The 57,238-nt window shown below is 55.0% G+C and carries 53 protein-coding genes and 1 pseudogene (1 of these 54 cut by a window edge); 39 read left to right on the top strand and 15 right to left on the bottom strand.

All coding sequences use genetic code 11. The annotated features are described in order from the left end of the window. Nucleotides 1-337 carry the 5' portion of a Cys-tRNA(Pro) deacylase gene (gene ybaK / locus B2310_RS13280; RefSeq protein WP_290732444.1) on the bottom strand. It extends 164 nt beyond the left edge of the window, so the window shows 337 of its 501 coding nt (coding positions 1-337); its start codon is at nt 335-337; its stop codon lies beyond the left edge, outside the window. A gap of 63 nt (nt 338-400) precedes the next feature. Here ybaK and B2310_RS13275 point away from each other — a divergent pair, with 63 nt between their 5' ends. Further along, nucleotides 401-1,120 (top strand): 4'-phosphopantetheinyl transferase family protein, encoded by a 720-nt coding sequence (locus B2310_RS13275; protein WP_290732442.1) that lies wholly within the window; start codon nt 401-403, stop codon nt 1,118-1,120. Next, the gene (locus B2310_RS13270; RefSeq protein WP_290732440.1) at nt 1,117-2,088 is read left to right on the top strand and encodes a Gfo/Idh/MocA family protein; all 972 of its coding nucleotides are present in this window, start codon (nt 1,117-1,119) and stop codon (nt 2,086-2,088) included. The genes B2310_RS13275 and B2310_RS13270 overlap by 4 nt, the downstream gene beginning before the upstream one ends. Before the next feature lie 231 nt (nt 2,089-2,319). On the opposite strand, the gene B2310_RS13265 is transcribed toward B2310_RS13270, so the two are convergent. The 3 genes from B2310_RS13265 to B2310_RS13255 all read right to left on the bottom strand — a co-directional run bounded on the left by B2310_RS13265 (nt 2,320) and on the right by B2310_RS13255 (nt 5,995). Beyond that, complete coding sequence (locus B2310_RS13265) at nt 2,320-4,794, bottom strand: glycogen/starch/alpha-glucan phosphorylase (RefSeq protein WP_290732438.1); 2,475 nt, start codon at nt 4,792-4,794, stop codon at nt 2,320-2,322. Between the two features lie 131 nt (nt 4,795-4,925). Then, a complete protein-coding gene (locus B2310_RS13260) occupies nt 4,926-5,669 on the bottom strand; it encodes a hypothetical protein (protein ID WP_290732435.1) in 744 nt (247 codons plus the stop codon). Between the two features lie 89 nt (nt 5,670-5,758). Continuing rightward, on the bottom strand, nt 5,759-5,995 hold the full coding sequence (locus B2310_RS13255) for a hypothetical protein (protein ID WP_290732432.1): 237 nt from the start codon (nt 5,993-5,995) through the stop codon (nt 5,759-5,761). Nucleotides 5,996-6,327: 332 nt separating this feature from the next. Here B2310_RS13255 and B2310_RS13250 point away from each other — a divergent pair, with 332 nt between their 5' ends. Both B2310_RS13250 and B2310_RS13245 read left to right on the top strand, forming a co-directional pair. Beyond that, entirely contained in the window at nt 6,328-6,933 is a 606-nt protein-coding gene (locus B2310_RS13250) for a fibrobacter succinogenes major paralogous domain-containing protein (protein WP_290732429.1), read from the top strand. A gap of 75 nt (nt 6,934-7,008) precedes the next feature. Then, nucleotides 7,009-7,719, top strand: a complete 711-nt coding sequence (locus B2310_RS13245) for an NAD(P)H-binding protein (RefSeq protein ID WP_290732426.1) — start codon at nt 7,009-7,011, stop codon at nt 7,717-7,719. Between the two features lie 8 nt (nt 7,720-7,727). On the opposite strand, the gene B2310_RS13240 is transcribed toward B2310_RS13245, so the two are convergent. The 4 genes from B2310_RS13240 to B2310_RS13225 form a co-directional block, all read right to left on the bottom strand. Beyond that, entirely contained in the window at nt 7,728-8,945 is a 1,218-nt protein-coding gene (locus B2310_RS13240; RefSeq protein ID WP_290732423.1) for a geranylgeranyl reductase family protein, read from the bottom strand. Next, nucleotides 8,938-9,129, bottom strand: coding sequence for a 4Fe-4S binding protein (locus tag B2310_RS13235; protein WP_173366666.1), 192 nt, complete (start codon nt 9,127-9,129; stop codon nt 8,938-8,940). The genes B2310_RS13240 and B2310_RS13235 overlap by 8 nt, the downstream gene beginning before the upstream one ends. Before the next feature lie 90 nt (nt 9,130-9,219). Next, on the bottom strand, nt 9,220-10,878 hold the full coding sequence (locus tag B2310_RS13230) for a carboxypeptidase-like regulatory domain-containing protein (protein ID WP_290732420.1): 1,659 nt from the start codon (nt 10,876-10,878) through the stop codon (nt 9,220-9,222). Between the two features lie 7 nt (nt 10,879-10,885). Next, nucleotides 10,886-11,710, bottom strand: a complete 825-nt coding sequence (locus B2310_RS13225; RefSeq protein WP_290732417.1) for a TIGR02147 family protein — start codon at nt 11,708-11,710, stop codon at nt 10,886-10,888. A gap of 251 nt (nt 11,711-11,961) precedes the next feature. Between B2310_RS13225 and B2310_RS13220 the strand changes: the two are divergent. The 28 genes and pseudogenes from B2310_RS13220 to galE all read left to right on the top strand — a co-directional run. Beyond that, a pseudogene (locus B2310_RS13220) lies at nt 11,962-12,462 on the top strand (NADH-quinone oxidoreductase subunit B); the annotation flags it as partial. 141 nt (nt 12,463-12,603) lie between these two features. After that, a complete protein-coding gene (locus tag B2310_RS13215; RefSeq protein ID WP_206674508.1) occupies nt 12,604-13,206 on the top strand; it encodes an NADH-quinone oxidoreductase subunit C in 603 nt (200 codons plus the stop codon). Then, nucleotides 13,203-14,396 carry an NADH-quinone oxidoreductase subunit D gene (locus B2310_RS13210; protein WP_290726383.1) on the top strand — a complete coding sequence of 398 codons (1,194 nt, stop codon included), beginning with the start codon at nt 13,203-13,205 and terminating at the stop codon, nt 14,394-14,396. The genes B2310_RS13215 and B2310_RS13210 overlap by 4 nt, the downstream gene beginning before the upstream one ends. Then, nucleotides 14,393-15,454 carry a complex I 24 kDa subunit family protein gene (locus tag B2310_RS13205; RefSeq protein WP_290732413.1) on the top strand — a complete coding sequence of 354 codons (1,062 nt, stop codon included), beginning with the start codon at nt 14,393-14,395 and terminating at the stop codon, nt 15,452-15,454. The genes B2310_RS13210 and B2310_RS13205 overlap by 4 nt, the downstream gene beginning before the upstream one ends. Nucleotides 15,455-15,456: 2 nt before the next feature. Further along, nucleotides 15,457-16,764, top strand: coding sequence for an NADH-quinone oxidoreductase subunit NuoF (gene nuoF / locus B2310_RS13200; RefSeq protein WP_290732410.1), 1,308 nt, complete (start codon nt 15,457-15,459; stop codon nt 16,762-16,764). Between the two features lie 4 nt (nt 16,765-16,768). Beyond that, complete coding sequence (locus B2310_RS13195; protein ID WP_290726388.1) at nt 16,769-18,388, top strand: 2Fe-2S iron-sulfur cluster-binding protein; 1,620 nt, start codon at nt 16,769-16,771, stop codon at nt 18,386-18,388. Beyond that, nucleotides 18,388-19,743, top strand: coding sequence for a complex I subunit 1/NuoH family protein (locus B2310_RS13190; RefSeq protein WP_290732407.1), 1,356 nt, complete (start codon nt 18,388-18,390; stop codon nt 19,741-19,743). The genes B2310_RS13195 and B2310_RS13190 overlap by 1 nt, the downstream gene beginning before the upstream one ends. Beyond that, nucleotides 19,743-20,309, top strand: coding sequence for a NuoI/complex I 23 kDa subunit family protein (locus tag B2310_RS13185; RefSeq protein WP_173382703.1), 567 nt, complete (start codon nt 19,743-19,745; stop codon nt 20,307-20,309). The genes B2310_RS13190 and B2310_RS13185 overlap by 1 nt, the downstream gene beginning before the upstream one ends. Continuing rightward, nucleotides 20,309-20,851, top strand: coding sequence for an NADH-quinone oxidoreductase subunit J (locus B2310_RS13180; protein WP_173382702.1), 543 nt, complete (start codon nt 20,309-20,311; stop codon nt 20,849-20,851). The genes B2310_RS13185 and B2310_RS13180 overlap by 1 nt, the downstream gene beginning before the upstream one ends. Next, complete coding sequence (nuoK, locus tag B2310_RS13175; RefSeq protein WP_173366211.1) at nt 20,851-21,165, top strand: NADH-quinone oxidoreductase subunit NuoK; 315 nt, start codon at nt 20,851-20,853, stop codon at nt 21,163-21,165. The genes B2310_RS13180 and nuoK overlap by 1 nt, the downstream gene beginning before the upstream one ends. Nucleotides 21,166-21,168: 3 nt before the next feature. Next, nucleotides 21,169-23,226, top strand: a complete 2,058-nt coding sequence (gene nuoL, locus B2310_RS13170) for an NADH-quinone oxidoreductase subunit L (RefSeq protein WP_290732402.1) — start codon at nt 21,169-21,171, stop codon at nt 23,224-23,226. Further along, a complete protein-coding gene (locus B2310_RS13165) occupies nt 23,226-24,956 on the top strand; it encodes a complex I subunit 4 family protein (protein ID WP_290732399.1) in 1,731 nt (576 codons plus the stop codon). Before nuoL ends, B2310_RS13165 begins: the two co-directional genes overlap by 1 nt. Then, nucleotides 24,949-26,421 (top strand): NADH-quinone oxidoreductase subunit N, encoded by a 1,473-nt coding sequence (locus B2310_RS13160; RefSeq protein ID WP_173382699.1) that lies wholly within the window; start codon nt 24,949-24,951, stop codon nt 26,419-26,421. Before B2310_RS13165 ends, B2310_RS13160 begins: the two co-directional genes overlap by 8 nt. A 95-nt stretch (nt 26,422-26,516) precedes the next feature. Then, nucleotides 26,517-27,089, top strand: coding sequence for a hypothetical protein (locus tag B2310_RS13155; RefSeq protein ID WP_290732396.1), 573 nt, complete (start codon nt 26,517-26,519; stop codon nt 27,087-27,089). Nucleotides 27,090-27,120: 31 nt separating this feature from the next. Beyond that, entirely contained in the window at nt 27,121-27,606 is a 486-nt protein-coding gene (gene ispF / locus B2310_RS13150; protein ID WP_290732394.1) for a 2-C-methyl-D-erythritol 2,4-cyclodiphosphate synthase, read from the top strand. Nucleotides 27,607-27,806: 200 nt separating this feature from the next. Continuing rightward, complete coding sequence (locus tag B2310_RS13145; RefSeq protein ID WP_414655111.1) at nt 27,807-29,516, top strand: Na/Pi cotransporter family protein; 1,710 nt, start codon at nt 27,807-27,809, stop codon at nt 29,514-29,516. A gap of 198 nt (nt 29,517-29,714) precedes the next feature. Further along, nucleotides 29,715-30,392 carry a response regulator gene (locus tag B2310_RS13140; protein WP_290732388.1) on the top strand — a complete coding sequence of 226 codons (678 nt, stop codon included), beginning with the start codon at nt 29,715-29,717 and terminating at the stop codon, nt 30,390-30,392. Continuing rightward, the gene (locus B2310_RS13135; protein ID WP_290732385.1) at nt 30,389-31,780 is read left to right on the top strand and encodes a sensor histidine kinase; all 1,392 of its coding nucleotides are present in this window, start codon (nt 30,389-30,391) and stop codon (nt 31,778-31,780) included. The genes B2310_RS13140 and B2310_RS13135 overlap by 4 nt, the downstream gene beginning before the upstream one ends. After that, nucleotides 31,777-33,483 (top strand): Na/Pi cotransporter family protein, encoded by a 1,707-nt coding sequence (locus B2310_RS13130; protein WP_290732382.1) that lies wholly within the window; start codon nt 31,777-31,779, stop codon nt 33,481-33,483. The genes B2310_RS13135 and B2310_RS13130 overlap by 4 nt, the downstream gene beginning before the upstream one ends. Before the next feature lie 82 nt (nt 33,484-33,565). Beyond that, on the top strand, nt 33,566-34,219 hold the full coding sequence (gene queC / locus B2310_RS13125; RefSeq protein ID WP_290732379.1) for a 7-cyano-7-deazaguanine synthase QueC: 654 nt from the start codon (nt 33,566-33,568) through the stop codon (nt 34,217-34,219). Nucleotide 34,220: 1 nt separating this feature from the next. Then, nucleotides 34,221-34,550, top strand: a complete 330-nt coding sequence (gene queD, locus B2310_RS13120; protein ID WP_173382742.1) for a 6-carboxytetrahydropterin synthase QueD — start codon at nt 34,221-34,223, stop codon at nt 34,548-34,550. 14 nt (nt 34,551-34,564) lie between these two features. Beyond that, entirely contained in the window at nt 34,565-35,248 is a 684-nt protein-coding gene (locus tag B2310_RS13115) for a radical SAM protein (RefSeq protein WP_290732376.1), read from the top strand. Nucleotides 35,249-35,271: 23 nt separating this feature from the next. Then, on the top strand, nt 35,272-35,742 hold the full coding sequence (locus tag B2310_RS13110) for a low molecular weight protein-tyrosine-phosphatase (RefSeq protein WP_290732373.1): 471 nt from the start codon (nt 35,272-35,274) through the stop codon (nt 35,740-35,742). A gap of 73 nt (nt 35,743-35,815) precedes the next feature. After that, nucleotides 35,816-37,285, top strand: coding sequence for a glutamate--tRNA ligase (gene gltX / locus B2310_RS13105; protein WP_290732370.1), 1,470 nt, complete (start codon nt 35,816-35,818; stop codon nt 37,283-37,285). 127 nt (nt 37,286-37,412) lie between these two features. Then, a complete protein-coding gene (locus B2310_RS13100; protein WP_290732367.1) occupies nt 37,413-38,549 on the top strand; it encodes a BON domain-containing protein in 1,137 nt (378 codons plus the stop codon). Between the two features lie 13 nt (nt 38,550-38,562). Next, a complete protein-coding gene (locus B2310_RS13095) occupies nt 38,563-39,546 on the top strand; it encodes a helix-turn-helix transcriptional regulator (RefSeq protein WP_290732364.1) in 984 nt (327 codons plus the stop codon). Nucleotide 39,547: 1 nt separating this feature from the next. Then, nucleotides 39,548-40,594: a tRNA preQ1(34) S-adenosylmethionine ribosyltransferase-isomerase QueA gene (gene queA / locus B2310_RS13090; RefSeq protein WP_290732361.1), complete on the top strand. Its 1,047-nt coding sequence runs from the start codon at nt 39,548-39,550 to the stop codon at nt 40,592-40,594. Between the two features lie 61 nt (nt 40,595-40,655). Next, a complete protein-coding gene (gene galE / locus B2310_RS13085; RefSeq protein ID WP_290732358.1) occupies nt 40,656-41,633 on the top strand; it encodes a UDP-glucose 4-epimerase GalE in 978 nt (325 codons plus the stop codon). Nucleotides 41,634-41,636: 3 nt separating this feature from the next. Here galE and B2310_RS13080 read toward each other — a convergent pair whose 3' ends face one another. The 3 genes from B2310_RS13080 to B2310_RS13070 all read right to left on the bottom strand — a co-directional run bounded on the left by B2310_RS13080 (nt 41,637) and on the right by B2310_RS13070 (nt 45,086). Then, nucleotides 41,637-43,100 (bottom strand): hypothetical protein, encoded by a 1,464-nt coding sequence (locus B2310_RS13080; RefSeq protein WP_290732355.1) that lies wholly within the window; start codon nt 43,098-43,100, stop codon nt 41,637-41,639. Nucleotides 43,101-43,105: 5 nt separating this feature from the next. Beyond that, the gene (locus B2310_RS13075) at nt 43,106-44,206 is read right to left on the bottom strand and encodes a protein kinase domain-containing protein (RefSeq protein WP_173382750.1); all 1,101 of its coding nucleotides are present in this window, start codon (nt 44,204-44,206) and stop codon (nt 43,106-43,108) included. A gap of 79 nt (nt 44,207-44,285) precedes the next feature. Then, nucleotides 44,286-45,086 (bottom strand): TIGR00730 family Rossman fold protein, encoded by an 801-nt coding sequence (locus B2310_RS13070; RefSeq protein ID WP_290732352.1) that lies wholly within the window; start codon nt 45,084-45,086, stop codon nt 44,286-44,288. Nucleotides 45,087-45,197: 111 nt separating this feature from the next. Between B2310_RS13070 and B2310_RS13065 the strand changes: the two genes are divergently transcribed. Further along, nucleotides 45,198-45,410 (top strand): hypothetical protein, encoded by a 213-nt coding sequence (locus B2310_RS13065; RefSeq protein WP_073319741.1) that lies wholly within the window; start codon nt 45,198-45,200, stop codon nt 45,408-45,410. Between the two features lie 73 nt (nt 45,411-45,483). Here B2310_RS13065 and B2310_RS13060 read toward each other — a convergent pair whose 3' ends face one another. Next, a complete protein-coding gene (locus B2310_RS13060; protein WP_290726422.1) occupies nt 45,484-46,161 on the bottom strand; it encodes a hypothetical protein in 678 nt (225 codons plus the stop codon). 88 nt (nt 46,162-46,249) lie between these two features. Further along, nucleotides 46,250-48,823, bottom strand: coding sequence for a TIGR03960 family B12-binding radical SAM protein (locus tag B2310_RS13055; protein ID WP_290732349.1), 2,574 nt, complete (start codon nt 48,821-48,823; stop codon nt 46,250-46,252). A gap of 88 nt (nt 48,824-48,911) precedes the next feature. Here B2310_RS13055 and B2310_RS13050 point away from each other — a divergent pair, with 88 nt between their 5' ends. The 3 genes from B2310_RS13050 to truA all read left to right on the top strand — a co-directional run bounded on the left by B2310_RS13050 (nt 48,912) and on the right by truA (nt 52,270). Next, the gene (locus tag B2310_RS13050; protein ID WP_290732347.1) at nt 48,912-50,285 is read left to right on the top strand and encodes a GGDEF domain-containing protein; all 1,374 of its coding nucleotides are present in this window, start codon (nt 48,912-48,914) and stop codon (nt 50,283-50,285) included. A 282-nt stretch (nt 50,286-50,567) separates the two neighbouring features. Beyond that, entirely contained in the window at nt 50,568-51,518 is a 951-nt protein-coding gene (locus tag B2310_RS13045; RefSeq protein WP_173382754.1) for a hypothetical protein, read from the top strand. Continuing rightward, nucleotides 51,518-52,270, top strand: a complete 753-nt coding sequence (gene truA / locus B2310_RS13040; RefSeq protein ID WP_173382755.1) for a tRNA pseudouridine(38-40) synthase TruA — start codon at nt 51,518-51,520, stop codon at nt 52,268-52,270. Before B2310_RS13045 ends, truA begins: the two co-directional genes overlap by 1 nt. Here the strand turns inward: truA and B2310_RS13035 are convergent. Both B2310_RS13035 and B2310_RS13030 read right to left on the bottom strand, forming a co-directional pair. Next, the gene (locus B2310_RS13035) at nt 52,267-53,004 is read right to left on the bottom strand and encodes a pyridoxine 5'-phosphate synthase (protein ID WP_173365712.1); all 738 of its coding nucleotides are present in this window, start codon (nt 53,002-53,004) and stop codon (nt 52,267-52,269) included. The genes truA and B2310_RS13035 overlap by 4 nt on opposite strands. Next, nucleotides 53,001-54,116 carry a divergent polysaccharide deacetylase family protein gene (locus tag B2310_RS13030; protein ID WP_290732344.1) on the bottom strand — a complete coding sequence of 372 codons (1,116 nt, stop codon included), beginning with the start codon at nt 54,114-54,116 and terminating at the stop codon, nt 53,001-53,003. Before B2310_RS13030 ends, B2310_RS13035 begins: the two co-directional genes overlap by 4 nt. A 29-nt stretch (nt 54,117-54,145) precedes the next feature. On the opposite strand from B2310_RS13030, the gene miaA reads away from it, so the two are divergent. The 3 genes from miaA to B2310_RS13015 all read left to right on the top strand — a co-directional run bounded on the left by miaA (nt 54,146) and on the right by B2310_RS13015 (nt 57,094). Beyond that, nucleotides 54,146-55,045 (top strand): tRNA (adenosine(37)-N6)-dimethylallyltransferase MiaA, encoded by a 900-nt coding sequence (gene miaA / locus B2310_RS13025; RefSeq protein ID WP_290732341.1) that lies wholly within the window; start codon nt 54,146-54,148, stop codon nt 55,043-55,045. Nucleotides 55,046-55,145: 100 nt separating this feature from the next. Further along, nucleotides 55,146-56,378 carry a hypothetical protein gene (locus B2310_RS13020; protein WP_290732338.1) on the top strand — a complete coding sequence of 411 codons (1,233 nt, stop codon included), beginning with the start codon at nt 55,146-55,148 and terminating at the stop codon, nt 56,376-56,378. Further along, nucleotides 56,375-57,094: a hypothetical protein gene (locus B2310_RS13015; RefSeq protein ID WP_290732336.1), complete on the top strand. Its 720-nt coding sequence runs from the start codon at nt 56,375-56,377 to the stop codon at nt 57,092-57,094. Before B2310_RS13020 ends, B2310_RS13015 begins: the two co-directional genes overlap by 4 nt. Nucleotides 57,095-57,238: the final 144 nt, after the last annotated feature.

Raw genomic sequence — 57,238 nt, 5'->3', positions numbered from 1 at the left:
AGTTCTTCTTGAGGCCGAGCGGGCTGCAGCCACCGCGAATGTAGCCGGTGAGCGGAGTCAGGTCCTTGAGTGGGACGGTGTCTATTTTCTTGTTGCCGCTCACCTTGGCGGCGCCCTTCAAATCTACTTCGAGGTTCCCCGGCACAACGCACACGAGGTAGCCGATCTTGTCGCCGTGAACGAGGATAGTCTTGAATACCTGATTGATGTCTTCGTCGAGGCTGTCGGCAACGTGCTGTGCGCCGAGGTCGTTCTCGTCGACCTTGTAGGGGATGAGTTCGTAACTGATTTTCTGCCGGTCGAGAATGCGCGCCGCGTTTGTCTTCTTGATGTCCATGTGGTAAAATATAAATCTTTGCGGTATGGCGTGCAATAGGCCTAAATTGCTATATTGCGCGGTATGGATACGCTCGTCTATACGGCAGATATTTCGGCCTTGAACGACCCGGCAGTTTTTGAAAGGCTGCTTGGGGAGGTGCCCGAGTATCGTCGCGAGAAGGCGATGCGTTTCAAGTTCCCGGGTGGCCGTGCGCAGTCGCTTGGGGTGGGCCTGCTGTTGCGTATCGCTTGTCGCGATTTCGGGATTGAAGGCGCAGACGCCCATGTGGTGCTCGGCGAGAACGGGAAGCCCGCTTTTCGCGATGAGCCGGATATACACTTCAACCTCTCGCATTCCAAGACGCGCGTGATGTGCGTTATTTCGCCCTACGAGGCGGGTTGCGACGTGGAGCGCGTACGTCCGGGGCGTTCCCGCCTTGCGGAACGCTTCTTCAAGGAATCCGAGAACGCGTGGATACGTTCTTTCCCGGAAGGCGATGCGCAGGATATTGCTTTTTGCAGGCTCTGGACGCTGAAGGAATGCTACATGAAGGTGACCGGGCGCGGGATGGCGCTCTCGCCGGACAAGTTTACGCTTTCTGTGACGCCCGATGGCATTATGCTCGATCACGAAGGCCCGCGACCGGAATACAGGTTCTTTGAATTGCCTGCCTGCCAGCTGACGGAAGGAGACCGCTACTGCCATGCGTATTGCTTGAAGGGCATGCCCGAGGGACATCGGGTGGCTTGTCGTGAAGTTGACCTTGCGGGAAATACTCCGTTCAATGAGGTCGCGCGATGAAACCGTATAATGCAATTCTTGTCGGGAACGGCACCATGGGCAAGCGGCACCGCGCACGTTTTGAAGCGTGCGGTGTGAAGTTTATCGCTGCTGCGGACAATCAAGAAGAATTTGACGAGATTACTGATAAATTAACGTGCGGGACTGCAGATGGGCTGCCCGCAGACTTTGCGGTAATCGCGTCGCCGGCATCGACGCACTATGCCTACGCGAAGTTCTTCTTGGAGCGTAAAATCCCCGTGCTGGTCGAAAAACCGCTTGCCATCTCCGGCGAGGAGGCGCAGGAACTTGTAGACCTGGCTGCGAAAAACGATACGCTCCTTTTTGTCGCGCAGTCGGAATGCTTCAATCCGATTTTCCTGAACTTCCGCAAGCATTTCCTTGCGGAACTGAACGCGCGTCTTGGTGCGGGCGATAAACAATACGATGCCGGCGATAAACAATTAGGTGCCGGCGATATGTTTGTTGCAGGCGATAAACTGCCCGCGGGCAACGTGCGCCTGGAATTCCGGCGCGAGCACAAGTATTCTGAACGCTGCCGCGATGTAGACGTTTCCCTCGATTTGCTGGTTCACGATCTCGGGCTGTTCTTCACCCTGTTCCGGTACGAAGATGTCGATATCTCGTTCAAGACATCTGCCGAATCCCGCGATAGGGCAAGGATGTATTTGAAAGTTGCGCGCGGGCCCTACAAGGGCGTGACTGCAGATTTTTACGTGAACCGCGACAGCGACGTAGATGTACGCACGATTTCCGTGAGCTATGGCCGGCAGGGCGGTTCCCCCGGCTCCGATTACACCGTGAGCCTTGCGCGATATCTCGACAACGGCGAAATCGCCCACATCCCGGATTCGCTCGAGAACGAACACAGGTTCTTCCTCAAGCTTTTGGACGGAGCCTGCGGTGACTGGGGCAAGCGCATTGCCCGGATTGCGGCGGACTGCGTGAAAATCGCCTCCCGGCAATAAGTAATTTTTCCATTTGCTTCGCATAGCTTCGTTTTTATAATAAGGACGAATCTTGCGCTTGCAAAAAAAATGAATAAAAAATCCCGCGATTTCTCGCGGGACTTTCTACAGTCGTCATGTTCGCGCAGGCGAACATCTTAGGCTCAGCGCCCTTGCTGTTCAGGATGACTCCGGGACCTGCAATCTTTCGTCTTTCGTCTATAGGACCGCAGGTCCGTTCTTTCGTCTAACTTACAGCTTGATGCTGCAGGGCTTGGCGTGCCAGATTTCCTCGGCGTACTGCTTGATGGTACGGTCGGAACTGAACTTGCCCATGCGGGCCACGTTGAGGATAGCCTTCTCGGCCCAAGCCTTCTTGTTCTGGTATTCCTTCGCCACCTTGGCCTGCATGTCCACGTAGCTGCGGAAGTCGGCGCAGAGCATGTACGGGTCGTGGGTGAGGAGTTTGTCTGCAATGTGCTTGAAGAGGTCCGGACGGTCGGGGCTGAAGAAGCCGGAACCGATGAGGTCAATCACGCGGCGCAGGTCGTCGTCCTTCTCGTAGAAGTCGCGCGGACGGTAGCCCTTGGCGAGCAGGTCGGTGACTTCTTCGACGGTGAGGCCGAAGATGAAGATGTTTTCGTCGCCGACTTCTTCCTTCATTTCCACGTTGGCGCCGTCGAGCGTACCGATGGTGAGCGCGCCGTTGAGGGCGAACTTCATGTTGCCGGTACCCGAGGCTTCGGTGCCCGCGGTAGAAATCTGTTCGGAGAGGTCAGCCGCCGGGATAATCTTCTCGGCGAAGGAGACGCGGTAGTTCTCGAGGAACACCATCTTGAGCTTGCCCTTGCAGACCGGGTCGGCGTCGATGATGGCGGCCACGGCGTTCGCGAGGCGGATGATCTGCTTGGCCATCCAGTAACCCGGAGCGGCCTTACCACCGATCATGATGGTACGCGGCAGGATTTCCTTGCCGTCCTTCACCTGGATGTACAGGTGAATGGCGTGGAGGATGTTCAGCAGCTGGCGCTTGTATTCGTGGATGCGCTTCACCTGCACGTCGAAGAACGTGTCGGTATCGACGTCGACGCCCTGCGTAGCCTTGAGGTACTTGGCGAGGCGTTCCTTGTTCTGCTTCTTGACGGCCATGAATTCCTTCTGGAATGTAGAGTCCTTCGCGAACTTCTCGAGTTTCTTCAGGTCATCGAGGTCCTTGACCCAGCTTTCGCCAATCTTCTTGGTGATGAGTTCGGACATGGCGGGGTTGGCCTTGCGGACCCAGCGACGCGGCGTCACGCCGTTCGTCTTGTTGTTGAACTTTTCGGGCCACAGTTCGTAGAAGTCCTTGAAGAGGGTCGTCTTCAAAAGGTCGGAGTGGAGAGCGGCCACGCCGTTCACGGCGAACGAACCCACGATGGAGAGGTAGGCCATGCGGACCATCTTGCAGCCGCCTTCCTCGATGAGGCTCATGCGGGCGAGGCGTGCATTGTCGCCGGGCCACTTCATGCTCACCATGCGCAGGAAGCGTGCGTTGATTTCGTAAATGATCTGGAGGTGACGCGGGAGGAGCTTCTCGAAGAGGCTGACCGGCCACTTCTCGAGGGCTTCCGGCATCAGGGTGTGGTTCGTGTAGGCGAACGTCTTGGTAACGATGTCCCAGGCTTCGTCCCATTCCATGTTCTCGATGTCGAGGAGAATGCGCATCATTTCGGCGATGGAGATTGCCGGGTGCGTGTCGTTCAGCTGGATGGCGACCTTCTCGGGGAACTTCTTCCAATCGCCGTCATGGAGCTTCTTGAAGCGCTTGATGATATCCTGCAGGGAGGCGGAGCACAGGAAGTACTGCTGCTTGAGGCGCAGTTCCTTACCGTTCATGGAGGAATCGTTCGGGTACAGCACCTTGGAAATCGTTTCGGAAAGTTCCATGTCCTGCACGGCGGCGATGTAGTCGCCGTTGTTGAAGTAGCTGAGGCCGAAGTCGTCGGTGGACTTCGCGCTCCAGAGGCGCAGGTTGTTTACGGTGTTGTTCTTGTAGCCCGGAATCGGGGTGTCGTACGGGAGGGCGAGCACGTAGTCCTTCGTTTCCCAGCGGTTGCGGAGCTTGCCCTTCTCGTCCATCCAGCTCACCACGTAGCCGTAGAACGGGACCTTGATGGCGTTGGCCGGGCGGGCGATTTCCCAGGGGTTCGGGAGGCGCAGCCAGTTGTCCGGCTGTTCTTCCTGCTCGCCGTTCACAATCTTCTGGCTGAACATGCCGTATTCGTAGCGGATGCCCATGCCGGTGGCCGGGAGTTCGAGAGTTGCCATGGAGTCGAGGAAGCAGGCGGCGAGGCGGCCGAGGCCACCGTTGCCGAGACCTGCGTCCACTTCCTGTTCGCGGAGTTCTTCGAGGGTCATGCCGATTTCGTCGAGCGCTTCGGTGACGGCGCTTTCGACGTCGAGGTTCAGCACGGAGTTACCGAGCGTGCGGCCAATCAAGAATTCGAGGGAGAGGTAGTAGACGCGCTTCACGTCCTGCTTGTAGTAGGTCTCCTGGGTCTTGATCCAGCGGTCCACGAGACGGTCGCGGACGGCGTATGCGACGGCGAGGAACTTCTCGTGGTCGGTCACGGTCACCTTGTTGCGGGCGAGCGTGTGGTGGATGTGGTCGGTGAACGCCTTGCGGAACGATTCCGCGTCGGTGCCGAGCACTTCGACTTCTTCTGCTTTCTTGGTTGCTTTTGCCATGACTAAGCCTATGGGTTTATGGTTTAAACTGGTTCGGGAAACCCGATTTTTTCGGGCTAAAATTTAGAAAAATCTGCCCAGTATGTAAAAGGAATTTAATGGAAACGGGGGCAAAACATGCTTGCGAGCGGCTATTCTTGTTTACCCACAATTTCATCCAAACATTTTCTTGCAAACTCGGTGGGTACTCGCATTGCAGATATCAACAGCCCCATTTTCTTGCAGACGCGGCGCACGTAGCGGATGTTTGATGGTTCAACGTTCCATATTATATATCCGTCGACGGATGAATCCAAGTTCCCCATTCGTTCATCCTCTTTGATTTTATTTATCAAGGAATCTTGAACATAGGCGGAGTTCAGAATATTGACAGGATAGATATCCCTTATACAACCTTGAAGAATTTTTTTATGATAGGCTTGCCACGAGTCGCCATTAGACACAACATTGCTGATACATTTACTTTGGCAATTCTTGGCTTTACAAACATAGCCATAATCAGCTGCGAAAAAATCTTTCAAATACAAAATGAAATTTGAAATATCTGGATTTTCAAAAAGAACATATACCTCATTGTAACCTTTGGGGTGTCCATCACTTATATGCAATAGATTGAGCCAATCTAATATGCCTTCTGAAGTTTCAAAATACAATGAAGCCGATATCATGGAACTGAATTTGACTTCCGAAATGGATTTTGCGGGAACATTTATATCATTATATCTTTCAGTCAAGAAATGATACTTGCGAGGCTTGAATGCGTTTGCTGGATAAGCACAAATTGCATCGAGTAATTCTCGTGAGATCTTAAAAGACCTATCATAGTTTATCAATACTAGATACTGATAAGATTTCCCAAAAAGCCAATCAAGCATATCGTTCTCTTTTTGACCGCGGATTCCTCAACACTGTTTCGCTATGGGCATTTGGTTTGGACTACTGAGTGCAACCTAGCGGGGATGTCCTAGGGGTCTTCGGATTCTGGGGCCGATTCTTTCTGCGTACGGATGTTTTCCATCAGGAAGTGGATGGCCTTGAGTCGGCCGTTGCATTTTTCTATACAGTTATCGTAAAACCCCTTGGTTTTCTCGTCCCACTCGGGCACGATTTCGGAGGCGTACAAAAAATGTTCGACGCAGATGGAAAGCTGGTCCGCTTCGCGCCGCAGGTCGTCTAGGTTCGATCTCGTGAAGAATGCCATAATGATAAAGATAAAAAAGAAAAGTCGTCCTAAGAGGTGGCTTGCACATGGTTTGGGGGGCTTTTTTGACACTCTTACATACTAAAACGGCAAAAGAGATGAAAAAGTATGTAAGAATGTGGACGTGTGGGGGAATTCGCGTGATGCTTTACATACTAGATGTCGGAAAATGCTTTGTTAGTATGTAAAATAAACTGTTAAAAGTGCTTTTTTGATTGTTAGTTTATTTGTGATTTTGCGAAAATTACATACTAAAGCCCCTCAACAGGCAAAATAGTATGTAAGGGACGTATTTTTGAACTCAAATTGATTAAATAACATATATTTAAAACATGTCTAAAAGGTTCTTTTTCATCTTGATTGCGCTGATGGCGGTTGCCCTTATCGGGTGTAACGAGGCGGAGAATGTGTTGAAAGACCCGCGCGATGGTCGCGTCTACAAGACAACTACAATTGGCGCGCAGACCTGGATGGCCGAGAACCTGGATTACGAAATAGCAGACAGCTATTGTTACAACAACGATACTAGCAACTGCAAAAAATATGGTCGCCTCTACACGAGGGATGCTGCGCTGAAAGTGTGCCCTGCGGGTTGGCACTTGCCCAGTAAGGAAGAATTCGATATTTTAATAAAGACTGTCGGTGGTGAAAAAATTGCGGGCGAGAAATTGAAGTCGAAAAGCGGTTGGAACGATGGTGGCAATGGTTCGGATGCTTTCGGTTTTTCGGCACTGCCTGCCGGTACTTGGTTCGATGGGGGAACCACGGGGGATGATGAAGGTTTCTCTGAAGAGACTGTTGGTACTGGCTTTTGGGGTTCTACGGAAAATGCGAACAAGGAACTTTACGAGATGAATTTGGTCGATGCTGATAATGCCCCTTATTTTAATTATAGGGGACGGGGCTTTGGAAATTCCGTCCGCTGCATAAAGGACTAGCGTGGTTATGGCTGCATGGCTGCGATTGAATGTGCTAATGACCATTGACCAATGACTAATGACTAAATTTACAGTATGAAAGTTGCGCTTTTCGGTTCGACCGGCCTTGTCGGGAAAAATGTCTTGAAACTCCTGGTGTGCCTTGACCAGGTGGAGCATGTGTACTGCCCGGTGCGTCGCGTGCCCGAGCCCGCCGAAACCGGTATTTTAGAGGGTGCCGCGAAAGTTGACTTCGATGTGGTTGACTTTGAACAGGTGGAAACGTTACGCGAGAAGTTTGCGGGCCTCGACGCGGCGATATGCTGCCTCGGCACGACTATCAAGCAGGCGGGTAGCAAGCCCGCGCAGGAGAAAATCGATGTGAGGCTCCCGCTATCGCTTGCGGCCGTCGCAAAGAAGGCGGGCGTGAGGCATTTTCTGTGCGTGAGTGCGCAGGGCGCGAATTCGCATTCGCCGTTCTTCTACAACCGCCTGAAGGGCATGCTCGAGGAAGGCCTCACGATGATGAACTTCGAGGCGCTAACGCTCGTGCGTCCGTCGCTACTGCTCGGCAAGCACAAGGACAAGCGATTCGGCGAAGAACTCATGCAGAAGATTTTTGGCAAGCATCTCGCGATACTGCCGGCGAGAATCCGTCCGGTGTTCGCGGAATCCGTCGCGGCTCATCTTGTGGCCTCGATGCTCAAGCCTCCATTCGACCATGTTTGCGCAAGCGACGGCGTGAAGGGCAAGCGGATTATTTACAACCGTGTGCTTTCGAGCACGAATGCAGAAGGGTTGTTCTAGCGGACCGCTTACTTGAATTTCCAGAACTTGTACAGGTATTTGGCGGTCTGGACGGGCGTCTTGAGGAAGGCGCTCTTCTTGTACCCGCTCAGGGCGAACCCCTGCAGTACCTTGTAGAGGCCAATCTGGTCTTCGCGATTGATGGCGAGCAGGAACCTGCGGAACTTGTACTCGAAATCGTGCGTCTTGCCGAAGTACTCGTAGCAGCGCTTTTCGTACTGCTTGAGGAAGTTGCGGCTGAGTGCCGCAGCCTCGCCGGAGGTTGCCCTGAGGCCCATGTCCACGTAGTCGGCGCAGAATCGGCCGGCCCTCATCGCGGCCGCGATGCCACCACCCGTGAGCGGGTTGGTGTGGTGGGCGGCGTCGCCCACGAGGGCCAGGCGGTCGAGCGTGTAGTCCTTGAGCGTGCTGGAAACAGGCACGAGCCCGCCTACGGTATGGTTGATCTTTGCCCCCGGGAAGAGTTTTTCGAGCCATTCCATCGTGATTTCGAGAATGTTGCCTGCATGCTTGCCCGCGGCGAGAAACCCTGCGCCGAAGTTCGTGACGTTCGACTTCTGCTTCGGGAAACTCCAGATGTAGCCGTCGTTGATAAAGTCGTGTCCCTGCCAGAAGGTGAGGTAGTCGGGCTTGGTCAAGATTCCCTGCACCTGGATGTCGACACCCGTGCACGTTTCGCGCGGGTCCTGGACGCTCTTGAGGCCCACCATGCGCCCGATGCGGCTTTCCACGCCGTCGGCCGCGATGACCATCTTCGCAAAAATTTCCTGCGTGCCCGTTTCGGTCACGCTACCGTCGCCGTTGCCTTTCCCGAGCACGACTCGCACCATGCGGGCATCGCCCTCGACATCGCCCACGAATTCGGCACGTGCGCAGGTCTCTACCTGGGCGCCGTCGTCGGCTGCAAGTTTTGCGAGCCACGGGTCAAAAACTTCGCGGTTGAGCATGATGCCCGTGTTCGGTTTCGGGACTTCAATGTTCACGCCGTTCGGGCCGTAAATGTAAAGCCCGTTGATGATGCTCTCGATGCAGCTCTCGTCGATGGGGCCGTATGTCTGGAGGTCGGCCAGCGTGGTGCTCGCCTCCCCGCACCGTACCGGGAAGCCGATGCGTTCGCGCTTCTCGAGGAGCAAAACCTTGTGCCCCGCCCGTGCTAAGTTCCTTGCGGCAACGGAGCCGCCGGGCCCGGCACCTATCACCACGACATCGTAACGGGAATCAAGCATCGTTCACCTCCGTAATCGTGAGCGCACCGACGGGGCATGCCTTTGCGCAGATGCCGCAGCGCACGCATTTTTCGGAATCAATCTGCAGGTCGAGCCCGAACATGTCGAGCGCCATCTTGGGGCACACGCCAACGCAGCCCGCGCAGGCGAGGCAGATCTTACGGTCGTGAACGAGTTTTTTCATTGTAAAACAATATAATAAAAAAGATCCCCGCCTTCGCGGGGATGACAAGTAAAAGGTGGTGGGGATGACAAATTACGTGAGTCGTGTCTACTATTTTTGCAATTCGTAGAACGCCATGAGCCATGCCTGGAGGCGTGTCCAATCCTTTTCGCCGTCCTTGCGGATGTAACTTCCCGGGAGGAATGTGACAAAGTCCTCGAGCGTATAGTCGCCGGTGCGGATTCCGCGGATTCCGCCGTAGAATTCTGCGGCGGGTTTCAGGTCGGTGTCGTGGACCGTCTGCCCGTCGATGGCGATGGTCAGGTGCTTCTCGTAGATGACAAGAGAGAAGTGGTGTTTCTTTCCGTCGAAGAATTTTGTCTTTCCGTATACTTCGCTATTGGCCGAGTCGGCGCTAACCTTGAGCATGGTGCACACGGATTGCGGGTCGCTTTCGCATTGGGCAATCTTGAAACCGAGAGTGTCGTTGCCCGCAGAGAAGAGGACGGGCTTCGAGTCGGTGTCGATATCCTTGGTGTCGAGCCAGAAGCTGACTGCGAAACTGTTTTCTTGCCAGTTGTATTCGTGCGTAATGGTGCAGTTGTCGCCAAGGGCGGTCTCCGTCGCCGCCGTATTTTGCTGCCGCTTGTACATGATGCAATATCCGAAGGATTCACTGTGCGTGTTGAACAGCGTGTCTTCGAACGTAGTCCCGGGTTCTATGGTGGCATGGAGGTGCTGGATGTTGGGGTAGATTTCGTCAGTGATGTAGCCGCCCTGTAGCCAGCGGGCTGTTAGCGTATCCTTGCCAATCCTTCTGACGGACATCCAGTAGCGGGCTTCCTGCGTTTCGCCTTCGGCCTTCAGCGAGAAGATGCGGTTGCCGAGCTCGTCGACGAGCGGATCGGGGGTGTTGCCGTAGTCGTCGTTTTCCGGGTAATCGTAGACCTTTGTCGAAAGCTTGTAGGGGATGAACAGGGAATCCAGTGTGGGTTCAAGCCCGAGGGAATCGAGCAGGTGGAGTGCGCGTTCGGGGAGCGCGAGCCTGATGGAATCGACTGCATAGCCACCGCCTCCCACGCCCCAGAAGAATGTGCTGCCGGGCTTGAGTTCCAGGGTGCCCCCCGATTCTTGCGCCTTTCCTTCGTGCCAAATCCATTTGGCGCCGATTATTCCCGGGGGGACTCCTTCGATGGTGAGGTAACCGTTTTCGATGTCCTCTTGCGTGATGGCCGCGCAGACGAAACTTCCTTCGAAGCAGATGGAATCGGCGTCAACATTGTGATGATCACGCAATTCTGCCGTGGCGATGTTGAGTGTCGCCGGTTCGCCGATTTCGATCTCGTGATGGACGATGCTCGAATCACGCGAGGAGAAATAATGGTAGTCGTAAATGAAGCCGACCAGCGTATCTTTCTTGATGGCGGCCTTTGCGAAAAGCCTTGCAGTGCATCCGTGACGCCGGGTGCAATCGGCGATGCTGTCGAACGCGAACGTTCCGTCGTCATCCGAAAGGGTAGAGTCGAGGACTATGGTGTGGTGGGTGAGGGAGTCGTCGCCTGTGAAGTACACGCGTGCCTGCGGGATGGGCTTGCCGTCCGTTCCGTTCACGATGCCGGTCACCTTTACGTATTCCGCCTGGGCCGTCTGTCCCGATTCCGTCTCGGTAATCACACCTGTGGTGTCCGTGCCGTTGCTGCATGCGCTGAGGAGCGCGAAAACCGCCCCCGCGAACAGGATGACATTCGAATAAATATTTCGTCCAAACATAAAACCCCTACTCCAAATTCGAAAACAGGTGGATGTTCATCTGGTAGACGCCGTCGGCATGCTCCTTGTCCTCGCCGATGATGCGCCTTGCCTTCGCCTTGAATTCCTGCAGTTCGGCCTCGAGCTTCTTGTACGCCTCGCTCGAGATGCTGAACGTGAGAGTGCTCATGACGGTCGGCTTCTTGGGCGGCGTGATGAGCGCCTGTTTCGAGAGCTCGAAACACTGCAACTGGTACTGCTTGATGAGTTCCGCGTTGTTGTACGGCCCGCTGCTGATGCTTTCCTTGGTGGGTTTCCAGAAGCCTTCTTCGTTCTTGCGGGCAAGCCCGAGGCGTTCCAGCAGGGCGAGCGAATCCTTCAGCTTGCCGAGAGGGACCTTCGGGAAAATCCTCTTCTGCACGGGCGCCATGTCGTCGCCCACGTCCATCGCGTCCAGTATGGCGAAGAGCGCGCTGTGGTACCAGCGGCTATAATATTCGTAGGCGTCTTCATTTAATATGTGCTGCGGGTTCGGGTGCAGTTTCAGCAGTTCCTGCATCGCTGCGTTGCGGGCGGCGTCGTTTTTCGCCTGGTCGAGTTCCACCATCGTCTCGAAGTACTTCGCCTCTTTCTTGTCGAGTTCGAGGATTTCGATGAACTTTGCCACCATGCGGGGGCTGACCTTCTTGCCCCTGAGGACATCGGCAAAGTAGCTGCGGCTCTTCTCGAGCCCGAGAAGGTTGCAGATTTCGGTACGCGTAAAGCCGGGTTCCGCCTTGGCGCGGGCGGTCTGGTATTCTTCCAGGAACTTGCGGAAGTGCGTAAACTGGTATATGTCTAGGTACTGGTTCATAGCTTTTGGGCCCGGTGTGGGCGCTTCCTATAATATAGATAAAAAACTTCAAAAATGAGAACTTTTTTGAGAACAAAAAGGGGAAAGAGGCGTAGAAAGGCTTCCGGAATGCGCATCTCCTTGATACTCTTTGAGATAAAAGAAAAATAAAAGATTCCCGTAAAGAACAAAGATGCTCCATTCGGGCGGAAAATTCCGCCCATAAAGGCGATTTTTCTATCTTTTGGCGCGAATTTTATGAGGTAATCCTTATGGGTAATGAGGCAGAAAAGCCGAGTATCATTACGTCCTCGCTTGACTTCCTGGTCAACTGGGGCCGAACCAATTCCCTGTGGCCGTTCCCCTACGGTACGGCTTGTTGTGCAATCGAGTTCATGAGTACGGAAGTGGGCCGCTACGACCTTTCGCGTATCGGGTCTGAGTATGTGCGTTTTACGCCGCGTCAGTCCGATGTGCTTTTGGTCTCGGGTACGATCACCTACAAGCAGGCTCCGATTCTGAAGCGTATCTACGAGCAGATGGCCGAACCGCGCTGGGTTATCGCTATGGGCGCATGCGCCTGCTCGGGCGGTTTTTACGACTGCTACTGCACGGTTCCGGGCATTGACCACATTATCCCTGTGGACGTGTATATCGGTGGCTGCCCCAGCCGTCCGGAAGCGTTCTTCGATGCCATGTTCGACCTGCAGAAGAAGATCAAGGACGAATCTTACATGAAGCAGCGCGCCGAACAGGTGAAGGACCAGCTCGAGATGATCAAGGCGAAGACTGCCGAAGCCAAGGCCAATGCGAAGGCCTTTGCCCAGGAGAAGGTTACCGACATCAAGGACTTCGTCGTTGAAAAAGAACAGAACATTGTTAAGAAAGCCCAGTTCTGGAAGGAGTAGAAGATAATGACTGCTGAAGAAATCTTCTCTTGCCTGGAAGAAAAGTTCGGCGCGAAACGCGAAACTCTCGACAAGTGGAGCGTGACTGCCGTGCTGAGCGCCACCTACCTGCGCAATGCGGTTGAATTCCTGAGGGATGGTGACGCCGCGAAGTTCGAGATGCTCGTGGATATCGCGGGCATCGACTACCTGACCTACCCGAACCACGAGGGCCCGCGCTTTGCGGTGGCCTATGCGTTCAAGAGCATCTCTAACCCGGGGCTCCGCATCCGTCTGAAGGTGCTGGTCGGGGAGGATAACCTCAAGGTCCCGACCATTAGTGACTTGTATGCGAACGCCAACTGGTACGAACGTGAAGTCTACGACCAGTTCGGAATCGTGTTCGAGGGCCACCCGGACCTCCGCCGCCTGTTGAACCACGTTGAATTTGTCGGTCACCCGCTCCGCAAGGACTACCCGGCCCAGAAGCGCCAGTGGCTCTCCACCAACGACTACCTGCTCCCGGAACTTGAAAAGCGCCTGCAGGACCTTGGCTACAGGGTCATCCAGCGCAGTAAGGAAGTGGAGACAAACGATAACGAATTCTTGGAAGGGAGTATCAAGGAATGATTGTACTGGATAAGAATGGCGATAAGCTGAACCTGATGCCCCTGAACGTGGGCCCGAGCCACCCGGCCACTCACGGCTGCTTGCGCTTTTTGGCCGCGATGGACGGCGAGACGATTGTCGCGAGCGTAGAAGAAATCGGATACCTGCACCGCGGGTTCGAGAAGATGGTGGAACGCGGCACCTGGCAGCAGGTGGTCCCGTATACCGACCGCCTCAACTACTGCTCGGCCATCATGAACAACATCGCGTACTGCCGTGCGGTAGAGAACATGTTCGGCGTAGAAATCACGGAACGTTGCAAGGTGCTCCGCGTAATTGTAAATGAGCTCAGCCGTATCAACGACCACTTCGTGTGCGTCGCGGCGGCCTTCCAGGATTTGGGTGGAACGACTCCGTTCATGTACGCCTTTAACCCCCGCGAAGAAATCATGTGCATCTGGGAAAAGCTCACGGGTGCGCGCCTCACGAACAGCTACGCCCGCATTGGCGGCCTCTACCGCGACAGCTACGATGGATTTGAAAACGATGTGCTTGCGGCCCTTGGTTCTGTCGAGAAGGCCCTGAAGGACCTGCACGCATGCCTTGACCGAAACCGCATCTTCCTCGACCGTACGGTGGGAATCGGCAAGATTTCTGCAGAACGCGCCATCAGCTACGGCTGGACGGGCCCGTGCCTGCGCGCCTCGGGTGTCGCATCTGACCTGCGCAAGGATGAACCCTACTACGATTACGAAACCTACGACTGGGAAGTCGTGGTTGGCACGCAGGGCGACTGCAACGACCGCCTCCAGGTGCGTCTCGCTGAAATCGAGGAATCCGTGAAGATCGTGCGCCAGGCCCTGAAGCGGTTAACGCCAGGGCCGGTCGACATCGTCGACCCACGCATTCGCGTGCCGGCGCACAAGCTCGCCTACCAGGATATGGAAGGCCTCATCGGGCGTTTCAAGAGCGTGTACGAAGGCATCCGCGTCCCCGAGGGCGAATACTACTGCGGAAGCGAGTGCGCGAACGGCGAACTCGGCTTCACGATTGTTTCTGACGGCAGTGGCCATCCGTACCGCATCAAGGTGCGCCCGCCCTGCCTCACGCAGTTTGCCGCATTCCACGAACTTGTGGAAGGTGGCCAGCTTGCCGACTCCATGGCCGTACTTTCGGGCCTCAACATTATCGCTGGAGAACTTGACCGATGAGAGAACATATTCAAGGTGCAGTCCAGTTCGTTTCGAACAACCGTTTAAAGTTCGACCGTCCCGCGCAGCCTATCGAGGCCCTGCCGGATCCCGGCCAGACGTTCGGTTATGTGAACAAGGAAGTTCCGCAACCCTCCCCGAAGGAAGTGCTAGCGAAACTTGAGACTCCTGAAATCAAGGAACGTTGCGCGGACCTGCTCAGCCGCTATCCGGTGGGCCAGGGCGCTCTCCTCGAAGTGCTGTGGCTCGTGCAGGGCGTGTTCGGCTGGGTGCCGCGCGAAGGCATCCGTTGGGCGGCCAAGGTTTGCGGTTGCGCGCCGGCCCATGCGCTCGGTGTCGCGACCTTCTACACCATGTATAACCACGCGCCGAAGGGCAAGTTCCTGCTGCAGTTCTGCCGCAACATCAGCTGCACCATCAAGGGTGCGCCGGCTCTGATCGCGCACGTGGAAAAGTCCCTGAACATCAAGACGGGGGAGACAACTCCGGACGGCCTCTTCACGCTTTTGCAGGTGGAATGCCTCGGTAGCTGCGGCAACGGCCCGATGATGCTCGTGAACGACGACTTCGCGACCGACGTGGAAAACGACCAGCTAGTGATGAAGCCGGGGACGACGCTTACCGAAGAAAGCATTGCCCGCATCCTCAAGTGGTGCTATGCCCACGAAGACAACGTCCCGAAGCACGATGTTCTCGGTGGAATCGTGAAGGGCCACGGCGGCCACCCCGGCGCTCCGGGTGCTACGGCCAAGCCGCAGGTCGCCGACTACGCTCCGCCCTCTCCGGTTTTGAACGTGAAGGCCGAAGCCGACGAGACGGGTGCCACCCTCACATGGAAGGGTGCTCCCGAATTCACGAAGATCGTGGTGGAAAAGAAGAACGGCAACGACTGGGTCGCGGTGGGCGAGCCGGGCGTGAAGGACAAGGCGTTTGTGGACGCTGCCGGCAAGGTCGGCGACGTGTACCGCATGATTGCCACTTCCGGCGAACGTACGGCCAAGCCCTCTAACGAGGCCGTGACCACCCAGAAGCCGGCTCCGGTCGAGGAGGCTAAGTAATTATGGCTGAATGTGTAAAAGTTTGTACGCAGAACTTTGGTAAGGGCGCCCAGGACATCGAAGTCTACAAGAAGCTGGGCGGCTACGCGAATATTTCTGAACGCCTGTTCAACATGAGCCAGTTCGAGCTCATTGACTACGTGCAGCGCTCTAACCTGCGTGGCCGTGGCGGTGCAGGCTTCCCGACGGGCATGAAGTGGAGCTTCGTTCCCCGCAATTCCGGCAAGCCCGTGTACATCGTGGTGAACGCCGACGAAGGCGAAGGCGGAACGTTCAAGGATCACTTCCTGATGATGGAAGATCCGCACCGCTTGATCGAAGGCCTGATTATCGCGGCTTGGGCGCTCGGTTCCCGTGCGGCATACATCTACTGCCGTGGCGAATTCCTGCCCTGCATCGAGAGCATCAACAAGGCGCTGAACCAGGCATATGCTGCCGGCTACCTCGGCGAAAACATTATGGGCACCAAGTTCTGCTTCGATATCTTCGTGCATCGCGGCGCCGGCGCCTACATCTGCGGTGAAGAAACTGCTCTTATCAACTCGCTTGAAGGCCAGAAGGGCCAGCCCCGCCTGAAGCCGCCATTCCCGGCGGTGAGCGGCGCCTGGAAGTCTCCGACCTGCGTGAATAACGTGGAGACCATCATGGCGCTTCCGTGGATTCTGCAGCACGACCCGAGCGAATACGCCAAGATGGGTACGCCCCGTGCTGGCGGTACGAAGGTGTTCTGCATCAGTGGCGACGTGAAGAATCCGGGCGTGTACGAGGCTCCTCTCGGAACCCCGATGATGACGATGATCAACGAATATGCCGGTGGTGTCGTGGGCGGAAAGCTCAAGGCCGTGTTGCCGGGCGGTTCCTCTTGCGCTCCGCTGACTGCCGAAGAAGCGGCGGTCGCGACGATGGATTACGAATGCCTCGCCTCGATGAAGACGATGTTCGGTTCGGGCGCCATGATCGTGATCAACGATACCCACAACATGGTGGACCTCTTGAACTGCCTCGGCAACTTCTATAGTCACGAATCTTGCGGCCAGTGCACTCCGTGCCGCGAAGGTACGGGTCTTCTGCACCGCATGCTGAATCTGATTGTCGAAGGCAAGGGCCACGACGGCGACGTGGAACTGATGCAGAGCCTCTGCGGCGGTTTTGGCGGCGTGACGATTTGCCCGCTGTCCATTTCGCTTGGCGGCCCCGTTTCGAGCTACACGGCGAAGTTCCGTGCGGACTTCGATGAATATATCGCAAAGAACCCCGACCACGCCAAGCCGCGTGTTCAGGAAACCTATCGTCCTGGAATTTTCTGGTAATAATATGAGTAACTACTACAACATGCCGAAACTCCCGACCGAGAACAGCCCGAAGGTGGAAATCTTCGTGGACGACAAGCCGGTGATGGTTCCTGGCGATACGAACCTCCTCGAGGCCCTCAAGGCCGTCGGGATTGAAACACCCCACGTATGTTACCATCCTTACCTCCCGGTATCAGGTAACTGCCGCCAGTGCCTGGTGGAACAGGAAGGTCCCCGCGGCCGCATGCTCGTGATTGCCTGCTACACGCCGGTTGCCCCGGGCATGAAAATCTACACGCCTGCCTCCAGCGCCCGCGTGAAGAACGCCCGCAAGGCCACTCAGGAATTCATGCTGGTGAACCACCCGCTCGATTGCCCCATCTGCGACAAGGCCGGTGAATGCACCCTGCAGGAAAACTACATGGAAGCGGGCCAGAACGAATCCCGCATGCGTCCCGAATACGGCAAGAACTACCACGGCAATCCGGCGCACCAGTTCATTGACGCCAAGGGCCAGCTCCGTGGCGGCAAGCATGTGGACTTGGGCCCCCGTGTGTTGCTCGACGAAGAACGCTGCGTGCAGTGCGACCGTTGCGTGCGCTTTATGCGTAGCATCGCAGGTTCGGAACAGCTGCAGCTCGCCGGCCGTGCCGACCACACCTACATCACCACGTTCCCGGGCGAAAAGCTCGACCACGAATACGACCTGTGCGTGACGGACGTGTGCCCGGTGGGCGCCATGACTGCGAAGTACTTCCGCTTTCAGAAGCGTGTCTGGCTGCTTTCCCACACGCCGACCATCTCGATGGACGATTCCCTCGGCGCGAACATCTGGCTTGACCATGCCGATGGCCGCATCTACCGCGTGATGCCGCGCTGCAACCCCGAAGTGAACCGCAGCTGGCTTTCGAACACGAGCCGCCTTGCGTTCCAGCAGTTCGACAAGAACCGCTTGCCGGCGATGGGCTTCCGCGTGATTCAGGAAGTCATTTCTGAAACCAAGTCTGTCGGGGGCAAGGTCGCCCTCGTCGCGGGTGGCGCCTGCACCATCGAGGATTTGGCTGCGCTCCGCATGCTCAAGGATTCCTTGGGCGACTCCGCCGAACTTTTCGGCGGGACTTTCAAGAAGGTCGGTGCCCCCGACGGCATCGCCATGAGCGGTGACCCGATGGCGAACCGCATGGGCTTCAAGCTGATGGGCGTGCCCGATGACAACCTTGCCGATCTCGTGAAACGCGCCGGTGAATTCAAGGTGCTCGTGACCGTGAACGCGGACCTCTTCGGTGAAGATGCCGCCGCGGCTTCTGCCTTGGAAAAGATTCCGAGCCGCATCGCGCTCTCGGCATTCAACGATGCGACCGCCGCGAAGGCGACTCTCGCATTCGGCATCCGCCACTGGAGCGAAATTCAGGGATCGATGGTGAACAGCCTGAACATCCTCCAGAAGCTGAATGCATGTCCGGTCTGCCCCGACGAAAAACTCCGCCCGGCCTACGAGGTGCTCTCGGAGCTTGCCGGAGCAAAGTTCGGCTGCGCATCCGAGGCCTTCAGACAGGCGGGCGCATACGCCCCGGCCCTCTCCGGCCTTACCTACGATTCTATCAAGAGCACAGGCAATCTCCTCGAAGGAGGTAACGCATAATGGATATTATCGAATCCAAAACCTGGGTGGAATGGCTCATCACGATTGCGAAGTTCGCCTTCTGCTTCGTGCCGGTCCTCTACATCCTGTTGCTGATTCCTATGGAACGCCGTGGCGCCGGCTTCATGCAGGACCGCCAGGGACCTAACCGTTCCTACATCAAGATTCCCTACTTCGGAAAGATCCGTCTGTTCGGCTACGTGCAGAACATGTGCGACGGTACCAAGCTGTTCTTCAAGGAAATGTTCGCCCCCGCGGGCGTGAACAAGGTGCTCTACTACGTGGCTCCGGCAATCCCGTTCGCCATCGTGTTCCTCTCACCCTGCGTGATTCCCTGGTTCGGCCCGATGGTGTTCGAATGGGGCGGCAAGATGGTCCGCATCCCGGGATCCATCATCGATTCCGACGTGGGCGTGCTCCTGCTGTTCGGTTTCAGCTCGCTTTCCGCGTTCGGCGCCGTATTGGCCGGTTGGGCGTCCAAGTCCAAGTACAGCTTCCTCGGTGCGCTGCGTACGAGTTCCATGACCATCAGTTACGAAGTGTGCCTCGGCCTCTCGATGATGGGCATCCTGCTCCTCGCGGGTTCCTTCAACCTGACCGATATCGTGACCTGGCAGGAACACCACGTGTGGGGCATTGTCGCCCAGCCGGTGGCGTTCTTCTGCTTCCTCATCGCGAGCATCGCTGAAACCGGCCGTGCCCCGTTCGACGTGGCCGAAGGCGAGCCCGAACTTGTCGCCGGCTACCATACGGAATATGGTGCCATGCAGTTCGGCCTCTTCTACATGGGCGAATACTCGCACATCTGCATCAACAGCTTCCTTATCGCGACGCTCTTCCTGGGCGGCTACGCGGTTCCGTTCGTGACGACCGAGACGATGCAGGCCCACATGGGCGGCTCGCTTGCGGTGCTCTGCGGCATCCTCGCGTTCCTCGCTCTCGCGTTCCTCCACATGGTTCACCGCTACTCGAAGAAGCTTGCCGCTACGGCCCAGACTCATCGCTTCGAGGTGCTCCGCGAATACAAGCTCTACAATATCATTGCGTGGGCTGCCGTTGCGGTGTTCGTCATCCTCGGCGTCTGCGCCTGGTTCTTCTACAATCCGGCGAACATGGTCGTGAACGGTGTTGCCGTGGGCAGCCTCGCGACGGCTCTCGGTACGGCGCTCATCCACCTGCTCGTGCTCGTGGTGAAGAGCGTCATGTTCTGCTGGGTGTGGATCTGGGTGCGCTGGACTCTTCCGCGCTTCCGCTACGATCACGTGATGAACCTCGGCTGGAAGATTATCTTGAACATCGCCCTCATCAACCTCGTGGTGACTGCGGTCATCGCTAAACTCGTAGGGGGTAACTAATGCGTGTTATTAGACAGAAACCCATGACGTTGGGCGAACGCCTCTATATTTTCGAGGCCCTTCGCGGTCTGTGGACGACTCTCAAGCATGCCGCCCGCGGCCTGTTCCGCTATGAGACTCTTCCGACGATTTCGTATCCGGAAGGAAAGCCCGAAGTCCGCAACACTTACCGTGCCAAGCATCGCCTGATGCTTCGCCCCGATGGCACCCCGCGCTGTGTCGCTTGCGGCATGTGCGCAGCGGCCTGCCCCGCGCACTGCATCTTTATCGAGGCTACGGCCAGTGACGACCCGCGTATCGAGAAGCGCGTGATGCGTTTCGATATCGACCACCTGACCTGCGTGTTCTGTGGTCTCTGCGTCGAAGCTTGCCCGGTGGATGCGCTCCGCATGGATACGAAGGAAATGGTCTTTGAACACCGCAACCGCGATGACTTTGTCGCCCACCTCTACGATCTCACCAACTGGGATCCGAAGGATTATCCGGACGACGAACAGAGTCAGGTGGCTCCCGGTGGAACCAAGAATGCCGAGGCCCTCAGGGTCTGGGGAATGGAGGTTAAGTAATGCTTGCCCTTATTTATTTCATCATTCTCGCGGTGATTGCTCTCGGTGCTGCTACCTGCGTACTGCTGAGCCGTCATCCTCTTTACGGGGCGCTTTCGCTCGTCGTTTCCATGGTGTCGCTCGCCGGCATCTACGGCCTTCTCGGTAGCCCCTTCCTCGGGGTCGTGCAGGTTATGGTTTACGCCGGCGCCATCATGATGCTCGTGACGTTTGTCATCATGGTGCTGAACGGTGCCCGCGATTCCCGGACGCCGATGTTCGACAAGGTGTCGCTCTTCATCATCCCCGCGGTCCTCGTGCTTGCGGCGCTCGTGGGTGTGGCTCTTGTCCGTGCCCCGCTCGGCTTCGATGCTGCGACAATCCGCGGCTCCGTGGCGGTGACGTCGGAAACTCTCTTTAACGTGGCCCAGGGCGGCCCGGGTTACTTTATCCTGTTCGAGGTGCTTGGCCTGCTCCTGCTCTCTGCTATGGTGGCGGCCGTGCTCATGGCCAAGAAGCGCCTCGGTTCTGTGGATTCTGAAAACGTGGAGGAAAAACACTGATGGAACTCCAACCCATTTTCATTCAGATTCTTGCCTTGGCAATCTTTGCCGTCGGCATCATTGTTGCCATCTCGCGTCGCAACCTGTTCTTCGTGCTGATGGGCATTGAACTTGCCTTGAACGCCGTGAATCTCTCGTTCGTGGGGTTCGCGAAGACGCTTCCTGCCGAAGCGAGCCTTACGGGCCAGATTGTGCCTCTGTTCTCCATCGCCATTGCGGCTGCCGAAGCGTGCGTGGGTTTTGCAATGGTCATCCTGATCTTCCGCAACCGCGAAAGCGTCGATGCGGATTCCTATTCCAACATGAGGGGCTAAGCGATGACAAATTTACCTTTGTGGCTCATTCCCCTGTTCCCCCTGCTGGGAACGATTCTCCTCGGTACGATTGCTGTCGTTTCTTCCGGTAGCAAGAAGGGCGCAGCCGAAAACATCGTGGGTGGACTTGCCGTCATTTTCCCGGCCATGTCCTTTGCCTGCGTGACGGTCCTGGCCTGTGGAATGCCGGAATCCGGAATCCGTGAAACCCTCTGCAACTGGATCGATTTCCCGCTTCTGCATGTGGATATCGGATTCCTGTTCGATGGGCTTTCCCGCATCATGCTCCTGTTCGTCACAGGAATCGGAACGCTTATCGCGCTCTACTCTATCGGCTACATGCATGGCGACCGCGGCTTCGCCCGTTTCTTCGCCTACATCAACCTGTTCCTGTTCAGCATGATCGTGCTTGTGCTTTCGGACAACCTCCTCCTCACGTTCTTCGGTTGGGAAGGTGTGGGTCTCTGCTCTTACCTGCTCATCGGCTTCTGGAACAAGGACCTCAAGAACTGCAAGGCGGCGAACAAGGCGTTCATCGTGAACCGCGTGGGCGACATTGGATTCCTTCTCGGAATGCTTTGCCTCCTCTCTATTGGCGGTGCCGCGGTCCTCAACTACGACATTTTCAACCAGTTCATGCAGATGATTCTGAACGGCGGCCATCTTGACCTGGTGTTCACGCTTCTCACCTTGACGGGTGTGTTGTTCTTCGTGGGATGCACCGGCAAGTCCGCGCAGATTCCGCTCCTGACCTGGCTTCCTGACGCCATGGCGGGTCCGACTCCCGTGTCCGCGCTCATCCACGCGGCGACGATGGTCACGAGCGGTGTGTACCTGGTGGCGCGCATGGGCAAGATGTTCTGCATGCTGCCCGAGGTTTTGCTCCTCATTGCGTTTGTCGGTATGTTCACTGCGCTCTGGGCTGCCATTACGGGCCTCTTCCAGAACGACATCAAGAAGGTGCTTGCCTACTCGACAATCAGCCAGCTCGGCTACATGTTCATGGCGGCGGGCGTCTGCGCGTTCGATGCCTCCATCTTCCACGTGTTTACGCACGCCTTCTTCAAGGCGGCGCTCTTCCTTGGCGCGGGTGCGGTTATCCACTCGCTGGCCGGGGAACAGGATATGCGCAAGATGGGCGGCCTCCTGAAAAAGACCCCGGTCACGGCTTGCGTCATGATTTTTGCGTTCTTCGCGATTGTCGGTTTCCCGGGTTTCGCTGGCTTCTGGTCCAAGGACCTGATTCTCGAAAAACTCGTTTCTAACGGCCCTGTCATTGCGATGCCTTTTGCTCTCGGCGGCTCGGTGAACGTGCCTGTCGGAATGATTCTCTATGTGGTTGGCCTTGCGACGGCCGTTATCACGGCGGTCTACATGGGACGTCTCATTATCATGACCTTCTTCGGTGAATACCGCGGAAGCAAGGAGAGCGAGGCCCATATCCATGAGGCTCCGGCCGTGATGCTCATCCCGATGGTTGTGCTCACGTTCGGTTCCATCTTCGCGGGCTACCTCTGGGCGGACATGATCGGCATTACGTTCTTCAAGGATTCCCTCGCTGCGGCCCTGGGTGGTGCCGAGGCGGTTGGCGAAAGCATCCTGTCGGTGCATCACGTGAACCCGGTGCTGTTCGCGGTACTCGGCACGCTGGCTGCCCTACTGGGTATGTTTATCGCCTGGCGCGTTTATGCGAATAAGAAAATTCCGACCCCCAAGGATTCGGGTGCTCCGGAAGGTTCTGCGGCGGCATGGACGTTCGTGTGGGACTACATCCATGTTGGATTTGTTTTCCCGGTGCGTGTGATTGCCTGGATTTGCGATGTCGTTGTCGACAAGTTCCTGCAGGCGTTCCAGTGGACGCTTGGTGCAATCGGGGAAATCCTCGGTGATGGCGCGAGCACTTTCCAGGTCCGCAGGGTGCGCCTCCAGCTTGCGCTCAGCATTACGGGGGTCGCGCTGATTGTGCTCGTCGCCCTGTTTGCCGAAGGCATCGTCGGTATTCCGGACTTTGTCTTTAAACTTATCGATAGTGTAAAATCTCTTCTCGGGAGGGTAATCTAATGCTTTTACATCTCCTCGTCTTTGCGCCGTTCGTTGCGGCCATCCTGATGGTTCTCAACTCCAAGGAGGACTTCAAGGCCTCGACGCACATGGCGATTCTTTTCGGGATTGTTTTTGCCGGCATGTCGGTTGCGCTGGTCGCTAATGGCAACATGGCGACGACCCCTGTCGAGTGGTTCCATATTCCGGGTTGCAAGGGCCCTGCCTACTACTATCTCTATAGCCATGGCCTGGGCGCCTGGATGGTGTTCCTGTCTTGCGGGCTTTCGCTGGTCGCCCTTATCTCGGCGCGCGGACACCTGGACAAGAACTACCGCAACTTCGCTATCGGCATTTTCGCGCTCATGGGTGCGATGAACGGAACGTTCCTCGCTGCCGACGCGGTGCTGTTCTTCTTCTTTTTCGAGGCCATGGTGATTCCCGCGGCGCTTCTCATTGCGGGTTTCGGTGGCGAAAAGCGGAAGCAGGCTGCAATGACGTTCGCGATTTACACGCTGGTGGGTTCTGCTCCGATGATGGTCGCTCTCTGGTACCTATTGACCATTGCCGACAATTCGTTGGTGCTTTCTATCGTGCTCGCGGTCCAGACGATGCCCCAGAGCGCACAGCTGCTTGTGTTCTTGAGCTTCCTGCTCGCATTCCTCGTGAAGACTCCGATTTTCCCGTTCCACGGCTGGCAAGCGATAACGTATTCCGAAGCTCCGGCTCCGCTTTCGGCTATCCTTACTGGCGCGATGAGCAAGGCGGGCGTTTTCGGTTTTATCGCCTGGATGCTCCCGATCTTTACGCTTGATGTGCCGCAGATTATGACTGTCTTGTGGCTTGGCCTTATAACCGCGATTTACGGGGCGCTCATGGCGCTCCGCGCGACTGACGGCAAGAAACTGCTCGCCTACAGTTCCATGAGCCATTTGGGCATCGCGGTTGCTGGCGTATTCAGCTTCTCCGAGTCGATGCTTACGGCTGTCCTCGTGCTCCTGGTGGCGCATGGCATTTCTGCCGGTGTTCAGTACTTCTTGCTCGGGGTTGCCGAGCGCATGACGGGGACTCGCAATATCGAGGAAATGGGCGGACTTTCGCATACGAATCCTGTGTTCGGATTCCTCTTTGGCGCTGCGGGCGTCCTGGCCCTCGCGGTTCCCGGTACGGCCGGGTTCATCGGGGAATTTGGCGTCCTCCTTTCTGTTTGGGACATGAACCCGTTCTGTGCTGGCGTCGTGGGCTTCTGCATGATTCTCTCGGCGGCCTACATGCTGCGCTTTATCCAGAAGGTCATTTTTGGAACGCCTGCCCGCGAATATAAGGAAGGCCCGCGTGCGAGCGCACTTGAAGGTTTTGCCTATGGCGTGATGCTCCTGCTTCTCCTGGTGTTTGGTTTCCATCCCGCTTTCGTGACGAACGCTCTGCGTGATCTCAACGACTCCACGGAACAGACGGCGGCCATTGACGAAGAAGCCGCTGTCGATGAGGCTTTGCCCGATGCGCTTCCTGTCGAGGATGAAGAAGCTGTGGAGGCGGAACCCCTCGAATCGCACATCGCGACTTCTGCCGACGTGGCGCAGCTCGATTCTTCGCTGACAGCAGCCGGATTCTCTGAAGAGGAGAAGAAGGAACTGATCCGTCAGGTAATCGAAACCGAGGCCAATATGGCGAAGGCGACCGCAGCCGCTCTCGAAAAAGAACAATCTGCTCAACCGACCGTAAAGGACGAGGAGGCTTCCAATGACTAGTCTTGTGATGTTTATGCCGGTAATCGTAGTGGCGCTTGGCGCGCTGGTCTCTCTTGCCGCAGAACCGTTCCTGAACGACGAAAGCAAGCACAAGGTCCTTCCGTGGGTTGCTGCGGTGTTTGTCGCGCTTGGCATGGCGGCGTTTGCCTTGGTGAAGGTGGATTGCGTCTACGATCTGTTCGCGGTGGACCCGGTCCGTCGCTTGCTCGGTGTCTCTGTCCTCCTTTGCGCCTTGCTCGGCATTGGCGGACTCCAGTGGATGCTCGGCCGCGAGAAGATGAAGGGTGGCGAAGCCTACGGGCTCATGCTTCTCGCTTCTTGCGGTGCCCTGCTCATGACGCAGGCGATAGACTTCCTTTCCCTCTTCATTGCCATGGAACTCACGAGTTTCCCGGTCTATGCCCTTGTCGGCATCCGCCGTAAAGACCAGAATGCGGGTGAAGGCGTGTTCAAGTATTTTGTGTCGGGCTCCATATTCAGCGCCTTCTTCCTTTACGGGGTGGCCTTGATTTATGGCGCTACGGGTAGTACGCACATGTTCTCTGCAGTGCTTGAAGGCCGTGGCTCGATTTATGCGGTGGGCATCCTGCTTGTCGTGTTCGGTCTCCTGTTCAAGGCAGGCGCTGCCCCGGTACATTTCTGGGTGGCCGATGTCTATACGGGTGCATCCGTTGCCGTGACTGGCTTCATGGCTGCTGTCGTGAAGGTGGGTGCATTAGCGGCTCTCGGCTCTGTATGGGTGGGAATCCTCGCGACCCGTGCCGGAGCTCCTGCTGCATGGAACCTTGCAGAACCGGTGAAGTTTGCATCCCAGTCTCCCGCACTTTATTACGTTGTCCTGGTTGTCGCTATCCTCTCGATGGTGATTGGCGCCTTCAGTGGCCTTGCCCAGAAATCCATCCGTCGAATTCTTGCGTTCTCTGCCGTGATGAACGCGGGCTTCATTGTGATTGGCCTCCTGCTTCCAAACTACCTCAAGGAAGGCTCCGTGCAGCTAGGCTCCATGTTCTTCTTCCTGGTGACTTACGCCATCGCAAGTGCGGGCGCCCTGACGGGAATTGCCTACCTTGCCGGTAAAGAAGACAAGAACGAGAACCTGGAAGACATTCAGGGTGTCGGCCGTCGCCGTCCGTTCGTTGCGCTCGGTGTTGCGGTCTGTCTTGCTAGCCTTGCCGGACTTCCGCCTGTCGCGGGCTTCCTCGCGAAGTTTGCTCTGTTCGCAGGAGCCTTCTCTGCGGGAATGACGGCTACGGCCATCTTTGGCTTTGGCCTTTCGCTCGTGGCGGCGGTTTACTACCTTCGAATCGCCTATGTGCTGTTTGCTCCCCGCAAGGAACCTTGCCAGTGCAAGTGCTGTTGCCAGACGGATCCCCATTATGGTTATATGCTCAAGTTTACCGTATCGCTTGCTGCTCTTGCCCTGCTTGCGATGAGCGTGCTTCCGGCATCTGCCCTCATCGGCTAGTCTTTAGAGGATAAATCTAAAAGGGAATGCCCTGCCGGATTCGGCGGGGCTCCTTTTTTTATCTATCTTGTTGCACAAGAAAGGGGTTTGCGAAGATGATTTGTCCGGAATGTGGAGAACGATTTAATTTTTACGAGCCGCAGTGCCCGTGGTGCGGGGCTGCGAAGCCTGTTTCCGAAAAGAAATTGCCTGAGGCTGTCGAAGAATCCGAGAAGGTTGAGGAGAAGGAAGTATTCTTTACGTACAAGGCACGCAAACGCCATGGCGGGAAAGTACTGATGGTGGGCAAATATTGTATAGCACTCTTTCTCTTTATGGTCTTTGTTTGCATGCTCGGTCAACTCTTTAGGGAACCGATTACGAAGTATCTTCTTTTAACAGTTTTTATACCTCTTGCTGTATCTGTTGTTTTTTTCTTTGATGCCGGCTACTCCATCAAGGCCGTGCGCGAAATAAAATGTCGCAAGGACGATTTTGTGTTGTACAGGCTCAATGACGAGGCTGTCCTTCCGTTTGGCAAGACGGATATACTAAAAAAGAGGTACAGAACGGGGCTTTTCCGTCATATGTATGTTTTTGTTATTGACAAGGAAATCTTCTTCGTCGACGAACACGATTTCCCCGAAGTTGCCGAAACGATGAACAATCTTTATTTCGGGAAAGACTGAAATTTTTAAATTTGCAAAAAAAGGATTTATCATGGACAAGATTTATCGTTCGGGTATCGGTTTTGACGTTCACAAGTTGGTGGAAGGCCGCAAGTGCATTATTGGCGGGGTGGATATCCCGTACGAGAAGGGCCTCTTGGGCCATAGCGATGCAGACGTCTTGCTGCATGCCATTAGCGACGCCCTGCTGGGTGCCGCAGGCCTCGGCGATATCGGCACGTACTTCCCGGATACCGACCCGGCCTTCAAGGGCGCTGACAGTCTGGAACTGTTGCGCAAGGTGGGCGAGGAGGTCAAGAAGGCGGGTTACGAGATTGTCAATATCGACAGCATCGTGATGTGCGAACGCCCGAAGGTGAACCCGCACAAGGACGCCATGAAGGCAAACATCGCCCGCGTACTCGGGATAGACGTGAAGCAGGTCGGCATCAAGGGTACCACGACCGAAAAGCTCGGGTTTACGGGCAGGGGCGAAGGCATCGCCAGCCAGGCGGTCGCAATGGTAAGAAGTCTGTAAGGAAAAAGGCTCGGGGCACGAGGCTCTCGTTGTCCCTAATTCAACGAGTTTGGTTTACCATTTTTTGGTGGTTAAATTTTACCTAATTTTTTCTATATTTTACGCCAGCTTTACAATCAACAATTCACCGCCATGAGCCCGAACTAGCTGAAAGGCAGCGACGATGATCCGGTAGTGGCGCTTCATAGGAAGGTCCTATAATTATGACTTGGATGGCGTTAAAAATGTTAGGGTGCCTAGCCCTGCTCATGTTCGGTATGAAGTCCATGAGCGAGGCTTTGCAAAAAATGGCCGGTCCGCAGCTCAGACATGTGCTCGGAACCATGACCACGAACCGTTTCACGGGGATGCTCACCGGCATGTTCGTTACAGCCTCAGTACAAAGTTCGACCGCCACCACGTTGATGACGGTCTCTTTTGTTAATGCGGGGCTCCTTACGCTCATGCAGGCCATCTCGATTATCCTCGGCGCCCACATCGGTACGACGGTAACGGCATGGATCATGAGCCTCGGGTTCTCGTTCAACATCGCGAACTTCGTCTACCCGGCGTTCTTCATCGGTATCATTCTCGTGTACCTGAACAAGAAGCGCGTGCTTGGCGAGTTCCTGTTCGGTGTGGGTTTCCTTTTCCTTGGCCTTACCACCCTTAAAGAAACCGGTTTTACCGTGGTGCAGGACCCGGGGGCAAGCGCGTCTATCAGCCAGTTCTTCGCGCATTTCAGCGAACCGAATTTTTTCAACTCGCTGTTCTTCCTCGTGATGGGAACAATCCTCACGTTGTGTGTGCAGTCTTCTGCCGCCATCATGGCCATCACGATGATCCTCTGCTCCACCGGCGTGCTCCATATTGACCAGGGCATCATGCTCGTGCTTGGCGAAAACATCGGTACGACGATTACCGCGAACATCGTGGCGCTTTCCGCCAATACGCAGGCGCGTCGCGCGGCTCTAGCTCACTTTACTATCAATGTTATCGGCGTGATTTGGGTGGTGATTGTGCTCAAGTGGTTTCTCGCCGCCGTGTGCCACGTGGTGGGTTACGACCTTTCCATCCATCCGGGCGATGAAGGCTATGCTGCAAACCTCGCGAAGATTTCCGTGGTGCTCGCCTCGTTCCATTCTGCGTTCAACGTGTCGAACACCTTCATCCAGATTTGGTTCATCAAGTTCATCGAGAAGTTCGTGTGCAAGGTCATCAAGCCCAAGAATTCCGAAGAGGAAGAGGACTCCCGCCTGCACTTCATCAGCTCCGGCCTCATGGGTACTCCCGAACTTTCGCTCCTTGAAGCCCGTAAGGAAATTAGCCTCTTTGCGACCCGCACTCGCAAGATGTTCAATTTTGTGCCTGACCTTTTGACAATGAAGGAAGAGAACGATTTCGTGAAACTGTTCGCCCGCATCGAAAAGTATGAAGGTATCAGCGACAACATGGAAATTGAAATCGCGAAGTACCTGAATCAGGTGTCGGAAGGCCGTCTGAGCCCCGAAAGCAAGACGACCATCCAAGCGATGCTCAGGGAGATTTCTGAAATCGAGAGCATTGGCGATGCCTGCTACAACATGGCCCGCGCCATCAACCGCAAGTTCCGCAGCAAGGAAGACTTTACCGAAGAGCAGTACGACCACATAAAGCATATCATGAACCTGTGCGACAAGGCGCTCGAACACATGATTGCCGTGCTCGACGACAACCAGCAGGTTGACCTGAACCGTACGTTGAACCTTGAAAATGAAATCAACGACTACCGCAAGCTCCTCAAGGGAAAAAATGTCGCCGATATCGAGAACCAGAAATACAGCTACCAAATGGGCGTGCACTACATGGACGTGGTGAACGATTGCGAAAAGCTGGGCGACTACGTGGTGAACGTGGTCGAGGCTCATGCGAACAAAAAATTCTCTACATAATCCCGCTTGCTTTGTGCGAATTACGGTACGAACCTTGTAAATACGGTGTCAAGAAATCTTTTGTACCGCAAGTTTTTCGTGCCAGTTTTTACAAGTAAAATTTGTGTAAAGTGTAGATAAAACCTTTGCGAAGCCGTTGCTTCAGGTATTGGATAAACGCTGTGGTCTTTTTATCTTGTTGTTGGGTAAATTGTGAATATGATTTACATAGTTGAAGACAATTCCGAAATCCGCGAAATGGAAGCCTACGCTCTCAAGAGTAGCGGTTTTGAGGTCAAAGCCTTCGATTGCGGGAAAAGCCTGGACGAGGCTATCAAGACCCACATACCAGACTTGTTTGTCTTGGATATCATGCTGCCGGGCGAAGACGGTCTCAGCATACTGAAGCGCCTCCGCACGCAGGAATCTACTAGCAATGTCCCCGTCATCATGCTTACCGCGAAGAGCTCCGAACTGGACAAGGTCAAGGGACTCGATTTGGGGGCCGACGACTATATCGCAAAGCCGTTCGGTGTCCTGGAATTTGTTTCGCGCGTCAAGGCGCTGCTCCGTCGTTCGGGCGTGGTGAATGTCGAAGCGGCTGAACCGAAAATTATTTCGCTCGGGGATGTGTCGCTCGACGAGGCCAAGCACGTCGTCACGGCGGGTAGCGAGAATGTGGAACTCACCTACAAGGAATACGAACTCCTGAAACTTCTCGTGTCACATCCGGGGCTTGTCTATTCCAGGCAGCAACTCCTGGAAAAAATCTGGGGCATCGATTTCAAGATGGATACGCGGACGGTTGATATGCACGTCAAGACGCTCCGACAAAAACTGGGCGAGCGAGGCGCGATTATCCAGACTGTCCGAAACGTAGGGTACAAAGCGCAATGAAGGACCGCATCCGCTACAGCCTGATATACATGGGAGTGATTGCGGCGCTCTTGGCGGTTTTTTTTACCATGCGTGTATTTGAAGGCGAAATGGCGGAGCAACTCAAGGGACTCCTGCGCGAAAACTTGCGCCTCATTGAAACCTCGTACGCGAATGAATCGCTTGGGGGCGAACCCCAGAAACTTGCGAAATTTGCAAGCAAGGATCTCCGCATCACGCTTGTCGATTCGAAGGGCGGGATTCTCTACGACAGCGATGCCGAAGCGGCCAAGATGGAAAACCACAACGACCGCGAAGAGATTATCGATGCGCTCGCGAAAGGCGTGGGCGAGGACCTGCGTTACTCTTCCACATTGCAGGCGAAGGCGTTCTACTTTGCGAAGCGCCTGAATGACGGAAACGTGCTCAGGCTCGGCATGCGCCAGGCGAACTTGCAGAAGGTGTATTCCAAGACAATCCCGTACCTTGTCGTACTGCTTGCGGCCATTGTGGCGGCAGCCATCCTGATAGCCATCGGGCTCAGCCGTACCTTCGTGAGTCCGCTCAAGAAACTTGTGGATCAGCTCGGTACTCCCGAATGGATGAAAATCGAGAATGTCTACAAGGAAATCGCGCCCCTCGTGAATACCATCCGCAAGCAGGACTTGGAACTGCAGCTGACGATTGAACAGCTTTCGAACGAAAAGCAGAAAATGACTCACCTGAAGGATGAATTCACCGCGAATGCCTCGCACGAACTCAAGACACCGCTGACCTCCATTTCGGGCTATGCGGAACTCATCGAGAGCGGCTTGGCGAAACCCGAGGATGTCAAGATGTTCGCGGGTAAAATCCATAAGGAGGCAAGCCGCCTGCAGTCCATCGCGAACGACATCATCACGTTGTCGAAACTCGACAACCATGGTGGCGAACCGTTCGAGCTGGGTGAAAAGGTGAACCTCTGGAACGTTGCGCATTCCTGTGTAGAGAGCCTCGGCCTGAACGCGAGCAAGAAGTCTATCTCGCTTTCGCTGGAAGGCGAAACATCCGCAGAAATCATCGCGAACTCCAAACTGCTTTACGAAATGATTTTCAACCTGGTGGACAACGCCATACGTTACACGGAGTCGGGCGGCAAGGTCGTCGTGCTCGTGGAACAGGACTCCATTGCCGTGAAGGATACCGGTATCGGAATCCCGGAGGAATGCCAGTCCCGCATCTTTGAGAGGTTCTATCGTGTAGACAAGAGCCGCTCCAAGGAAACCGGCGGAACGGGTCTCGGGCTTGCTATCGTAAAGCACATCGCCGAAGTCCTCCATGCGACAATCCACTTGAATTCGATCGTTGGTCTCGGTACCGAAATCAAGGTCGGTTTTACAACCCTTTCAAAAACGAATAAGGTTTTATGACACTTATGATTCTCAAAATGATTGGTTGCCTTGCGTTGCTCATGTTCGGCATGAAGACGATGAGCGAAGGCTTGCAGAAACTCACCGGCGGGCACCTCCGCGCAGTCCTTGGCACCATGACCAAGCACCGTATCGGAGGCCTCCTCACAGGCACGTTCGTCACGGCCTCGGTGCAGTCTTCTACCGCTACGACCGTTCTTACCGTAAGCTTCGTTAATGCTGGCCTGCTCACATTGAGTCAGGCCATTCCTGTTATTATGGGCGCGAACATCGGTACCACGGCCACGGCGTGGATTATGTCCATATTCGGGTTCCAGTTCAACATGAGCTCGGTAGTGTGGCCCTTCTTCGCTCTCGGTATCATCCTTTCTTACACCAAGAAGAACTCGACCAAGAGCCTGGGCGAATTTGTCTTCGGTTTCGCGTTCATGTTCCTGGGCCTTACCACGCTTCGCGAAAATGCGGTGGCGATGGACCTGGCCCATAACCAGACGGTCATCAACTTCTTTGCGACGACCGGCGGTTGGGGCATCTTCAGCACGCTCCTCTTCCTGTTGCTGGGTAGCATCCTTACCATGTGCGTGCAGTCGTCTGCCGCCATCATGGCGATTACGCTCCTCCTCTGCAGTAGCGGCGTGCTCCCGATTTACCAAGGTATTGCGCTCGTGATGGGCGAAAACATCGGTACCACGGTGACATCGAACCTTGCGGCACTTTCAGCAAGTACGCAGGCAAGGCGCGCGGCCTTGGCGCACATGCTCTTCAACGTGTTCGGCGTGGTGTGGGTATTGATAGTGTTCCGCCCGTTCGTGAACATGGTTTGCAGCATCGTGGGGTTTGACCCGACGTTCGTGCCGCATACCGAAGAAGAAGTTGCCCAGGCAAGCGTCCGTGTCACTTACGCGCTTTCGGCATTCCATACGGCGTTTAACCTCTGCAACGTGCTTATCCTTATCTGGTTCATCAAGCCGATGGAAAAAATCATCTGCAAGATTATCCGCGAGAAGGAAGACGGCGAGGATTTCAAGGTCAAGTTTATCAGCGCGGGCCTCATGAGCACTGCAGAACTTTCGCTTTTTGAAGCCCGCAAGGAAATTAACTTGTTTGCAGCCCGCACGCAGAAGATGTTCCGCATGGTGCCCGAACTGCTCGAGATGAAGGACGAAAATGACTTCGTCAAGCTGTTTGCCCGCATCGAGAAGTACGAAGGCATCAGCGACAACATGGAAATCGAGATTGCGAACTACCTTAACAAGGTTTCTGAAGGCCGCCTGAGTCCCGAAAGTAAGACGAACATCCAGTCGATGCTCAGGGAAATTTCTGAAATCGAGAGTATCGGCGACTCCTGCTACAACATGGCCCGTGCCATCAACCGCAAGTTCCGCAGCAAGGAAGACTTTACGGAGAACCAGTACGGCCATATCAAGCATATCATGCAGCTGTGCGACAATGCGCTTACGAACATGATCGATGTCATTAGCGATTATGCATCGGCCGATGCGAACCGCACGCTGAACCTGGAGAACGAAATCAACGACTACCGCAAGCTCCTCAAGGAGAAGAACGTCACCGATATCGAGAACCAGGAATACAGCTACCAGATGGGCGTGCACTACATGGACGTGGTGAACGACTGCGAGAAGCTGGGCGACTATGTGGTGAACGTGGTCGAGGCGCATACCAACAAGAAGTTCTCCTCTTAAAGACGGGAAACTGTATTTTTTCTATCTTGGGCATCAGTCAGTTCGAAACCCATCCTGACTCTAAACAAAACTAGGAGCCCCTATGAAAGACGCATTGCTCGTCCTGTCCGGCGGAATGGACAGCACCACGCTGCTTTATGAGCGTGCCGCCGATATTGCATTTGCCGTTTCGTTTGATTACGGCAGCAACCACAACGACAACGAGATTCCTTTCGCCTGCTTCCACTGCGAAAAGCTGGGAATTCCGCATGTGACGATTCCGCTCAAGTTCATGCACGACTATTTTGAGTCGTCGCTGCTGTCGGGTGCCGATGCAGTCCCTGAAGGCGACTATTCTGCCGAGAACATGAAGTCGACGGTCGTGCCTTTCCGCAATGGCATCATGCTTTCTGTTGCGGCGGGCCTTGCTGAAAGCCGCGGCCTTGAGAAGGTGATGATGGCGAACCATTTCGGTGACCATGCCATTTATCCGGATTGCCGCGAGGAATTCGTGAAGAACATGTCGGCGGCGATTGCGGCGGGCACCTACGCCGGTATCGCCATTGATGCACCCTATACGAATATCTCCAAGGCTGATATTGCTCGCAGGGGAAAAACTCTCGACATAGATTATAGCGCGACCTGGTCCTGCTACAAGGGTGGTAGAATCCACTGTGGAAAGTGCGCAACCTGTCTGGAACGCAAGGCGGCTCTCGCCGAAGCGGGAATCGACGATACGACAGAATACGAGGCCTGATATGTACAGAGTCATCAAACGAATCGAAATTTCCGGAGCTCATAAGCTGTCGCTTCCGTACGAAAGCAAGTGCCGCGGGCTCCACGGCCACAACTGGATTATCACGGTCTTCTGCCAGTCCGAAACTCTTGACGAGAATGGGATGGTGGTCGATTTCTCGCGCATCAAGGAAATTGTCCACGGCAAGCTGGATCACCAGTTCTTGAACGACGTGGTGGATTTTAACCCGACGGCCGAGAACATGGCGCGCTGGGTCTGCGAGCAGGTTCCGCACTGCTACAAGGTTCAGATTCAGGAAAGCGAAGGCAACATTGTCGAGTACGAACGCTAGGGACAGGGCCAGCCATGAAGGTGTGCGAGATCTTTAAGAGCATAGAAGGCGAGGGCCTGCGCATGGGACAGGCCGCGGTCTTTGTGCGGCTTCACGGCTGCAACCTGCGGTGCGCCTATTGCGACTCGATGTATGCGGTCGAAGGTCATGACTACACACAAATGGATGTAGACGAAGTCTTGTCGGCTGTAGACAAATACCGTAGCGAAAGCGGGGTCGGTTGCGTGACGCTCACCGGCGGCGAACCGCTGATTCATGAAGGCGTCGACGAACTGCTTTCGAAGCTATGCGGTGCGGGCTTCGAGGTCAATGTCGAAACCAATGGCACAGTTCCCTGCAAACGGTGCTTCCCGTCGCTTTTTTATACCATGGACTGGAAATGCGGCAGTAGCGGGATGTCGGGCAGGATGCGCATGGAAAATATCGCGACGCTTGGAAAAAATGACGTACTGAAGTTCGTTGTTGGGAGCGTCGAAGATCTGCGCGAAGCAGAACGCGTGGTATCGCAGCTTTCGTTGCTGCGGAAAAGTCCTGCATGCGACATGCCTCATATTTTTGTCTCGCCAGTTTTCGGGACGCTGCCGAACGAAACAATCGTGGATTGGATGCTGGATAGCGAAACCATGACGCGGAATGGCGCCCGATTCCAGGTGCAACTTCACAAAATCGTGTGGGACCCCGAACGTCGCGGCGTGTAGGCCCTGCTGTTATATTTGACATTATGAAAAAGACGAAAATCCTCTTTGTATGTCACGGGAACATCTGCCGTAGCCCCATGGCCGAGTTTGTCATGAAGGACAAGCTTGCGAAGGCGGGACTCGAGAATTTCGAGGTGGCAAGTGCCGCGACAAGTACCGAGGAAATCGGGAATCCCGTATATCCGCCCGCAAAACGTATGCTTGCAAGCCACGGAATCGATTGTAGCGGAAAACATGCGCGCCAGATGACGCAAGGCGATTACGAATATTACGACTATATCGTGCTCATGGATAGAAATAACCTGAGAAACCTGCGCTGGATTCTGGGCGAAGGGCATGACATGTCGAAGGTGTCGCTGCTGATGGATTGGACTGGTAATCCGCGCGATGTGGCGGACCCGTGGTATACGGGTAATTTTCAGGCAACCTGGGATGACGTGAACGAAGGTTGCGAAGCCATCATAGAGAAGTTGGCAAACCGCCCGTCTCTTTAAAATTGCTATTTTTTGTCATGTAAAGTTCCTGCGCGAAGTTGTGCGGGATAATTGAAATTTAAATGAGGAATCTATGAGCGAAAATTCTGCTACCCGTCCTGTCCGCGTCCGTTTTGCCCCGAGTCCGACGGGCTACCTGCATGTGGGCGGTGCGCGTACCGCTATCTACAACTACTTTTTTGCAAAGCACATGGGTGGCACGTTCTACCTGCGTATCGAGGATACCGACCGCAAGCGTTACAACGAGACTGCGCTGCACGATTTGATGCGCGACCTCAAGTGGCTGGGCCTCCAGTGGGACGAAGGTCCGGGTTGCGAAGGCGACTGCGGTCCGTACTTCCAGAGCGAACGCCTGGACATTTACCACCGCGAAATCAAGAAGCTCTTGGACGCGGGCTGTGCCTACTACTGCTTCTGCACCGAAGAACGCCTGCAGGAAGTCCGCGCCGAGCAAGAAAAGTCTCACGTGCCGGTCACGGGTTACGACCGCCACTGCCGCAATATCAGCCGTGAAGAAGCCGAAGCCCGCATTGCCGCTGGCGAGAAGGCCGTCATCCGCTTCAAGGTTCCCGAAACGGGCGTCACCGAATTTGACGACATGATCCGCGGTCATATCAGCTACCAGAACGAACTTTTGGACGACCTCGTGCTCATCAAGCGCGACGGTTACCCGACGTACCACTTTGCAAGCGTCGTGGACGACCACCTGATGGGTACGACCCACGTGCTCCGCGGCGATGAATGGATTAGCTCTACGCCCAAGCACGAGCTCTTGTACAAGGCATTCGGCTGGCAGCCGCCTGTATGGTGCCACCTGCCGGTGATTCTCGACAAGAACGGCGGCAAACTCTCTAAGCGCAAGGGTGCCGCTTCCGTGGGTGACTTCCGCGATCTCGGCTACCTGCCCGAAACGCTCGTGAACTACCTCGCTCTCCTCGGCTGGAACCCGGGCGACGACCGCGAAGTCATGACCATCAAGGAAATGGTGGAAAGCTTCACGCTGGAACGCATCAACCCGAAGTCCGCAAGCTTCGACGAAAAGAAGTTGCAGTGGATGAACGGTCAGCACATCCACCTGTGCGACGACGCATTCCTCAAGGGTATCATGAAGGAAGGCCTGGCCGCCAAGGGTATCGACCTCTCGAAGGAACCGGAAGAACGCCTCGACGAAATCGTGAAGCAGCTGAAGCCCCGTGCCCACTTTGTGCAGGACCTGGCCGACATGGCTGTGTACTTCTTCGTGGCTCCGACGACCTACGACGAGAAGGGTGCGAAGAAGCACTTCGGCGAAGGCTCCAAAGAAGTGGCGACGCTCGTGCGTGACATGCTCGCTTCCATCGAAGATTTCAAGACTCCGGTGATCGAAAAGGGTTTCTACGACCTGGCTGAACGTTGCGGTCACAAGGTGGGTGAACTCGTCGGTGCTCCGCGTCTCGCTGTCTCTGGCGTGACTGCAGGCCCTGGCCTCTGGGAAATGTTCGAAATCATCGGCAAGGACGAAGTGCTCCGCCGCATCGATGTCGCTCTCCCGTTGATGGGGTGATCTTCGCTGACCCATGCGAAATCTCTTTCCTCATAGGATCCATACGCAGAAGTTGTTCTGCTGCCGTTGTCGTCAGGTGCTCGATCACGGGGTCTATGCACGTGAACCTTATTCCACTTATGGAGGAATGAAACCGCATCTTCCGCTTCTCTGCATGTGTGAAAGGTGCTCGGCTGCGTTTGTCGGCTTTTCGAACGAGTTTGCCTTTTCGAGGCCGATTGATGCGGGCGATTACACCGCTGTGTATGGCTATAGTCGGATTTCTCCGGGAAATTGGCTCTATTTCAAGGAATCGGTCAAGCCGGGGAAGGTCAAAAGCTATTTCAGGACAAATGAACAAGAAATCATTGTCGTGAGCTATGATGGTGGCCAGGACATGAAATTTGTGTTCGACCATCCCGCTCCGGTTCGTGAAAAATCGGCCGAAGGCTATCGCCTACTTCCGGCGCAGAGCGCCCAGACTTTGCTTGGCGATAATATTTACCACACTTTGCGAGATAAGTTTGGTATTGCAGTCGGGCTCGTGAAAGATGGCGACAAGGATAAGTTGGCGACACTGCTCGAAGATGGTTCCGTCTTGTTTATAACGCTTCCGGAACAAGCCCAGAACATCCCTAACGACAAGTTGTCCGATATTGTTCTCAACAAGTTGCGCCAGCTTTTCCCGGATGACGTAAGCAGGGTCTCGGTGACGGTTGGACAGGGCGTTGTCTACCTGGATGGCCTTGTCAGGAGCGTCATGATTAAGCGCTCGCTTCGGGCTTGTATCAATAACATGCCTCGCGTTCGTGGCTGCGTTGACTTTACGAAGGTTATTGCGGAGCCTGGCATGACGGATAAGCGGATAGAAAACGAAATTTACATGTTGCTGGAATCCTTTGGACGAAATGTCTTTGATTACAAGGTAGAAGTAGCAAATGGAAAGGGTAGTGTGTCCTTGTGCTGCTTCGAAGGCCTGTGCCCTAAGGATTTGGAAAATAGGATTGCCGAAGTTCCCGGTTTGCAGGATTTGAACTTCTCGATGGTGTCGTTGCCGGAAAGGGAAATGCGGAATCGAGAAACCTGCCTGGAAATGGAACACAGCTATTCGTTGAATTCTTTGCTCCAGGGGGCCAAGATAAAGGTCTCGTTTGTCGATGACAAGTATTTGCTGGAAGGAAGGGTTCATTCGGCATTTCAGAAACAGATTGCCTTTGTGAACGCGGTAAAGATGACCCTTTCGACGGCTGTGGAAAATCGCTTGCGCGTGGCTGGAAACTTATAAAAAAGGAGTGCCTATGGCTTCAGGATACGAAAAAATCAACCTTATTAAGAATAAACTAAAGAATCCGATGACCGTGACGCAGTTGGCCTTGGCGCTCGGGTGTGGCATCCGCACCGTTTTCCGTCATCTCGATGTCGTCCAGAAGGAAAACTGCGGTCTTCGCAAGTACAAGAGCGAGGGCGAAACCTTCTATGTTATCCAGCCCGACGAGAAGGTGAACTTTAACCAGAATATCGTCAAGCAACTCGATAAAATCAAGAAGACGATGGCTGCGAATTCCGCTCCCGAAATAAAGACGGTAAAGCTTTTGGATAAGGTAATAAGCCTGCTGGAAACGACGGACCCGAACGAATTTAAGCCCGAAGCCATTTCGACAGACCCGGATTACGTGCTGGATTACGGCCCCTTCTGCGATGATAAATTGCAGGATGCGCTTGTCAATCGGGTTCTCAAGTCAATCCACAGCGGAACGGCCATCAGGATTCACTACCGCCATTCGACGGACCATTCCTCGGTCGCCGAAGAAACGAAGGAAGTCTTTCCGGTCAAGGTCATCATGCGCATGGACACGCTCTATCTTGTAGCGGGCGAAGTGGACGACAAGGGAAATCAGGTTTTCAAGAACTACCTTTTTGAACAGATTGATAGCGTGACGGAAACGAACCATGCGTCCCCGAAGTTTGCCTTTGATGAGAAAACGCATTACAAGTATGCTTTTGGCAAGTACACAGGTCGCGACAAGGTGGAAGATGTCTCGCTCGAGATTAGGACGAAGTGGCTGCAGACGCAGTTCGAGCGTTCGCATTTCAATCCGCCGATTTCAAAGCGTTTCGACAGGAACAAGAACATGATTGTCGATCTGAAACTTCGCATTACCCCGGATTTCGAAAGTTGGCTGATGGGTGTCACCAACGATGTGCGTATTCTGAAACCCGCCTCGCTGAAGGAAAAGATTAAGCAGAAACTCAAGAACGCACTGTCTGATATGGACGCCTGAGATGCAAGAACATAACCTCTCCGATTACACCTTCGAATTCCCGAAGGAACTAATTGCTACCCGCACGGCGGGGAAAGGCAAGACGCGTATTCTGCATTGTCCCAAGGATGGCGGGCCGCGACGCATCATGAAGGCTCCCGAAATTGTGGAACTGTTCCGCCCTGGAGACTGCCTTGTGGTGAACAATACCAAGGTGATTCCTGCGCGCCTTTACGGTCACACGTTGCACGGCGGCGAAGTCGAAACGCTACTCGTACAGTCGCTCATTCCGGCAGAGAACGGTGATGCCCGCTATGAGGCGCAGGTCCGACCGGGCAAGGCCTTTAAGATCGGACGCGAACTCGAAATTGCAGGTGTCAAGGCGACGGTCGAGGATATTCACGAAGATGGAGCCCGCGTGCTCCGCTTTGCGACGACCCCCGTGGAACTTGAAGCGGTGATGAATCGCGAGGGCCACGTGCCGCTCCCTCCCTACATCAACCGTCCCGACGACGAGGACGACAAGAAGGCATACCAGACGATTTTTGCAAAGTACTCGGGTGCAGTTGCTGCCCCGACGGCGAGCCTGCATTTTAGTGAACAGATGCTCGAGGACCTCAAGGCGAAAGGCGTGTACGTTGCCGAGGTTACTTTGCACGTAGGGCCAGGCACATTCCAGAATATCTCGGTCGAGGACTTTACCCAGCACAAGATGCACGGCGAGCATTACGAACTCACGAAGGAAAACGCCGAAATCATCAACAAGGCGAAGCGCGAGGGCGGGCGCATCGTTACCGTGGGTACTACGAGCACGCGCGTCGTGGAGACGATTGCCGATGCGAATGGAATCGTGAAGGCGCAAAAGGGAATCACGCACGCGTTCTTCTATCCTGGCTACCGCTACAAGATTGTAGACGGCCTCCTCACGAACTTCCACTGGCCCAAAAGTTCACTCATCCTGCTGGTGTCCGCATTCTACGGGCGCGAAAACACCCTCGAAGCCTACAGGATGGCCGTCGAGAACAAGATGAAACTGTTCAGCTACGGTGACGGAATGCTAATTTTATAACCGAAGGCGAAGTATTACTTTGTCGTGGCCGCATGAGCGGTCGAATGAAAAAGGAAAAGACATGAAGATTGCAGTTATCGGCGGTGCCGGCTACATTGGATCCCACACGACGCGTGAACTCCTTGACCGCGGACATGAGGTTTGCGTCTTTGACAACCTTTCGAGCGGTTTGGAACAGAACCTGTTCCCCGAAGCGGGCTTCGTAAAAGGCGATATCCTGCATCCCGATGAAATCGGCAAGTTCCTGAACGAATTCAAGCCCGAAGGCCTCGTGCACCTGGCCGCCTTCAAGGCCGCCGGCGAGTCGATGATCAATCCCGAGAAGTATAGCGTGAACAACATCACGGGCTCCATAAACATCCTGAATGCTGCTTCCGCTGCCGGCGTGAAGTATTTCGTGTTCTCGAGTTCCGCGGCTACCTACGGCGCCCCGAAGTACCAGCCCGTCGATGAGGAGCACCCGACCGAACCCGAAAACTACTACGGCTACACGAAACTCGCCATTGAGGGGTTCCTCAAGTGGTACGATAAGCTGCGCGGAATCAAGTTCGCGGCTCTCCGCTATTTTAATGCCGCAGGCTACGATGTGAAAGGCCGCATCAACGGTCTCGAGAAGAATCCGGCGAACCTCATCCCGGTGGTGATGGAAGCGCTGCTCGGCAAGCGTAAGGAACTGCTCGTGTTCGGTAATGACTACGACACTCCCGATGGCACGGGCGTGCGCGACTACATTCACGTGAATGATTTGGCAATCGGCCATGGCATGGCGTTCGATTATCTGCAGAAGAACAACAGGAGCCTTATCGTGAACCTCGGCGTGCAGCAGGGGAGTTCCGTGCTCGACGTTATCCACATGGCTGAGAAGGTGAGCGGTCGCAAGTGCCCGTACCGCATTGTGGAGCGTCGCCCGGGTGACCCTGCGACGCTTGTGGCGAACCCCAGCAAGGCCCACGAAGTTCTCGGCTGGAAGGCGCAGTTCAGCGACCTCGAGACTCTCCTTGCGACGACCTGGAAGGCCTACCTCGCCAACGAGAAGTAGCTTTTAGGCTCCGGCTTTTTCCAGCAGTCTCTTCGCCTGCTTTGCGATGAGGTCGGAATCGTTCAGTTCAATTACCTTCTGCAGCCTTTTCACGCCTTCTTCGGGTTCTATCCCAAAGTTGACCCTGAGCTCTCCGATATTGAACAGGGCGCGCCTTGCGAGCGTTGCGTTCTTTTCGGATTTCAGACCTTTTTCGAGCAACAGCAGAGCTGTCTCGGTAAGGCCCTTCGCCTTTGCCGTGTCGCCCCATTCTAGCCACTGCGTGCTTGCGACATCGATGAACAGGTTCGGGTTCGTCATCCTTTCGGCAAATTTAGTGACGGTTTCCTTGTCGGCGGGCTGTTCCTGCAATATGGCCGTCATCGCCTGGCAAAGCAGCTGGCGTGCGGCGTCGTAGTGCCCCTTCTTCGCTTCCTGGAATCCTTCGTCCATCTGGTTCCGTGTCTTTTGCCTGCGCTCGGCGGCGAGGTTGCGGTTTGCGGTCCGGCGGAAGCGCTCTTCGAGGGCGTCTGCCTTCTTTTCGGCTTCGCTTTTCCTGCGCCTCGGAATCTTGAATCCGGCGAGGGCTCCGAGCCCGAAGGCGGGGATGGAGGCGGTTACCACGGCGGCGAAGATACCGCCGTTCACGAGTGCGTTAACGGCTGCGTCCAGGATGGCGCCCATGATGGCGGTCCCGAGAACCCATCCCGGTATGGCGTCCTTCCTTTCATCGAACGCCGAGGCGCCCAGCATGAATGCGAGGGCGATGCTTGCGCCCATGTAACGGTCCATCGTGTAGTGGTCAAAGAAACTTGTAGAGGTCAGGATGTCGGTAACGAATCCTCCGGCAAAGATGAATGCAAAGAAAAAGCCGAGCGTGATGGCGGCTCCCCAGCGCTCTGCCAGCAGGAAATAGGCGAATAGGAAAAAGACTGCGAAAATGATGTAGTTCCAGGCGCTCGGGAACAAAAGCCAGCTGGTGAACAGCCGCTCGTATTCGCCGTCCTTGGGTACATAGGCGAGGCTGTATCGCACGAACTTGTCCGTATAGTTCTTGATGAACTTGTGACATTCGATTTCGAAATGGGCTTCCTTGGGGTAGAATCCGTGCTCGTCGGCGAATTTTTCCTTGCCGCCGCCGATTTCCCACCATTCGCGGAATTCCTTCCTCATGGCCGCCTTGCGGTCCTCGATGTCGAAGGTCTTTCCGGCCGAAAGGATTCTGTCGCGGTACTGCACGAATTCCTGGAGCTTCGTCTTTTCGTCGTCGGTGAGGCCCACCGTGCGGAACTGGGCGGCGCCTTCTTCGGCCCACCACTTTTCGAACGACTTTTCGATGTTGCTCTCGAGTTCCTTCTGGCTGATGACAGGGGAGAGGGCGGTCGCCGCATTGAAGATGCCAATGCCGAGGACAATGGCAATGACGATGTAATGGTGCACCCGGAGGCGCTTTGTGATTCCCTTGATGGTGTCTTGCAGGCTGCTCATAGTCATTACCTTTTGCCGTATTCGCCGAGCTGGTTCCAGAGGAAGTCCGTGTTTACGTCGCGGTAGCCCTGCGCGTTGACCTCTGCGCGCAGCTTGTGGGCGATGTCGAAGAGGTTCGGGGTGTTCTGCATGCGTTCGAAACTGTCGAAAATCGTGAGGTTGTCGATCCACTTGCCAAGTTCGGGGAAGCGGCTGTCCTCGAAACGGTTCTCGCGTCCCGTCTTGAGGTATTCGAGATAGCGGTCCGTAATCTTGTAGCCGTCTTCCGTGAATATATCCATCGCGCGCGGGAACAGCTTGTAGCCCGTGAGGTATTCGTGGACGATGATGCCGAAACTGAAGTAGTCGACCGATGACGAAAGGTTTTCGCCCATGATGGCCTGCTCGGGCGCGCTGTAGCACGGCGTGAGCTGGCCGCCGTATTCGTTCACCGTCTCGCGGAGTTTCGCCTGTGCGTAGCCGAAGTCGCAGATGAGGATCTTGTGGTTGTTCTTGTGCTGCGGATTCTGGCACAGGAGCAGGTTCTTGGGCTTTAGGTCCTTGTGCACCACCTGGTAGTAGTGCAGCTGGCTGATCGTGTTCGCGAGGTAGGCAATCTGTGCTACTCGCTGCAAAATCTCGTCGTCGGAAAGCTTGGTCTTGAACATCCTGTCGAGCGAACAGCCCTTGATGAATTCCATCTTCAGGTAGGGGTGCCTTCCGGCGAGTCCGCCGCCAAAGCTCTGCACCACGCCCTCGATATTCGTGGCGCGGATGAGGTTGTTGATGCGGATTTCGTCCTGGAACGCGCTCAGGAGCATGTTCAGGCGGTGGAGCCTGTTCTTGCCCGGTGCCGCCCAGAACTTGCATATCTTCACGACGATCTCGCGTTCTCCGTAGTGCTTCTCGTCGTTCGCGTGTTCGATCCAGAAGTTCGCGCGGTAGAGGTTGTTCGTGCCCTCGAGAGTCAGCGGCTCGACAAGCTCGATTTTCTCCATGGCGCCGCTGTGCAGGAATTCCGGGTTCTGGTCGAACCACCGCTGGTATTCCTGCATGCTATAGTGAGGGCGCAGCGCGAGGTTGCGCGACACCCTGTCCAGTACTTCCGCCAAGATATTTCTGAGCATGTCTTAAATTTAGCTAATCGGGGGTACAAAACAAGGTGTCGCATGGCGGCACCTTGCAAAATAAGTTTTTGGGCAGTTTTTATTCCATGGTCTTCTCGAGCGCCTTCGTGACGACGTTGTAGGCGTCGTCGACAGTGTCGCAGAAATGGAACAACTTGAGGTCTTCCTTGTCAATCATCCCGGTCTCGGCGAGGTAGTTCCAGTTGATGACCTTGTCCCAGTACTTGGAGCCGAAAATCACCACGGGCATGCGGTCGCCATATTTTTTGGTCTGGATGAGCGTGAGGATCTCGAACATCTCGTCGAGGGTGCCGAAACCGCCCGGGAACACGACCATGGCCTTGGCCAGTTTCATGAACCAGTATTTACGAATGAAGAAGTAGCGGAACTGCAGGTTCAGTTCGTCGTCGATATAGGGGTTGGGGTGCTGCTCGAAGGGGAGCCTGATGTTGAGGCCGACGGAAGAAGTTCCTACGTCATTGGCGCCACGGTTGCCCGCTTCCATGATACCCGGACCGCCGCCGGTCATGATGGCGAAGCCCTTGTGCTGCTTGTTGGCCCAGCGGCCTATTTTTGCACCCAGTTCGTGGGCGGCATCGTAGTATTCCGCCACGGTTTCGAGCCTCTTGAGGCGCGCGAGTTCCTTTTTGTCCTTGCAACCCTTCATGCGCTTCTTGATTTCGCTCATGGGGAGCGTACGGGCCGAACCGAAGAACACGATAGTGTTCTGGACGCCTTCCTGCTGGAAAATCTGGTTGGGCGCCATGAATTCGGCGATAATCCTGATGGGACGGCCACTGTCGCTGTCGATAAAGTCCATGTTGTGGTAAATCATCTTGCCCGGAATCGTCGAAATCGCATTCTTCTTTTTTGTAGCCATAGGAAACTCCTTTTTTGTCCTTTCCTTGACAAAATACCTTAAGAAGGGACAAAAAGCAAATAAAAAACGCTTTTTTTTGCTTTCATTCGAAAAAATCGTTATATTTGAGGTATGCTAGTAAAAATTTGGACTGACAGCTTTATCATTACCGGCGAGATCGACACCCTGCGTGACGAGCGCCTTACGGACTACATCCGCGAGAACAAGGACTTCATCGCCGTGACCCAGGTGCGCGTGAGCGACAGGAGCGAGAAGGACCTCTTCCGCACGCACTTCCTCAACGTGAGCACGAGCCACATCGAGATTATCCTGCCCGCGGAATAGCGATAGGACAGAACCCATATAAAAGAAGCCGCCCCCGAAGGAGCGGCTTGAATTGTATAGTTCCAGGTCCGGATTACATGAAGTACCAGGAGAGGATTGCACTGGCCTTGAAACCGACGTCGAGGCGTGTGTCTTCGTAGTTAGCAGCGCCATCGACGCCTTCCCTATCAATGTAGTCGAACCCGAGGCCGACCTTTCCGGTCAGGTAGAGTCCGCCTACCACGTTTGCGTGGATTCCGGCCATTGCGTTGAGGGTGAACTGGTTGTTGTCCTCTCCCCAGTGGCTGATGAGGAACTCCCCGCCGATGGAAAGCGGCAGGACGACCTGCATGAAGTAGTAGTCGAAGCCCACGCCGATTTGAATTTGGGTGTAATCGTCTGCACGATCAACTTCGGTTGCCGGGGTGAACTGGGTGGCTTCAGTTTCACGGGTGGTTTCGCCGTGATGGTACAGTCCGAGGATGGCGGACAGTTCCATGTTGGGGGCGAACTTGAACGACACGTAGAACTTTTGGATTCCCTCGTGATCAAGGGCGTCGACGAGGTCTAGTCCCAAGGCCAGGGTTCCTGCTCCGGACTGCACAGGGGCTGCCGCCGCACTGCTTTCGCTTGCTGCCGGGGCGCTGCTGTTTGCAGGCGCGCTGGATGCCGCCGGGGTGTCCTCTTCTTCGTATTCGTCTTCATCGTCCTGGGCGTAGCTGTAGCTGCAGAGTGCCATGGCGGTGAGGGCCGCTAGGAAAATCTTTTTCATATTCCATACTCCTTGTGAAAATTACTATAGAAAACAATATAGTTTCAAAATACGGGTACGTCCAGGATTTTCAAGGAAAAGACGCGATTTACCATTCCATGCTGACTTTCGCAATCAGGAACCGCCTGGAAACCTCGTCAAGCTTGGCGGGGTCGATTTCGAACCCGAGAAGTCCCGCGTAGATTACGAACGGGCTCGCCGTACAGCCCTGGTCGTTGCACTTTACCTTCACGAAGAGAGCTCCGTTTACAGCGTCGATGCCGAGCACGTGCTCGTTCAAATCGATTTCCTGCCCGCGGTGGTTCTTCACGACGGGGAGCGCCTTCGCGTTGAACCGCTCCATCAGGTCGGCGGGGATGCTTTCGGGCGTGTGGCGGTAAACCATCGCCTTCGGGAAGTGCTTGCTGAGCTTTTCCTTCAGCGGCTCGATGTTCACGATTTCCATGCCCCGCGGGAACGGTGCGCTCAATTGCGCCATGAGTGCGGGAAGGTTCTCGGGCGATATGTCGAGCTTCTGTAGCAGGTCCACGCTGATGATTTCACAGTAGGTCTCGAGGCCCAACGGGAGCGCACCCATGTTCGAGATGCGCGGTTTGGGGCTGAAGCCTTCGCTGAACTTCACGGGGATGCCCGCACACAGGAATGTGCGCTCGAAGAAACTGAGCATGTTCTGGTGGGGCAGGAAGCGGCTGAGGCCGGTCTTCTTGAAGGTAATCTTGTAGCTGAAACTTTCCGTCTTTTTCGGGCGACGTTCCGCGACGAGCTTCTTGATTTCTTCGGGAGTGCGGCTCGGAGCCTTGTGGCGTACGGGATCGTCGGCGAGCCTGATTTCGTCGCCGAATCCGGGGATGCCGCACTTCTGGCAGTCGCCCCACTTGCAGTTGGGCACGGGCGCACTGTTCGGATCGAACGCCTTCTCCCACTCGCGGCGCAGGTACTGCTTGGTGGTACCCGCATGGATGAAGTCCCACGGGAACACCTCGTTCTTTTCGCGCTCGCGGTAAACCCAGCTGGTGTCGTAGCCCATCTTTTGCCAGACGGCTTCCCACTTGGCAAAGTCGAACCGGTAGCTGTCGCTCTCGAAGATGATTCCCTGCTTGTAGGCCTCGTAGATTACGGGCCCGAGGCTGCGATCGCCACGGCTGTAGATTGCCTCGAGGAAGCTCGTTTCCCAGCTGGCCCAGTTGATTTTTACGTTCGGGTGCTTGAAGAACTTCTCGCGCACGAAGCGGATATGCTTGAGCGCGGTTTCCTTGTCCATGTAGGGTGCCCACTGGAGCGCGGTAAAGGATTTCGGGATGAGAATGCCGATGCTGACCGCAATCTGTATGCCGCGGTTGTACTTGCGTCCGATTTTTACGAGATTGAAGATGAGGTCGCAGAATGCCTGCATGTCGTCGAGGTTCTCGGTCGGGAACCCAATCATTGTGTACAACTTAATCTTGTTGAACCCGCTGCTGAACGCGTGCTCGGCGGCATCGTACATGTCCTGGTCGCTGATGGTCTTGTTGATCATCTTGCGGATGCGCTCGGAGCCCGTCTCGGGAGCGAACGTGGCGCTGCGGCCACCCTTGAGGGCTGCAATCTTGCCGGCGAGCGTCTGCCCGAAACTGTTCACGCGGATGCTCGGGAGGCTCACGTCCACCGTATCGAAGAACGGGTCGTCGATGATGCTGTCGGTGAGGGCCTCCACCGGCTTGTAGTCGGCGGTAGAAAGGCTCAAAAGCCCGAGTTCGCGTTCGCCGGTGGCGCGGATGCCCGCCTTTGCGATGTCGAGGACATCGTCCGGATTGAGTTCGCGGCACGGGCGGTACCAGATGCCCGCCTGGCAAAAACGGCAACCCTGCGCACAGCCGCGCATGACTTCCACGCTGAAGCGGTTGTGTACCAGCTGCATGTTTGCGATGAGGTTTTTGACCGGGTAGTCTTTCGGGTCCATTACCGGGATGAATAGGCGGCGAACCCCGTTCGTGGTGGCGTAGGCGCCGGCGGCAGGTTCCGCCGGCACAATCGCGCCGAATTCGTTCGTGACTACCGGGCGCAAGCTCGGCACGTAAACGCCGTCAATCTTGGATAAATTCTCGAGTATTTCGGCGCGACTGAGGCCCGCCTTGCGGCCTTCGCCTACGCACCGCAGAAAGTCAATCATGACTTTCTCCCCGTCGCCAATCATGAACGCGTCGAAGAAGTCGGCGACGGGCTCGGGGTTCGCCATCGAGGGCCCGCCGGCAACCACGATGGGGTCATCTTCCTTGCGGTCCTTCTGCCACGCGGGAATGCGGGCGAGTTCCAGCACGTAGGGCACGTTCGTGAAGTTCAGCTCCGTCTGGAGCGTCATGCCCACCACTTCGAATTCGCGTACCGGCGTGTAGGTCGCGTAGCTGTACAGCGGAATATCGTACTTCGCCATCTCGCGGGCCATGTCGTCCCACGGCGCAAACGAGACTTCGCAAAGCAGGTCGCTCTCGCGGTTTATCACGTGGTACAGGATGCGGATGCCGTTGTTGCTCATCCCGATTTCGTAGGTGTCGGGGAATACGAACGCCATGCGGCAGAGCATCTGGCTGTGGTCCTTTACCACGCTGTTCGCCTCGCCGCCCATGTAACGGGCGGGGGATTCAACGGCGGGTAACGCTAAGGCGATTTTTTCGAGGATGGTCATGTCCCCAAATTTAGAAAATTGCATTTTATTTCGTTTATTTTTCATTTTTATCGAGACGGATGTCCAATACTTTTGATAAATTTAAGGCATGAGCGTTCTTTCTTATATCTTTTGGCTGATCGTCTTTGTCGGAGGCGTCATTGCCGCCTATATGGTTCCCGACAACACGCTTGCCCTGCACCTGAAATTCGTCCTGATTGGGGCCTGGGGCTCCGTTCTCGGGCTCGTCTACCATAGCCTCTGCAACCGCAAGTTGCGCGAAGCCGAGGAAAATTTCACGGAAGCTCTCAACGACCAGCAACGCAACAATTCTCCCAAGACAGAATATATTCCCGTAGTCCCGTCCATTGGAGATGAACCTCAGCCCTTCGAGGCTCCCGCGGCCAGGAAACCATTTGATAGCATCCTTCCGCCCGAAAACAAGCCCGCCTCTATCCAGAATCTGGCCGTTCCTGCAAAGATTTCGTTCCCTCTCGAAGCCTGGGAACTTTTCTGCAAGCCGATTCTCAAGAACCGTCCTTTCCCGGAGGTCGTGGAGGCCCTGGAAAAGACTCTGCCCGAACTTTTCCCGACTGCGGCCGGGATCCTTTACATGTATGGAGGCACGCAGACGGAACTGCACAAGATTCTTTCGTTTGGTGACTATGTCATCAGTGACGATACCATCATGCCCGCCGAATGTGCCAGTTTCAATCTGGGCGAGATTGTCATTACCGATTTTGCCTCTAACGAGATGAATGGTGGTTGCACCCACCTGCATCATCATCCCCAGGGAATTTCCTTCTGCGCCCCAATCGAAGGGCTCGAGGAACATTTCGGCATCCTTTCTATCCAGCTCGACAAGATTCCCGATGGCGAAACGCTTGACTTCTGGAAGACGAAGGTCGGCATCGTCGCTGCGACATTCGGGCTTTATGTGGCAAACCAGAACTTGAATATCCGGTTCCAGCAGCACAGCATCCGCGATAACCTCACGGGGCTGTTCAACAGGCGCTACATGGAAGAATCCCTGCGCCGTGAAGTCTCTGCGGCTAACCGCCACGGCACTCCCATCGGTATCGTGATGATCTATCCGGACCAGGTGACGAATATCCAGAAGGAAAAGGGCCACCATGCTGTCGAGCAGATGCTCTGGGAATTGGGTCAGCGCCTCCCGAATTTCATCAGGACCGAAGATATCCCGTGCAGGTACGACGGGGAGGTCCTCTGCGTCATTTTGCCTGGTGCCGACAAGAAAATTACCCTCGAACGTGCAGAACGCATCCGTCGCGAGATTTCTCAGCTCCAGGTCGCCTATGGCGATGGAATCCTGGCGACGACTCTGAGCCTCGGGGTGTCCGTGATGCCCGATCATGCCATTGACGAAGGGACGCTCATCTACAATGGCCAGAGGGCGCTTCAGCTCGCTATGGAAAATGGCGGAAATAGGGTCGTTTCTGCGGACGCCGTTCGCCAATATTGATTCCTGCAAGCGAAATGAGAAATGAAAAACACCCCGTCCTTGCGGTCGGGGTGTTTTTTTGGGGTTAGGAGGAGAACAAAGAGTTCTTGAACATAAAGATAACAAAAAGGGAGGGGGGAGGAACATTTTTTTTGAAAAATCGAATTTTAGTGTAGAGAAGTTCTCATCACCTGGGTGATTGTGGAACAAAACTGCCCGTTTTTGGCTAAATTCAAGCTGTGCAGGCCGCTAGGCCCCGGACTCCCGGGCCCGTCGCTCTTCTTTTTTCTACATTGTGGACGTATGAAGAAATTTCTTGCTCCTGTTATTCTTCTTGTTGCTGTCGTGGGGCTTCTTGCCTACCTGATGCTTGATTTTTCCGGCGTGAAGTCCTCCTTTGATGCGGATGCCTACTTGCAGGCTCGTAGCCGGATCGATTCCCTTGAAGTCGCTCTTTTTGAGGCTCACGGTAACCCGGATTTGCAGCTCTCCCTGCGCGGAGAACTTGAAAAATCGTGGGAGACTCTTGCAGAACTCCGTACGGAAGCGCCTTCTGCCGCTGACCCGACTACGGAAACTATAGGCGGTTTCTCTAAAGAAACGGTCATCTGGATCGCCGGGGGCGTTGCCGCGGTCATTCTCTGCGTAGTCCTCCTGTTCGCACTCTCGTACCGCCGGAAAGTATTGACTCAGAGGATGGAGGCCTTGAAGGCGGATCAGCGCTTCAAGGAGCCCAAAACCGGTTTTGAAAACGATGCTACGATAGCTCCCCGTCCGCGTCCCCAGAAGCGCTCCATTATCGAGGAGGTGTCCGAGTTTGCCGCGTCGCAACAGGCCGATGCCCCTGCTTCTGCCCCGAAGGTCGCGTTTGAAGATGAAAACGGCGTCCCCGAAAATAAAATCCTGTCGACGGACCTGGATGCTCCGCAGCGCCCACCTCTTCGCCCGACGGCCAAGGAACGTATTACGTCTGCCATGCAGTCGCTTTCCGATGTGCTGCGTTCGCCACGCGGAGTCGCTCGTGAACGCACCATGAAGATTCGCGCCCAGAGCCACAACATGACGGGCGACCCTAATTTGCAGGCGAGCAGTCCGCTCAAGACAAACCGCTTCGATCGGGAATTCACGGAGAAGGCGAAAATTATGCAGATGCACCGCCGTGGCTATCCTGCGTCGACGATTGCCTCGCAGCTCAAGGTTCCCCAGGACCAGGTGGAATCCATTATCAGGGAAGCGCTCGAATCGGGGAGCTGATGCGCTACCGTTTCCGTTGCGAATATCTGGGTAGCGCCTTCTACGGTTGGCAAGAGCAGAACGAGGCGGGCAAGACTAAGTTCGTGACGGTTCAGTCGTCTCTCGAAGAAGCTTTCTCCATAGCGCTTCGCTCTCAGGTTCGCATTGTGGGTTCCGGACGGACCGATACCGGGGTCCATGCCCGGGGCCAGTGTGTTCATTTCGATTTCGATGGAGAACTGGATCCTCGCAAGACGGAGCGTTCCATAAACGGCCTTACCAAGCGGCTAATCCGCATCCGGGACCTGCAGCCTTGCGCTCCGGATTTCAACGCGCGGTTCGATGCGCTTGAACGCTACTACCAATACACTATCTACACGCGTCCTGTCGCCCTGATGCGCGATTTTGGCTGGGAATGCGGTTCGCTCTCGCTTGACCTGGATGCGATGGAAGAAGAAGCTCGCGCCTTTCTGGGCGAACACGACTTTATCGACTTCTGCATTCCTCGGAATGACGGCAAGTCAACACTCTGCACGTTGACCGAGTTCCGTCTTGAACGCCTGAACGACTGGAGCTGCATGTTCCATATCAAGGGAAACCGTTTCCTGCACAGGCAGGTTCGTGCTATGGTGGGGACTTTGTTCGATGTCGGCCGCGGTCGCTATCCGCTCGGAACGGTCGACCGCATTTTCGCGAAGGATTTTAGGGGCGAACGCACCTGGGCCCCTCCGCAGGGGTTGGTGCTCCAGGATGTCCGGTATGCCGATTACTAGGTGCTTGCGCGGCGGATAATTTCGACCATTTCGCCGACCGCGTCCTTCAGACCGACGAGTACGGCCTTGCCGATGATGCTGTGGCCGATGTTCAGTTCTTCGATTCCTTCGATGGCTGCGACGGGCTCTACGTTCCTGTAATTGAGTCCATGGCCCGCAATGACGCGAAGGCCGTATTTCCTCGCGAGGACTGTCATGTCCTGGAGGGCCGAGAGCTCGTGGTTTACTTCCTGGATGCTGCCGAGATCGCAGGTCGTTGCGTATTTGTTCGTATTGAATTCCACGAAGTCGGCTCCGACTTTCTTGGCCGCCTTTACCTGTTCGGTTTCCGGATCAATGAAAATGCAAGCGGCGATATCGTTGTTCTTGAGCGTCATGACGAATTTGGAAATCTCGTCGATCTTGGCTGCAACGTTCATTCCGCTTTCGGTTGTGATTTCCTGGTGGTTCTCGGGAACGAGAGTGACCATGTCGGGCTGGACATTGATGGCGAACTGCACCATTTCCTGGGTGGGGGCGATCTGCAGGTTGAGCTTGGTGGCGACGGTTCCCCGAAGGAGCTTGAGGTCGCGATCCTGCACGTGGCGCTTGTCTTCACGGAGATGGGCTACAATACCGTTGCAACCTGCCAGTTCGGCAATGACTGCTGCGGCTACCGGGTCCGGTTCGCGGACCTTGCGCGCTTCACGGATGGTGGCGATATGGTCGATGTTGACTCCCAGTTTTACGGTCATGGCAGCTCCTTGTTTTTTTTCATAAAGGTAGATAAATAGATGAGGGTGGTGCCTTGGGCAGTCGCCTTTTCCTTCATGGACTGCACCTTTGCGATGGATTCCGTGCTCAGGGGCAGAATCATGGCCCCGATTCCGTTCCTGAAGGCCCCTCTCAGCTTTTGGTGGATGTAGTCGTCCAGCGTGCTGTTGGAGGGGTTGTAGGGTGCAAGTATTTGGCAGTCCTGGCTCGATTCCTTGCAGAGCTCGTTCAGTTTCGACTTGTTGTTCATGGAGAGGTCTAGGAACCAGAGCCCGTGTTTGCTCGCTGCGTTCAATACCGTCTGGAGCAGGGGCTTGTGTTCCATGGCCTGTTCTGCAAAACGGGTCGCGATGCCGCTTGCGGAGGGCACCAGCGCCTTTGCGCTTGCGATGATTTCTTCGATTTGTTCTTCGGTATGGTGGCTGCGGATGGGACGCATCTTGTTGTGTCTGGAGTCTAGGCTGTGCGATTCCATCAGAAGCCATAGAACCAGTTCCTTGTCCCTGATGCGGTCAAGGTCGGGGAAAAATTCAGAGGACATGCCGAATGGCGTAATCAGCAGGTCGTATGGGAAATCCAGTTCGTTCAGGGCTACGATGAGTTCGGGCGAAAGCCTTGTCACCTGGAAGGCAATCGAGAGGTACGATGCGTTGTCGCGGAAAATGCTCGATGAAACCTGGAGCTTGAGGTGCAGCGTATCCCCATCGGGAGAAAGGGCGTCGAGCTTGGCTGACTGCGATACGGTCGGGTCGTTGAAAAGTTCTTCCATGTAGAGGACTTTTCCTCCGTTCTCGTCCAGGAACCTCTGGGCTTGGAGCAGGTAGTAGACGATTGTCCTTCCCTTGCCGAGCGTCCAAATGTCGCGCTTCTGGACTTTGGAATACTTGGCCTGGATCACTTCCAGATTCGCTTGCATGCGTTCCACGAACGGCAACGTATCCGGAATGGCAAGGGTGTCGCTTTGGATGACGGCGGGCTCAGCCTCTTTTTGCGAGAGATTAGGATCCAGTCCCAATTTCGGCAAGATGTAGGCTCCCGTTGCTATCAGTACAAGGACAATAAAGATTGCCAATATGTGTTTGAATTTGTTCATCCCGCATAAATATAATTATATTGTCGAACATGCCAGTCCTCTTTGCCCTCGTTGGAGCCACAGGAATAGGGAAGTCGAGTCTCTCGCTTGAACTTGCCGAACATTACAATGCCGAAATTATCGGCGTCGATTCGCGGCAGATTTACAGGGGGTTCGTGATTGGGACTGCGCAGCCCCCGCTCTCCGACCAGCGGAGCGTGGTGCACCATCAGGTGAATTTTCTTGATCCTACGAGCGTCTATTCGGCGGGCTCGTTCTGCTCCGATGTCCGTCGCCTGCTCGCTAGCCATCCGGACCGTTCGTTCATTCTTGTTGGCGGAACGGGACTCTACCTCCAGTCGCTCATGCTCGGCCTTCCGAAAATTCCGAAAGTGGATGCCCACGTGCGAGAAGAACTCGAGGAATCGTCGCGTAAAGAGGGACTGAATAGTTTGTTCGAGCTTGCGCGGAATGTGGATCCCGAAGCCATGGCGGGAGTCGATCCCAACAATGCGCAGCGCATTATCCGTATCCTTGAAGTCTGGAAATCGACCGGCCGCAAGCTTTCGGAATGGCAGAAAGAACGTGAAGGCGGCATCGGCAGGGTTCCCGTATTCTGGCTTCAACGCGAACGCGAAAACCTGTACAGACGGATCAACGTCCGCGTAGACCAGATGGTTGCCGATGGCTGGATGGACGAAATCCAGGCCCTTGCGAAAGTTGTCCCGCTAGACGCTCCTGCGTGGCAGAGCCTCGGCTACCGTGAACTTTTGCAGGCTAAGTCGACATCCGAAATTGCAAGTGTCATCGAGGATGTCAAAAGAAAGACCCGCAACTACGCGAAACGCCAGCTGACGTGGTTCCGCTGGCAGGTGGAATCCGTTCCTGTAGATCTTGATAGGGGCGAAAAGCCTGCATCCGTTGTCATGAAAGCGTTGAATGGTGCGTGACGTGTTCTATAGATTGTTCCTTGCAGTTCTTGCGGCGATTCTTCCGTCTTTTGCCTACGATTGGGATTCTCCAAGTGATGTGGTGTTTTCGCCAAAATCTTTGGAACAGCGAACCTCCATACTGCAGACGCAAGAAAAATGTATCCGAAGTGGCGAATGCCTCGGAGATTCCGCTTCGAAAACCTTGCGGGACGCGTTTACTGGCCTCGAATCTACCATCGTTGCCGAAGATCCCCATGCAACGCTCTTTTCCTACGACGAACTCTTCTTGCTGTATGTGTATAGTGCGCAGGTCTCCCTTGACAAATCCGCGTCGTGGAAGGAACTTGTACGCCTGTTGGAACATTCCAGGTCCATAAAGGATAGTCTTGCGCATCGAAACTATCCGTTTGCAAAAGATTCAACGCTTGTCGATTTTCTAATCGATTCTATCGATTACCATCAAGCTGAATTTGAGTTCTCCCTTCTCGATGTCCCTCGCGAACTGAAAGAATCTTTCCGCATCGTGCTGGAGGCAATTTTGGTATCCAATTCTCTGGCGAAGGCATGTGAAATAGGGCAGAATTCTCACGGGACATCCATGTATGGGGCTTCTGTCGAGTTTATGGAAACGGCACGGGACAGGTTCCTTAGACGCTACCCGCAAAGTGAATACGGGGCCCTTGTCCGAGAATACGTTCCCGAAGGATTTGCCGCGCGTGAAAAAAGAAATGTTGCATCCGAACAAAAATGGTTGGCTTTTTCGATGGGACTTGGTGTCGGTTCGGTGTTCATGGGCGGGAACCTGGGTGAAACAGTGAGTGTCCCTTTCGAAATTCCGTTCTATGGCGAATTTCAGGTGGGGCGCGCGCTGGTGGGCTTTGGATTTGGCATGGGGCTAGGACAGAAAAAAACGTTGTGGAAGGGAACATTCGATGAAATGGAGGGACATGGTTTTGGAATTGTCATGGGAGGCCTGAATTCGTACATCGGCGGGGTGCTGCTTGCGCATAATAGCCTTTCGCTTGATTTGCTTGCGGGAATTGTCGTGTCGGACTACACGCCGACATCGGATAGCGACTATCTCATCCAGGGAATAGGATTGCAAGTTGGAGGCCAACTCGACTTCAAGATTCCTCTGACGGATTTTGTCGAAATGGTTGTCCGCGCCCGCTACTTTTTCAGTTGGGAAAATGCCGAACTCTATATTCCCGATGCGGTTCGCGAAAGAAGGCCGGAAGTCGACAACTTCCCGTCCTATGGGCCGGAAACAGGCTATGGTCATCGGGTGGAAATCTTGCTAGGCTTTAGGGCGGGATTCCCGAAATCCATGATGAAGGAGTCTGTGAAATGACAAGTTTGTTTGTGAAAGTAAATCGGACCCTTTGGAAATTTGCAATTCTCTTTTTCCTCGCGGGTTGCGTGGACGCTCCGCCTCCGTTGTCGGATCCGCTCGCGATAAAAAATCCGAGGTGCGAATCTTGTGCCTATAGTGAACGTGAATTGCAGGGTGGGTGGGCTTCCGTTCGCGGCGTGAAAATTTTCTACTCGGAACCTTTCTTGGACAATTACGAAATGTTCGAGGCTGCATGGCCCAAATATAGGGGAGATTTCGGAGAGTGGTTCGGACATTACTTCAGGAAAAATTTTGAGGCGTCCATCGCGCAAGTCTCGTCAGCGAACGCAGGCGGAAAGGAAATCAGCATCGAGATGAAGGACGATTCCTTCTGGAAATCTTCTGCACGAACCTTGTCGCGAAAGCGTCCGTCCCTCGCGGATAGTGTTGTCCTGGATGGTATGCTCCTTCCGCGCGAAAGGGAAAATACGGATGACGGAAGCGTCGAAATCTACATTACGCCGATAAATGTTTTTACGCACAAAATAAAGGAATCGCTTGCGGTTACCTATAAGTGTGGCGTGACGGTGCTGGATTCGAAAGACGGGTCTGTTATTTTGTATGCAATCCTTGAAAGCAGGGGCTCCTTGCGCGGGGCTCTTTCGCAAAAAGACGCCGGGAGGACAACTGCTCTCGGTCGTCTCGTAGAGAAAATGACGTCCCTTATGCGGTAACGGACGGGTTTGCCGGTCCTTTTTTGGCTTTTTCCAGAAGATAATCCGCCTATGCTTTAACATGCTTGTGAATAGAATGTTTACAAAGTGTGCCGCAGGTGGGTTTGGGCTGTTTTTATCCCGTTTTTTCAAAAAAAGTGAAAA

Origin of the sequence: Fibrobacter sp. UBA3629 (genome assembly GCF_002374005.1) — a bacterium.
Taxonomy (GTDB): Bacteria; Fibrobacterota; Fibrobacteria; order Fibrobacterales; family Fibrobacteraceae; genus Fibrobacter.
The sequence above is the reverse complement of the archived record's forward strand: the minus strand, read 5'-3'. Positions and strand labels throughout refer to the sequence as shown.

Coding starts and splice junctions, on each gene's coding strand:
- B2310_RS13275 (WP_290732442.1), top strand. CDS start 401: ATGGATACGCTCGTCTATACGGCAGATATTTCGGCCTTGAACGACCCG.
- B2310_RS13270 (WP_290732440.1), top strand. CDS start 1,117: ATGAAACCGTATAATGCAATTCTTGTCGGGAACGGCACCATGGGCAAG.
- B2310_RS13265 (WP_290732438.1), bottom strand. CDS start 4,794: ATGGCAAAAGCAACCAAGAAAGCAGAAGAAGTCGAAGTGCTCGGCACC.
- B2310_RS13260 (WP_290732435.1), bottom strand. CDS start 5,669: ATGCTTGATTGGCTTTTTGGGAAATCTTATCAGTATCTAGTATTGATA.
- B2310_RS13255 (WP_290732432.1), bottom strand. CDS start 5,995: ATGGCATTCTTCACGAGATCGAACCTAGACGACCTGCGGCGCGAAGCG.
- B2310_RS13250 (WP_290732429.1), top strand. CDS start 6,328: ATGTCTAAAAGGTTCTTTTTCATCTTGATTGCGCTGATGGCGGTTGCC.
- B2310_RS13245 (WP_290732426.1), top strand. CDS start 7,009: ATGAAAGTTGCGCTTTTCGGTTCGACCGGCCTTGTCGGGAAAAATGTC.
- B2310_RS13240 (WP_290732423.1), bottom strand. CDS start 8,945: ATGCTTGATTCCCGTTACGATGTCGTGGTGATAGGTGCCGGGCCCGGC.
- B2310_RS13235 (WP_173366666.1), bottom strand. CDS start 9,129: ATGAAAAAACTCGTTCACGACCGTAAGATCTGCCTCGCCTGCGCGGGC.
- B2310_RS13230 (WP_290732420.1), bottom strand. CDS start 10,878: ATGTTTGGACGAAATATTTATTCGAATGTCATCCTGTTCGCGGGGGCG.
- B2310_RS13225 (WP_290732417.1), bottom strand. CDS start 11,710: ATGAACCAGTACCTAGACATATACCAGTTTACGCACTTCCGCAAGTTC.
- B2310_RS13215 (WP_206674508.1), top strand. CDS start 12,604: ATGACTGCTGAAGAAATCTTCTCTTGCCTGGAAGAAAAGTTCGGCGCG.
- B2310_RS13210 (WP_290726383.1), top strand. CDS start 13,203: ATGATTGTACTGGATAAGAATGGCGATAAGCTGAACCTGATGCCCCTG.
- B2310_RS13205 (WP_290732413.1), top strand. CDS start 14,393: ATGAGAGAACATATTCAAGGTGCAGTCCAGTTCGTTTCGAACAACCGT.
- nuoF (WP_290732410.1), top strand. CDS start 15,457: ATGGCTGAATGTGTAAAAGTTTGTACGCAGAACTTTGGTAAGGGCGCC.
- B2310_RS13195 (WP_290726388.1), top strand. CDS start 16,769: ATGAGTAACTACTACAACATGCCGAAACTCCCGACCGAGAACAGCCCG.
- B2310_RS13190 (WP_290732407.1), top strand. CDS start 18,388: ATGGATATTATCGAATCCAAAACCTGGGTGGAATGGCTCATCACGATT.
- B2310_RS13185 (WP_173382703.1), top strand. CDS start 19,743: ATGCGTGTTATTAGACAGAAACCCATGACGTTGGGCGAACGCCTCTAT.
- B2310_RS13180 (WP_173382702.1), top strand. CDS start 20,309: ATGCTTGCCCTTATTTATTTCATCATTCTCGCGGTGATTGCTCTCGGT.
- nuoK (WP_173366211.1), top strand. CDS start 20,851: ATGGAACTCCAACCCATTTTCATTCAGATTCTTGCCTTGGCAATCTTT.
- nuoL (WP_290732402.1), top strand. CDS start 21,169: ATGACAAATTTACCTTTGTGGCTCATTCCCCTGTTCCCCCTGCTGGGA.
- B2310_RS13165 (WP_290732399.1), top strand. CDS start 23,226: ATGCTTTTACATCTCCTCGTCTTTGCGCCGTTCGTTGCGGCCATCCTG.
- B2310_RS13160 (WP_173382699.1), top strand. CDS start 24,949: ATGACTAGTCTTGTGATGTTTATGCCGGTAATCGTAGTGGCGCTTGGC.
- B2310_RS13155 (WP_290732396.1), top strand. CDS start 26,517: ATGATTTGTCCGGAATGTGGAGAACGATTTAATTTTTACGAGCCGCAG.
- ispF (WP_290732394.1), top strand. CDS start 27,121: ATGGACAAGATTTATCGTTCGGGTATCGGTTTTGACGTTCACAAGTTG.
- B2310_RS13140 (WP_290732388.1), top strand. CDS start 29,715: ATGATTTACATAGTTGAAGACAATTCCGAAATCCGCGAAATGGAAGCC.
- B2310_RS13135 (WP_290732385.1), top strand. CDS start 30,389: ATGAAGGACCGCATCCGCTACAGCCTGATATACATGGGAGTGATTGCG.
- B2310_RS13130 (WP_290732382.1), top strand. CDS start 31,777: ATGACACTTATGATTCTCAAAATGATTGGTTGCCTTGCGTTGCTCATG.
- queC (WP_290732379.1), top strand. CDS start 33,566: ATGAAAGACGCATTGCTCGTCCTGTCCGGCGGAATGGACAGCACCACG.
- queD (WP_173382742.1), top strand. CDS start 34,221: ATGTACAGAGTCATCAAACGAATCGAAATTTCCGGAGCTCATAAGCTG.
- B2310_RS13115 (WP_290732376.1), top strand. CDS start 34,565: ATGAAGGTGTGCGAGATCTTTAAGAGCATAGAAGGCGAGGGCCTGCGC.
- B2310_RS13110 (WP_290732373.1), top strand. CDS start 35,272: ATGAAAAAGACGAAAATCCTCTTTGTATGTCACGGGAACATCTGCCGT.
- gltX (WP_290732370.1), top strand. CDS start 35,816: ATGAGCGAAAATTCTGCTACCCGTCCTGTCCGCGTCCGTTTTGCCCCG.
- B2310_RS13100 (WP_290732367.1), top strand. CDS start 37,413: ATGAAACCGCATCTTCCGCTTCTCTGCATGTGTGAAAGGTGCTCGGCT.
- B2310_RS13095 (WP_290732364.1), top strand. CDS start 38,563: ATGGCTTCAGGATACGAAAAAATCAACCTTATTAAGAATAAACTAAAG.
- queA (WP_290732361.1), top strand. CDS start 39,548: ATGCAAGAACATAACCTCTCCGATTACACCTTCGAATTCCCGAAGGAA.
- galE (WP_290732358.1), top strand. CDS start 40,656: ATGAAGATTGCAGTTATCGGCGGTGCCGGCTACATTGGATCCCACACG.
- B2310_RS13080 (WP_290732355.1), bottom strand. CDS start 43,100: ATGAGCAGCCTGCAAGACACCATCAAGGGAATCACAAAGCGCCTCCGG.
- B2310_RS13075 (WP_173382750.1), bottom strand. CDS start 44,206: ATGCTCAGAAATATCTTGGCGGAAGTACTGGACAGGGTGTCGCGCAAC.
- B2310_RS13070 (WP_290732352.1), bottom strand. CDS start 45,086: ATGGCTACAAAAAAGAAGAATGCGATTTCGACGATTCCGGGCAAGATG.
- B2310_RS13065 (WP_073319741.1), top strand. CDS start 45,198: ATGCTAGTAAAAATTTGGACTGACAGCTTTATCATTACCGGCGAGATC.
- B2310_RS13060 (WP_290726422.1), bottom strand. CDS start 46,161: ATGAAAAAGATTTTCCTAGCGGCCCTCACCGCCATGGCACTCTGCAGC.
- B2310_RS13055 (WP_290732349.1), bottom strand. CDS start 48,823: ATGACCATCCTCGAAAAAATCGCCTTAGCGTTACCCGCCGTTGAATCC.
- B2310_RS13050 (WP_290732347.1), top strand. CDS start 48,912: ATGAGCGTTCTTTCTTATATCTTTTGGCTGATCGTCTTTGTCGGAGGC.
- B2310_RS13045 (WP_173382754.1), top strand. CDS start 50,568: ATGAAGAAATTTCTTGCTCCTGTTATTCTTCTTGTTGCTGTCGTGGGG.
- truA (WP_173382755.1), top strand. CDS start 51,518: ATGCGCTACCGTTTCCGTTGCGAATATCTGGGTAGCGCCTTCTACGGT.
- B2310_RS13035 (WP_173365712.1), bottom strand. CDS start 53,004: ATGACCGTAAAACTGGGAGTCAACATCGACCATATCGCCACCATCCGT.
- B2310_RS13030 (WP_290732344.1), bottom strand. CDS start 54,116: ATGAACAAATTCAAACACATATTGGCAATCTTTATTGTCCTTGTACTG.
- miaA (WP_290732341.1), top strand. CDS start 54,146: ATGCCAGTCCTCTTTGCCCTCGTTGGAGCCACAGGAATAGGGAAGTCG.
- B2310_RS13015 (WP_290732336.1), top strand. CDS start 56,375: ATGACAAGTTTGTTTGTGAAAGTAAATCGGACCCTTTGGAAATTTGCA.